The sequence below is a fragment of the Nocardioides sp. DN36 genome (assembly GCF_055380375.1).
In genome coordinates this window covers 1,011,176-1,067,188 of the sequence record NZ_AP043823.1, presented here as the reverse complement: position 1 = coordinate 1,067,188, position 56,013 = coordinate 1,011,176, and the positions used below count along the sequence as shown (strand labels likewise).

The window sequence follows — 56,013 nt, the reverse complement described above, 5'->3', positions numbered from 1 at the left end:
TGGCGCAGCGACTCCCAGTCGGCCTCGCTCAGCTCGTTGACGTTCTTCGCGCCGAGCTTCTGCAGGGCCGGGGTCTCGACCCGGTTGGCGAGGATCGACCAGAACGCGACCAGGTTGGCGTCGATGCCGGAGTGCGGCTGGACATAGGCGTACGGCGCACCGAACAGCTCACGCGCGTGCTCGGCCGCGACCGACTCGACGGTGTCGACGTTCTGGCAGCCGGCGTAGAAGCGGTGGCCGACCGTGCCCTCGGCGTACTTGTCGCTGAGCCAGGTGCCCATGGTGAGCAGGACCGCGGGCGAGGCGTAGTTCTCGCTGGCGATCAGCTTCAGGGAGGCCCGCTGGTCGGCGAGCTCCTGACGTGTCGCGTCCGCGATGCGGGGTTCGACCGAGGCGATGACCTCGAGTGCCTGGCTGTACGCGCTGCTGATCAGGGCATCCGTCATGCTCACAGCGTAGTGACGTGGCGGGCGGTCGTCAGCGCCGCGTCCGCCGCGGGTGCGGTGTGACCTGGGCCGCACCGGCGGCGTCTCCCCGCCTCGCCGGCCGCTCCCTGTTTCGCCATGTGGACACCCATCTCACTGCATGAGATTTCGCCTTGTGGTCAGCACGTCCGACCCGTGAGACTTCCGGACATGATCAGCGCTGCGACGCACGCGTACCTCGTGGTTCGACGCCACGTGGACCTCGGGCGCACCCGCAGCATGATGTGTTGGCCCTTCTGACCGCCGTCGTCCTCCCCCGCGAGCCGACGGCCGCCGCCCGAGACACCAGTCCCCGGGCGCACGGTTGAGAAAGGTCAACCCGACGACGAGGTCGGGCCCTGACGATTCGTGCGTCTCACAACCGCCAAGGACCCCGCCTCATGCCCGACCAGGCCACCGCTCCCCGCACCCCCCGCCCCCGCGCCAAGCGCGGTGAGGGCCAGTGGGCGCTCGGCTACCGCGAGCCCCTGAACGCCAACGAGCAGTTCAAGAAGGACGACGACGCCCTCAACGTCCGCGCCCGGATCGAGGCGATCTACTCCAAGCGCGGGTTCGCCTCGATCGACCCCAACGACCTGCGCGGCCGGATGCGCTGGTGGGGGCTCTACACCCAGCGCGCCGAGGGCTTCGACGGCGGCAAGACCGCGACCGTCGACCCGGCCGACCTCGACGCCGAGTACTTCATGATGCGGGTCCGCTCGGACGGCGCCCTGCTCAGCGCCGACGCGGTCCGGGCCCTGGGCACCGTCTCGACCGAGTTCGCCCGGGACACCGCCGACATCACCGATCGCGAGAACATCCAGTACCACTGGATCCGCATCGAGGACGTCCCCACCATCTGGGAGCGCCTCGAGGCCGCCGGCCTCGACACCCAGGAGGCGTGCGGCGACTCGCCGCGCCCCTTCCTCGGTTCGCCGGTGGCCGGGATCGCCGCCGACGAGATCATCGACGGCACGTCGGCCCTCGAGGAGATCAAGCGCCGCTTCATCGGCAACAAGGAGTTCTCCAACCTCCCCCGCAAGTTCAAGACCGCGCTGACCGGGCACCCGTCGCACGACGTCTGCCCGGAGACCAACGACGTCGCCTTTGTCGGCAGCGTCCACCCCGAGCACGGCCCGGGCTTCGACCTCTGGGTCGGCGGTGGTCTCTCCACCAACCCGATGCTGGCCCAGAAGCTCGGTGTCTGGATCCCGCTCGACGAGGTCGCCGACGCCTGGGAGGGGGTCGCCTCGATCTTCCGCGACTACGGCTACCGACGGCTGCGCTCCCGCGCCCGGCTGAAGTTCCTCGTCGCGGACTGGGGCGTCGAGAAGTTCCGCGAGGTCCTCGAGACCGAGTACCTCGGCCGGGCCCTCGTCTCGAACCCCTCCCCCGCCTCGCCGGAGGTGCAGAGCGACCACATCGGCGTGCACGCCCAGAAGGACGGCAAGCTCTACGTCGGCGTCGCCCCGGTCGTGGGCCGGGTCTCCGGCACGGTCCTCACCGGGCTGGCCGACCTGGTCGAGAAGTACGACGCGGCCGGCGTCCGGCTCACGGCCTACCAGAAGCTCGTGGTCATCGGCGTCGAGCAGGCCCATCTCGACGCGTTCCTCGCGGACCTGGAGAAGATCGGCCTCACCGCGACCCCGTCGAACTGGCGCCGCAGCACGATGGCCTGCACCGGCATCGAGTTCTGCAAGCTCGCGATCGTCGACACCAAGAACCGCGCCCGCGACCTGGTCACCGAGCTCGAGCGTCGCATCCCCGACCTCGACACCCCGATCACCGTCAACGTCAACGGCTGCCCCAACGCCTGCGCCCGCACGCAGGTCGCCGACATCGGGCTCAAGGGCCAGCTGGTGATGGACGCCGACGGCAACCAGGTCGAGGGCTTCCAGGTGCACCTCGGTGGCGCGACCGGGCTCAACGCGACCTTCGGCCGCAAGCTGCGCGCGCACAAGGTCACCAGCGCCGGCCTCGACGACTACGTGACCAACGTGGTGCGGGCCTACCTGGACGAGCGCGAGCCCGGCGAGTCCTTCGCGGCGTGGGTCACCCGCGCCGACGAGGCAGCCCTCCGGGGCGAGCGCGAGCTGGAGGTCGTCTCATGAGCGAGCGCGCGGTGCCCTTCCACTGCCCCTACTGCGGCGACGAGGACCTGCGGCCCCACGAGGTCGTCTCGGAGACCGGCGAGGTCAGCTCCCCGCACGGCACGTGGGAGTGCCGCTCCTGCATGCGGGCGTTCTCGCTGAAGATGCTCGGGCTCCTTCGTCCCTCGGGTGGTGCGTCATGACCGCCGCGACCACCACCTCGGCCCGCAACTTCCGCGGCACCCACACCGAGGGGCGCTCGCCCGAGGAGCTGCGCGAGCTGGTCTCCCACGTGGGCGCCGAGCTCGAGCTGGCCCCGGCCGAGCACATCATCGAGTGGGCGGTCGCGACCTTCGGCGAGCGGTTCTGCATCACCTCCTCCATGGGGGACGCGGTGCTGGCCCACCTCGCCGCCCAGGTCGCCCCCGGCATCGACGTCGTCTTCCTCGACACCGGCTACCACTTCGCGGAGACCATCGGCACCCGCGACGCGGTCGAGGCCACCCTGGACGTCAACCTGCTGACCATCACGCCCGTGCAGAGCGTGGCCGAGCAGGACGCGGAGCACGGCAAGGACCTGTACAGGACCAACCCCGACCTGTGCTGCGCGCTGCGCAAGGTCAAGCCGCTGGCGCAGTCGCTCGAGCAGTACGACGCCTGGGCGACCGGGCTGCGCCGGGCCGAGACCCACAACCGGGTCATCGCCCCCGTCGTCGGCTGGGACGCCAAGAAGGGCAAGGTCAAGGTCTCGCCCCTGGCCCGCTGGTCCGACGAGGAGGTCGAGCGCTACATCGCCGAGAACGGCGTGCTCGTCAACCCGCTCGTCTACGACGGCTACCCCTCGATCGGCTGCTGGCCGTGCACGCGCCGTGTCGCCCCCGGTGAGGACCCGCGCAGCGGGCGCTGGGCCGGCACCAACAAGACCGAGTGCGGGATCCACTCATGACCCGTCACTCCCACCAGATCGACAGCGCTGTCGGTCGTCGTCACACCACCACCCCGGTAGCACCGGCAACACAGAGGAGGCCGCACTGATGGCTGCTCCTGCCCTGGTGGCCCTGGCTCACGGAAGCCGTGACCCACGGTCCGCTGCGACGATCACCGCCCTGGTCGACGAGGTCCGCGCGATGCGCCCGGACCTGCGTGTCGAGCAGGCGTTCCTCGAGCTCTCCAAGCCGTCGTTCACGACGGTCGTGGACCGGCTCGTGAAGGCCGGCCACGACGAGATCGTCGTCGTACCCCTCCTGCTCACCGAGGCCTACCACGCGAAGGTGGACGTGCCGTCCGCCGTCGCCGAGGCGCAGGCCCGCCACGAGGGCCTGCAGATCCGGGCCACCTCGATCCTCGGCCTCGAGCCGTGCTTCCTCGAGGTCCTCGACGTCCGGATGCGCGAGGCGCTCAAGGCCGCGCGGGTGCGCGAGCTCGACGCCCTGGTGCTGGCCGCCGCAGGCTCGAGCGACGCGCTGGCCAACCAGGCCGTCGCCCGGCTCGCCCGGGTGTGGGGCCAGCGGCACAAGCTCCCCGTCACCGCGGCGTTCGCCTCGGCCGCTCCCCCGGCCGCCGGTGAGGCCGTGCGCCAGTTCCGGGCCGAGGGCCGCCGCCACATCGCGGTCGCCTCGCTCTTCCTCGCCCCGGGCTTCCTGCCGGACCGGGCCGCGGAGCTGGCCACGGAGGCCGGCGCGATCGCCGTCTCCGAGCCGCTGGGCGCGCACCCCGAGCTGGCCCGCACCATCCTGGCGCGGTACGCCGTGGGTGCGGTCGAGCTCGTCCCCGTCTGACGTCGGGTCGTTCCTCCCGCCGGGTAGGTTCGAAGGACCACCGACGGGAGGAACGACGTGACACAGCTGAGCGCGGGCCAGGAGCTGGAGCTGGCCACCGATGAGGGGCAGCCGCTGACCCGGCTGCGCGTGGGCCTGGGCTGGGACAAGGAGCGCACCGCCGGGTTCATCGGCACGGGCGCTCCCGACGTCGACCTCGACGCGTCGGCCGTGCAGCTCGCGGACGGCCAGCTCTTCGACCTCGCCTTCTACAACAACCTCCGGACCCGCGACGGCTCGGTCGAGCACCTCGGCGACAACGTCACCGGGCGGGGCGAGGGCGACGACGAGGTCATCACCATCGACCTCGGCAGCGTCTACGCCAAGGTCGACACGATCGTCGTCCTGGTCAGCAGCTACCAGGGCCACACCCTCGAGTGGATCAACAACGCCTACTGCCGGATCACCGACGAGCACGACGTCGAGCTGGCGCGCTTCACCCTCACCGGCGGCGTGCCGCAGACCGGGCTGGCGATGGCCAGGCTGCACCGCGACGGCGACCGTTGGACGCTCCGCGCGATCGGTGAGGGCATCGACGTCAAGGTGCCCACGGAGTCGCTGAGGGCGTTGCGCCCCTATCTCTGACCCGCCGACCGCCCGGCCGGACCGTTCAGCCGACGAGCTTCCCCAGCAGGTGGTCGAGCTGGCGCGCCGGGTCGGCGGTGACGCCGCCGTGGACCGGGCCCGGCTGGATCACGGTGCTGCGCGGCGCCTTGATGAACCCGAAGCGCTGACCGATCGGCCGGTCCGCGGCTGCGCCGCCGCGCTCGTCGCCGGCGCACACGCCCTCCACGAAAGCCAGGGCCTCGCACAGCTGGTCGAGGTCCAGACCCGGGTCGAGCGCCGACAACCGCTCGCGGTCGACCGCCCACGCGACGTCGAGGTAGTCGCTCGCCTGGCAGTAGACCACCACACCGACGTTGAGGAACTCCTCCCGGTCCACGCGCGGGACGCAGCGCAGGACGACGTACTGGTAGGCCAGCCTGGTCGATGCACTCATGCACCCACCCCCTCCGGCAGCCACTGCCGGGTCGCCAGCCGCGCGGTCAGGAAGGCGACGTACGCCGCGCGCACGGCGTCCGCGGTCTCCGCACCGGGGACCGGCTCCAGCCACTCGTCGGGCACCTCGGCCAGCACCTCCGCCAGGACCGACTCGTCGAGCAGCGCGCGGATCCGCTCGTCGGCGGCAGGCAGCTCGGCGGCGTGGGACCCGAGCACGTGGTCGCTGGGGTCCCACGGCTGGGCGGCGAACCTCGCGGGATCGGTCACTCCTCCGGACCAGGCGTGGTGGAAGTACAACGACGCGCCGTGGTCGATGACCCACAGGTCACCGTGCCAGAGCAGCAGGTTGGGGTTGCGCCAGCTGCGGTCGACGTTGGCCGTGAACGCGTCGAGCCACAGCACGGTGGCACCCACCCCCTCGCCGGCCGGGAGGTCGCCGTCGTACCCGAAGGCGCCCGGCAGGAAGTCCACCCCGAGATTCAGCCCCGCACTGGCGTTGAGCAGGTCCTGGACCTCCTCGTCCGCCTCGTAGCGCGCGATCTCGGGGTCCAGCTCCAGGGCGACCAGCCGCGGGGTCTTCAGCCCGAGGCGGCGCGCCAGCTCGCCGACGACCACCTCGGCGACGAGCACGCGCAGCCCCTGGCCGGCGCCCCGGAACTTGCAGACGTAGGTGCCGAGGTCGTCGGCCTCGACGATGCCGGGCAGGCTGCCGCCCTCGCGCAACGGCGTGACGTACCTGGTGACGGAGACGGTGGGGATCATGCGCGGTCCCCGCGGAGGTGTGAGCGCAGCGAGCAGCTTCGTGGGGTGCTCATGAGATGGGTGCCTCGTCGACGAGGCGCTTGGTCTCGGCCTGCACGTCGAAGTCCGCGACCGGCCACTGCGGATCCATCCTGCGCAGCGTGTCGTACAGGAGCCGGCCGATCGCGAGGTTGCGGTACCACTTCTTGCCGCTCGGGATCACGAACCACGGGGCGTGCTCGGTGTTGGTCCGCTCCAGGGCGATCTCGTAGGCCTCGCGGTAGCGCGGCCACTGCGCACGCTCGTCGATGTCGCCGGGGTTGAACTTCCAGTGCTTGCTGGACTTCCCCAGCCGCGCGAGCAGCCGCTCCTTCTGCTCGTCGGCGGAGATGTGGAGCATGCACTTCACGATGGTCGTGCCGCTGTCGACGAGCTCACGCTCGAGGTCGTTGATCGCGCCGTAGCGGCGCTCGATCTCGTCGGGCCCGGCCAGCTCGCGTACCCGCCCGATCAGCACGTCCTCGTAGTGCGAGCGGTCGAAGACGCCGATGTAACCGGGCTCGGGCAGGGCCCGGCGGACCCGCCACAGGAAGTCGTGCTCCCGCTCCTCGTCGGTCGGCGCCTTGAAGGAGGTGATCCGCACGCCCTGGGGGTCGACGAGGCCGACCGTGTGCCGCAGCACCCCGCCCTTGCCGGAGGTGTCCATGCCCTGCAGCACCAGCAGCAGGCGGCGCCCGGAGCCCGAGCGACCCTCCGCGAACAGCCGTTCCTGGAGGTCCGACAGCTCGTCCCCCAGCGCGAAGAGCGCCGCCTTGCCCTTCTTCTTGCCCCCCTTGAAGCCCGGCGAGGTGTTGGTCTCGATGGTGGTGAGGTCCACCGGACCCGCGGGCAGTCGGAAGGGGTACTCGTCGGTCATGCGGGCCATCATGGCGGGTCTCGACGGGCTCGACCGCCGAAGGGTGCGGCTCGACCACCGGAGGTGTCCGGCTCGACCACCGGAGGGGTCCGGCTCGAGCCCGGGACTCACGCCAGGACGCGGCGTACGTCGAGGCTGCAGCCCACCACCGTGTCGACGCTGCCGTCGCGGTGCTGCTCGTCGAACCTCATCTGCTCCGCGAACCCCGCCTTCGCCAGCACCCGCAGCGAGGCGACGTTGCGGTGGTCGGGCGCCGCGAAGAAGGCGGGTGCGTCGGAGAAGCGACGGCGGGCGCGCAGCATCCAGGCCCACAGGATCCGGACGCCGAGGCCGCGACCCAGCCAGGCGGGATCGCCGATGGCGTAGTCGATCCCCACCGCCTGCGGGTCCGGGCCGAGCGCGGCATAGTCCGGGTAGTCACCGATGCGGTAGTCCTGGACGAAGCCGACAGACCTGCCGTTGACCTCCGCGACCCACATCCTGGTCGGGGTCATCCCGTCGATCCGCGGCGCGTACTCCGCCTCGACGGCCTCCCGGGTCGGCTCGCCGGCGAACGCCCACCAGCGGCGCACGTGCTCGCTCTGCCGCCAGCGGACCAGGGCGGGCAGATCGCCGTGCGTCATGGCGCGAGTGGTCACCACGCGGTCGTGGTCGACGACGAAGTGCTTGACCTCACCGGACAGGTCGACCGGCACCGGCTCCGCGTGCACGCTCGCGCACGTGCGTCTCGCCGCCTCGGCCCAGGACTCCCCCGCGCGCACGACGCCGGCGAGGTCGTGCCCCCGGTCGTGGACGACGACACGCATCCCGATGTGCTCGGTCACAGGGTGAGCGTAGGCCCGATCCGCGGGTGAGGAGCAGCGTCCGGCTCGGGCGCGATCGACTCGAGCCCGGTCGTCTCGGGCCCCGGCCGGCCTCAGGCGGGGGCGCCGCCGGCTCGCTGGACCAGCGGCGGCTGGGAGGACCACGGGAAGTCGATCCAGGCCGACGTCCGTCGCCAGGCGTAGTCGGGCTTCACCACCGACCGCGGCTTCTCGTAGACCACGGCGGTGCGGGCCTCGGCCACGTGGTCGGCGCAGAAGTCCTGGACGATCTCCAGGGTGCGCCCTGTGTCGGCGACGTCGTCGGCGATGAGCACCTTCAGTCCCGACAGGTCCACCACGTCGGGGGTGGGCGGCAGCATGATCGGCATGTCGAGCCGCTGGTCCTCGCCGGTGTAGAACTCGACGTTGACCACGGCGAGGTTCTTCACCGCCAGCGCATAGCCGAGGCCCATGCCGAGGGCCAGTCCGCCGCGGGCGATCGAGAGGATCAGGTCGGGGTCGAAGCCGTCGTCGACGACCTGCTGGCCGAGGTCGCGCACGGAGGCGCCGAACGCCTCCCAGGTCAGGGTCTCCCGGTCGGTCATGACGGGAGTCTGCCGCACTGTCAGAGCCCCGGGCCGGGGAGGTCCTCATCGTGGTCGCGACCGCTCGCCGCGAGCTCCTCGCGGACCACCGCGAAGGCCAGGCCCGAGCCGTAGCCCTTGCGCGCGAGCATCCCCACGAGGCGGCGGGTGGCGGTGGTGTCGTCGACCCGGGCCAGGGAGCGCAGCTTCTTGCGGACCAGTGCCCGAGCCGCCTCCTCCTCGGCCGCCGGCTCGATCTCGTCGAGCGCCTCGCGGGCGACCTCGTCGTCGACACCCTTGCGTCGCAGCTCCTGGGCGAGGGCCCGGCGGGCCAGCCCCTTGCCGGGCTGTCGGCTGGCGATCCACGACCGGGCGAACGCCTCGTCGTCGACCAGGCCGACCTCTTCGAAGCGGTCGAGCAGCCGGGTCGCGATCTCGGCGGGGACGTTCTTGGCCGCGAGCTTGTCGCCGAGCTCCTTGCGGCTGCGGGCCTGGCCGGTCAGCTGGTCCAGCAGGATCTTGCGGGCGACCGACTCGGGATCGGCCTCCGGCCCGCCCGCCTTCGGGTCGGGTGGGGGTGGATCCGTCCGTCCGGCCCGCCGCCGGCCCGGCCGCTCGCCGCGCCGCGACGACGTCCGCTCGGCCCCGACATCCGCCGGGGCGGGCGTGGCCGCGCGCTGCGTCCACGCGTCCACCCCGGCGGTGACGTCTCCGGCCCACGAGGGCGCGGGCCGATCGTCGTCGAAGCCCGACGAACGGGTCCTGCGGGACTCAGAAGTCATCGACACCCAGCGGGTCGGCGGGGGCCTCGGCGTCGACCGTCGGGCCCACGCCGAGCTTCTCGAGGATCTTCTTCTCGAGCTCGTTGGCCAGGTCGGGGTTGTCGCGCAGGAAGTTGCGGGCGTTCTCCTTGCCCTGGCCGAGCTGGTCGCCCTCGTAGGTGTACCAGGCACCGGCCTTGCGGACCAGGCCCGCCTCCACGCCGACGTCGATCAGGCCACCCTCGCGGCTGATGCCCTTGCCGTACATGATGTCGAACTCGGCCTGCTTGAACGGCGGGGCGACCTTGTTCTTGACGACCTTGACGCGGGTGCGGTTGCCGACCATGTCGGTGCCGTCCTTGAGCGTCTCGATGCGACGCACGTCGAGGCGGACCGAGGAGTAGAACTTCAGCGCCCGACCACCGGTCGTGGTCTCCGGGGAGCCGAACATCACGCCGATCTTCTCGCGCAGCTGGTTGATGAAGATCGCGGTGGTCTTGGAGTTGTTCAGGGCACCGGTCATCTTGCGCAGCGCCTGGCTCATCAGCCGGGCCTGCAGGCCGACGTGGCTGTCACCCATCTCGCCCTCGATCTCGGCGCGGGGCACCAGGGCGGCCACCGAGTCGATGACGATCAGGTCGAGCGCACCGGAGCGGATCAGCATGTCGGCGATCTCCAGCGCCTGCTCACCGGAGTCGGGCTGGGAGACCAGCAGCGCGTCGGTGTCGACGCCGAGGTTCTTCGCGTACTCCGGGTCGAGGGCGTGCTCGGCGTCGATGAACGCCACGATGCCGCCGGCACGCTGGGCGTTGGCCACCGCGTGCAGGGCGACCGTCGTCTTTCCGGAGGACTCCGGGCCGTAGATCTCCACCACGCGGCCGCGGGGCAGACCGCCGAGCCCGAGCGCCACGTCGAGCGCGATCGAGCCGGTCGGGATGATCTCGAGCGGGGCGCGCGTCTCGTCGCCGAGCCGCATGACCGAACCCTTGCCGAACTGGCGCTCGATGTTGGCGAGCGCGGTGTCGAGAGCCTTGTCGCGGTCTCCACCAGCCATGTCGTTCTTCTCCTTCGGGGGCTTCCCCGCCCCACGTCGTGGTCGCTTCGTCTGGGATGTCGTCGTCGTGTTCATCGTCGTGCGAGACGCTAGACGGGACCGCCGACAGTGCCGGTCCGGGGCCGGACTGCTGGGGACGACGTCGACCTGCGCGTCACCTGTGGACACACCCTAGCCCGAACACGTGTTCGACTCACGTAGGCGTGATGGGCGTGTCGGGTGCCGAGGCTCGGCCGCGTGCGTCGCCGTTGTCAGCCGCCGCACAACTGGGACTGCCGGGCGTGCAGCGTCGCGTGGTAGGCGTCCGGCTCCCGGACGCCCTGCTTCCAGCTGGCCAGCCACATCTGCGTCGCCGCCGTCGGTGAGAGACGTCCCGACCGGAGCATCTCCATGTCGTGCACGTGGTGCTCCCAGGTGTCGATCGACGTCCGCGCGGCGTCCAGCGCCTGCTGGTCGTGGGCCACGACGCGGGCACAGGAACGCAGGGCGGCGGAGGCGTCCTCCTGTCCGTCCGCCGGGGCGCAGGCCCCGGCCCGGTCGGCGAGGCCCCGGTCGGCGGCCCGGAACCGGGCCAGGCGCTGGTGCGCCCCGACGCGCGTCCGGTTCCAGAACTGCGTCGCCTGCTGCAGGCTGATGGCGCCGGAGACGAGCTGGTTCATGGCGCCCACGTGCACCTCCCACTGGTCCAGGGCGGGCGCGGCGGCGCGGAGCGCGCCGTGCAGGGCCGCGGCAGCATCGGCGCACTGCTCCTCGCGCCGCTGCTCAGCTGTCGTCGTGGCGGTCGTCGTCGGGGCGTCCGTCGGGGTGGTCGACGGAGTCGTTGACGGCGCCGGGTCCCTGCGCGACGCGGCGGCGTTCGCAGGAGCGCGGGACTCCCCGTCGGACCCCGCGGCGGCGAGCGACCAGACCAGGGCCACGACCAGCATCCCGGCGAGCGCGCCGGCGAAGAACGCCGGGCTCAGCCACCACCGCGCAGCCCCGTGCGCGTCGTCGGCTGACTCGACCCAGACCTCCCCGGGCCCCTCGGCCCAGTCCCCGTCGGGTGCTTCGACCCAGTCCTCGTCGGGTGCCTCGACCCAGTCATCGTCGAGGAGCTGGTCCCAGTCGTCGCCCCACTCGAGGTCCTCGTCCGGGGCAGCGTCGCCGGCCGACGCGGGAACGGCGTCGTCCCGGAGGTAGTCCCCGTCCGGGACCTCCTCCTCGTCCGTCCACGCGTCGTAGGCGTGGTCGCCCAGCCACGCCGACGGCTCGTCGGTGCCGTCGCCGTGGTCCGAGAACCCCCGTTCCTCCACGGCTCCACTCTTCGTCGATCCCGGCACGAGCGAACCCCCCAAATGGGCTATTCCCCCGGGCAGGGCACCGCCGGCGGCGGCGTACGACGGCTCAGGCGGGGTCGGCGACCGGCTCGCGCGACGACTCGCCCGGCACCCGTGGGAGCACCACCCGGAACCGGCAGCCGGCAGCGGTCGGTCCGTCGGCGACGTTCTCGACCTCCACCTGCCCCCGGTGGGCCTCGACGATGCCCTTGACGATGGCCAGGCCGAGCCCGGCGCCCCGGGCGTGCGAGGAGTCGTCGGGGTCGGGGGTGCGCGCCGCTCCCCCCTGCCAGGCGACGTCGAAGACGCGCGCCATCTCGTCGGCGGTCAGGCCACCGCACCCGTCCACGACGCTCAGCTCGACCCCCTCGGCCACCGCGCGCCCGTGGATCTCGACCACTCCGTCGGCCGGGGTGTGCCGGATCGCGTTCATGACCAGGTTCGAGACGACGCGGGACAGCCCGGCGGGGTCGGCGGTCACCTCGACGCCCTCCTCGACCGTCCCTCCGAGGCGCACCCGCCTGGCGCGTGCCACCGGGTCCGCGCCGGCGATGGCCTCGCTGACCAGGTCGCCGAGCACCACCGCCTCGGGGCTGAGCCGCAGCACCCCGGCGTGGATGCGGGAGAGCTCGAAGAGGTCGTCGACCATCCGCACCATGCGGTCCACCTCGGCGCGGATCTGACGGTGGTAGCGGGCGGGGTCGGCGGCCAGCCCGTCCTCGAGCGCCTCGGTCATCGCACGCATCCCGGCGAGCGGCGTACGCAGGTCGTGCGAGACCCACGAGACCAGCTCGCGCCGCGACTCCTCGAGCCGGGCCGCCCGGACGCGCGCCTCCTCGAGACGCTCGCTGGTGCGGGCCAGCTCCTCGGAGAGCGCCTGGAACTCGCTGGGCCCGCGGCTGCCGGCGACGAAGCGTCCGTGCTCCGCCATCCGCCGGGCCTCCTCGCGCAGCGCGGCCGACCAGTGCACGATGGCTGCGCCGAGCGCGAGCGCGACCGCCACCGCGACGACGCCGGCGACCAGGGCGACCAGGCTCACCACGCCCCAGTCGTGGTCGGAGATGAACATCAGCTCGGACGTGGCCAGGACGCCCGCCAGCACCGACAGCACCGCGACCAGCGCCACCAGCCCGAGCTGCCAGCGGATCGAGCGGTGCCGCAGCAGCCAGGCGACGCCGAGCCCGACGGCGCCCACGGCGGCGGCGCTGGCGGCGGACACCAGGACGATCTGCAGCTGGTCGGAGCTCATCCGGCAGCCTCCCAGCGATAGCCCACGCCCCACACGGTGAGCAGGCGCTCGGGCCTCGTGGGGTCGCGCTCGACCTTCTCGCGCAGCCGCCGCACGTGCACGGTCACCGTCGACCTGTCCCCGATCGACCAGCCCCACACCTGTTGGAGCAGGTCGTCGCGGGAGAACGCGACCCCCGGGTGGGCGACCAGGAAGCGCAGCAGGTCGAACTCGCGGGCGGTCAGCGCCAGCGGGCTGCCCGCCCGGGTCACGGTGTGGCGGGCACCGTCGACGACCAGGTCGCCGTCGGTGAGCAGCTCGGGCGCGGCCGGAGCCGTCTCCGTACGCCGCAGCACCGAGTCGACCCGCAGCGCCAGCTCGCGGGGACTGAACGGCTTGGTGACGTAGTCGTCCGCGCCCAGCTCGAGACCGACCACGCGGTCGGTCTCGCTGCCGAGCGCGGTCAGCATGATCACCGGCACGTCGCCGGTCTCCCGCAGCCGTCGGCACACCTCGAGCCCGTCGATGCCGGGCAGCATCAGGTCGAGGACCACGAGGTCGGCGGGCGCGTCCCGCATCGAGACGAGGGCCGCCTCACCGTCCCCGACGTCGAGCACGTCGTGGCCGTGGGCGCGCAGGTAGGACACGACCACCTCGCGCACGGTGTGGTCGTCGTCAACGACGAGGACCCTCGACACGCGGCCTCCTTCCCCGGCTCGGAGCGGCACCCGCACGTCGAGCGCGCACCACGGTGGCGACGACCGCGGCCACCAGCACCAGTGTGGCAAGGACCAGCCAGCCGGCGACGTAGGGACGGTCAAGCAGCGTCGGGTTGTCCGCCCGCGCACCGAAGCGGCCGAGCACCGGGACCGCCAGCAGCGTCACGCTGCCGAGCACGACGAGCGCGACCGTCGCCGGGCCGCGCGCCGCCCACGGGAGGGCGCGGACGGCGATCGCGGCCAGGACGAGGACCAGGGGTGCGAGCACCACGTCGTGCAGCACGACACCGGCGGCCAGCCAGGTCGCGGCGTCCCCGAGCCGGCCTGCGTCCTGGCGGCTCAGCAGCAACCACACGCCGTACGCACCGATCAGCACGCCGACCGTGCCCGTGAGCAGTCGCGCGGTCACGCCTGCACCTCCAGCCGGCGTACCCACTTCGTCTGCAGCACCCCGGGCCGGTCGGGCGCGATCAGTCGGCACGGGTAGCCGTGGTCGATCGCCAGGGTCTCGCCGTGCAACCGCAGCGCCAGTAGGGTCCGGTCGTCGTCGGCGAAGCCCGACTGCAGCAGCGTCTGGCGGTAGGGGCCGTGCTCCTGCAGGGAGACGACCAGCACGTCGCTCCCCCGCGGCGCCCCGACGAGGTCGAGCAGGTCGCGGACCCGCACGCCGGTCCAGGTCGCGCCGGCGCTCCACCCCTCGACGCACGCGATCGGCAGGCTGTGGGTGGCCTGCTCCATGGCCTCGAGCCGGGCGCGGTCCAGGGTGACCTCGCGGTCGGCGTACGCCACGGTGAGGCGGTACGATGGGTCGGTGGCGGTCGCGGTGACGCCGGCGGCGCGGGCGGACTTGTTGACCGGCACCCCGCCCGGCCCGTCGCCCGAGCGCACGCCGAGCACGGAGACCCGGCGCAGGAGCGGCACCGTGCTGCCGGCGGTGGCCAGCACGGCGACGCCGCCCGCCAGCCACGTGGTGCGCAGCAGGCCGCGCCGGGTGAGCGCGCCGGGCTCGACAGCCCCGGCCCGGTCGAGGGCGGTGGACTCCACGTCGGCTCCCAGCGCCTGTCGGATCACCGGGAGCTTGACCGCGACGTGCACCACGAGGGCGCCGATCGCCACCCAGCCGACGGCGTAGTGGGTGGCGCGGAAGGAGAAGGCCCACGGGTACCACTGGGCGGCGTTGGCCAGGCCCGAGGCCAGCTGGAAGATCGCCGCCGCGACGAGCACCGCGATCGACGCCCGCTCGGCGCCCTCGATCGCCAGCTTCCGCAGGCCTCGCGGAGGCCGGAGGAACAGCCGCGGGTAGACGGTCCACAGCTTCACCAGCAGCAGCGGCACGGCGGCGGTGCCGGCGACGACGTGCAGGCCCTGGGTGAGCCGGTAGCCCCAGGCCGGGCTGGTCGGGAAGGGCACCGGCTGGTCGGGGACCTGCGCGTAGTGGCTGATCACCCCGGTCACGAAGGCGACGCCGAAGCAGATCCCGAGCCACAGGCCGACCCGGGCGGTGACGGCCGCGCTGCGCAGCCGCGAGGTGAAGTCGGAGTCGGCGGGGATCCTCATGTCGGGTCCTCCAGCACCGCGAACCAGCGGCCGGCGCAGGCATGGGTGCCCTGCACGGCCAGCCCCGCGGCGGCGGCGACCTCGGCGATCGCGTCGACGCCCACCACCGCCCAGCGGAACGGGCGGGACCGGGACGCCCCGGAGTGCAGGACGGCCCACATCGAGTGCACGCCCGCGCCCGGCGGGGAGAGCTCGACCACCACCCGGCCGCGCGGGTCGAGCAGCTGCCGCACGCGCCGCAGCAGCGCGACCGGGTCGCCGCCGATGCCGACGTTGCCGTCGGCCAGCAGCGCGCTGCACCAGCGTCCCTCCCCCGGCAGGGCGTCGAAGACGTCGCGCACGATCGCGCTGACGCCGCGCTCCCGGGTCTGCCGCACGGCCTCGTGCACCACGTCGATGCCCAGCACCACGTGGCCCAGCTCCGCGAGGCCGGCGGTGAGCCGACCGGGTCCGCACCCGATGTCGAGCGTGGGACCCACGCAGTGGGCGAGCATCGTCGCGTCGGTGGCGTCCGCCGCTCCGGTCCAGCTGGCCACCGGGAGCGGCTGGGGCTCCTGCCCGACGCCGACCACCTCGCAGGGGTCTCCCTGCAGCGCGCGGGCGAAGACAGCGGAGAAGGACTCGTCGAGGCCCTCGTCGCGCACGTCGTCGACCGGCGAGAAGTCGGTGCTCACGGGCGCACGCTCCGTACGGCGCTCCAGGCGCGTGCGAAGTGGCCGTCCGGAGCCTGCGCGAGCACCGCGTCCGCGTCGGCCGCGGTGTCCACGTCGCGCAGCACCGTGGTCGTGCCCACGCGCAGGCCGGCGCCGGTGAGGGCCTCACGGGTGTCGTCGTGGGTGCGCGGCGTGGACATCTCCACGTCGGCGACGGCCGCGGCGTGGCGAGGGTCGTCGAGGGCGAGCACCCACCACCCGCCGTCCTCCGCCGGGCCCAGCACGGCGTCGTACTCGATGGTGCCGCGGGCGGCGTCGACGAGCAGCTGCGGGGTGACCTGCGGGGTGTCCATGCCGATCTGGACCACGGGGCCGGTGCCCGTCGCGAGGTCGAGGTGGGCGTTCACCAGCCGCGCCGCGAACCCCCGGCCGCGCTGGGGCCGCACCGTCCACCCGTCGAGTGCGCGGGTGACCTCGTCGCCGCGGACCCCGTCGCGCAGGTCGCCGGCGAGGGCGAGGTGGCAGGACCTCGCGCCGACCGCCTCGGTGCAGGCGCGCAGCGTGTCCAGCAGCGCGGCGGCGGCGATCGCCGCCGCCTCGTCGAGCCCGACGTGGGCACCCAGCCGGGTCTTGACCCGACCGGCCACCGGGGACTTGGCCAGCACGAGGATCCGCGGGCCGGTCACGAGAGCACCTTCCAGAAGTCCCTGGCGGTGCGGACGGTGCCGCGCACGGACCCCGAGACCTTGGAGCGCGTCCCCTCGGCCCGCGGGTGGTAGGACACCTCGCGCTCGGAGAAGCGCCAGCCGGCTCGGGTCGCCTTGTCCAGCAGCTCGACCGGGTAGCCGAATCGCCGGTCCTGCACGTCCAGCGCCAGGAGGTCGACCCGGCGGCAGACCCGCATCGGGGCGATGTCGCGGGCCGGCATCCCGATCCGTCGGCGCAGCCACGCCACGATCAGGGCGTTGCCGGCGCGGGCGTGCCAGGGCCAGACCCCGGACCGGACCGGACGCCGTCGACCGACCGCGATGTCGGCCCGGCCGGCGCGCACGTCGTCCAGCATCGGGAGCAGCTCGTCGGGGTCGAAGGATCCGTCACCGTCCATGAAAGCCACGTGGTCGTGACGGGCGGCGAGCAGACCGGCGTGCACGGCGGCGCCGTACCCCGGGACGTCCTCGACGACCACCGTGGCGCCCAGCTCCCGGGCCACCCGGGCGGTGCCGTCGCGTGAGCCGTTGTCGACCACGATCACCACGAACGCGTCCGGCACGCGCGGGAGGAGCGTTGCCAGGGCGGGTGCCTCGTCTCGGCAAGGGAGGACGAGGTCGCAGACGGGCTCCATGGCCTCGACGGTAGAGGCACCAGGGGTGGGCGCAGGGGCACCAATGCTTACGGAGTCGTGACGGGCCTCGCCGGAACCGGATGGGTCGGGGCACCCCGCCTAGGGTGACGGGCATGGCGACCACCGAGCTGCGCGCCCCCGCGGTCACCCACCGCGCCGTCGCTCCGTGGCTCGGCCTCGGGGCCGCGCTCCTGCTCGTCGCCGTCGCGCTGGCCGTGCCTCCACTGCTCGACTGGGACGTCCGGGCCCGGCTGCACGGCGACCGGGTCCTGCCACCGCTGCACGGGTTCTGGGACCCCGGCGTCGGTCCCGGGACGCTCCCCGCGGTCGTGCTGGCGCTGCTCGCCTGGGGGTACGCCGGGTCGCTGTCACGGCGGCTGCCCTGGCGCGGGCTGCTCGCGACGTCGTACGCCGCCGGGCTGGCGTGGCTGCTCTCGCTCGCGTACGTGGACGGCTCCTCGGGGATCTCGCGCGTGCTCGGCAACGACGACGAGTACCTGCAGACCGCGCGCACGACCACCGACGTGCACGCGATGCTGCAGGAGTTCGTGGACCGGATCCCGTACGCCGCGCCGGACAACTGGCCGACGCACGTCGCCGGCCACCCGCCGGGGGCGCTGCTGGTCTTCGTGGGCCTGGACCGGGTCGGGCTCGGGGGCGACTACGCCGCCGGTCTGGTGGTGACCCTCGTGGCCGCCAGCACGGCGGTCGCGGTGCTGGTCTGCCTGCGTGCCCTCGGTGCCGAGACCGCGGCGCGCACGGCCGCGCCGTACGTCGTGCTCGCGCCCGCGGCGGTGTTCATGGCCGTCTCGGCGGACGCGCTGTTCGCGGCCGTCGCGGCCTGGGGGCTCGCCACCCTCGCGCTCGCAGCGTCCGCCCGCGGACCGGGACCGATGGTGGGCTGGTCGCTGCTGGCCGGGCTGCTGCTGGGGTCTTCGGTGCTGATGTCCTACGGCCTCGCGCTGCTCGCCCTGCCCGCCCTCGCCGTGCTGTGGCTGGCCCGGTCCTGGCGCCCGCTGCCGATCGCCGCCGCGAGCGCCCTCGGCGTCGCACTCGCCTTCGCCCTGGGCGGCTTCGCGCTCTGGGACGCCTACCCCGTCCTGAACGACCGCTACTGGGACGGCATCGCCGCGGACCGCCCCGCGTCGTACTGGCTGTGGGGCGACCTCGCGGCACTGGTCATCTGCGCCGGGCCGCTGCTGGGCGCCGGGCTCGGCGCGCTCGTGACCCGGTTCCGCGAGACCCCGCGACAGGTCCTGGTGCTGGTCGCCGCCTTCGCGGTCGTGGTCCTGGTCGCCGACGTGTCGCGGATGAGCAAGGCCGAGGTCGAGCGGATCTGGCTGCCGTTCGTGCCGTGGCTGCTGCTCTCGGTGGTGGCCCTGCCCGAGCGCTGGCGCCGCCCCGGCCTCGCGCTCCAGCTCGTCACCGCGCTGGTCGTGCAGCACCTGCTCTACACGAGCTGGTGAGCTCGTGTCGCACCGCTGGGACGTCATACGGGCCGGTCGTCCCGGCAACCGGACCGTACGACGTTGCGCGGGACGTCATACGGGGTGGTCGTCCCGGCAACCGGACCGAACGACGTTGCGCGGTCGCGCGGGACGTCGTACGAGGTGGTCGACCCGGCGACCGGACCGTATGACGCTGCGCGGGACGTCGTACTGAGCGGCGGCGGGAGCGACCGGAACGTATGACGTCGCGGCGCGCCCGCTACGAGTGACTCAGCACCGCGTCGACGTCGATGCGCGGTCGACCCGCGGTCGCCAGGTTGCGGACGGCGAGGGTGTGGGTCCCGGCGGCGACGACCCCTCGCCAGACGATGACGCGGTTCCGGTTCGTGGCGGCCCGGGAGTCGACGGTCGCGACCGTGGCACCGTCCACCCGGACCTGGAAGCTCCCCCGTCCAGGCCCCTGCGCCATCACGAGCGCGAGCTCCTCACCTCCGGCACCGGCCGACATCGTGTACGTCGCGGTGGCGCCGGACTGCGTGGTGGACATCTGCGACCCACCGGAGGCGCAGACGCAGGTGGACGTCGTCCAGGTGCCCGTCCTGCTCATGGGGACGGAGTCCGGCTCGAGGGCTCCGGACACGCCGTTCTGCTGGTAGACGTGCGGCCGTGCGACGCCCGAGCTGACGTACTTGGCGTTGTCAGCACCGTCGTACGCCGTGACCGCCCACTCGGCGGTCTCCAGGGACCCACCGCCGCACTCGCCGGTGTAGTCGGTCATCGTGTCGCGCCAGGGGTCGTCCTCGTAGCTGGCGTAGAAGATGCTGCTGCCCGGGTCTCCGTCGTCGGTGACCTGCCAGCGGTTGAAGCGCGGCACCCCGGACGGGTCCGACGCGGAGTACTTCACGAGGTAGGGCACGCGCGTGAACTCGCCCGCGTCCTCGCAGACGTAGGCGCCGAGCCGCGTGACCTGAGCGCCGACCTGGAACTGCGGAGTCACCTGCAGCGTCGGTGGCGTGTTGTCCGGCCCTGCTCCGGAGGCGTGTGGCCCACCCCAGACCAGTGCCGACCCCACGAACAGCGCCGCGGAGGCCACGAGCATGGTCGCTGACACCCGAACGGACATGGTTGGCTCCCGTCGCCATGGTTCACGTCCTGCCTGTCCTGCGACCGTAGGTCGCGGTGTCCGGGGACCCGGCGATCGGGCGGCGACCTACCCAGACCTCGGTAGGGATGGCCGGTTCACGCCCGCAGCGGCGCCGTGGCGAACTCACGCAGGCCCTGCTCGGGCCGCACCGCCGCGGAGAAGCCGAGCTCGGCCCGGGCGCGCTCCGGCGAGGCCACGATGTGCCGGACGTCCCCGAGGCGGTAGCCGCCGGTGACCTCGGGCGCGATGTCGCGGCCGGTGCCCGCCGCGACCAGGTCGGCGACCCGGCGGATCGCGACGGGCTCGCCCGAGCAGACGTTGTACGCCGCGAACCGCCCGCGCCCCTCGCCGGTGACCACGCGGAGCGCCGCCACGTTGGCCACCGCGACGTCGGAGACGTGCACGAAGTCGCGCATCTGCTCGCCGTCCTCGAACACGCGCGGCGCCTCGCCGCGCTCCAGGCTGGAGCGGAACATCGCGGCGACGCCGGAGTACGGCGTGTCCCGCGGCATCCCCGGCCCGTAGACGTTGTGGTACCTCAGCGCCACCGCCGAGGCGTCGGCCTGCCGCACCCAGGCCGAGGCGTAGTGCTCCTGCGCCACCTTGCTTGCGGCGTAGGAGCTGCGCGGGTCGAGCCGTGCGTCCTCGTCGACCAGCTCCCACCCGAGCGAGGCGTCGCAGCGCGGGCAGTGGTTCTCGAAGTCGCCGTCCTCCAGGGCCGCCACCGCGCGCGGGGGCGGCGACTGGACGCCGTGCTCGGGGCAGGCGTAGCGCCCCTCGCCGTAGACCACCATCGAGGAAGCCAGCACCAGCCGGTCCACCCCTGCCTCGTGCATCGCGGCGAGCAGCACCGCCGTGCCGTAGTCGTTGTGGCCGGCGTAGTCGGGCAGGTCGGCCACCGTCACCCCGGCACCGACGACCGCGGCCTGGTGGCACACGACGTCCACGCCACGGAGCAGGTCGCCCCAGGCGCCGGCGTCGCGGACGTCCAGCCGGTGCGTGCCGGGCGGCGGCTCGGCGGCGCCGTGCGCCTTGTCCAGCATCAGGTCGACCCGCACGACCTCGTCGCCGGCGGCCTCGAGCTGCGCGCCGACCGCCGTACCGATGAAGCCGGCGGAGCCGGTCAGCAGCACCTTCACGCGTGGGCTCCCGGCACGTCGTAGGTCAGCTCCATGTCGTCGGCCCAGGTCGAGCAGGTGCAGCCGTCGGGTCCGGGCAGGTTCTCGATGGTGCGGGTCAGGAGCCCCTTGAGCCGCTCGAGGTTCTCGCGGAACAGCGCGAAGACCTCCTCCTGCCCGACACCCGAACCGACCTCGACACCGGCGTCCATGTCGGTGACCAGCGCGATCGGGACGTAGCACTGCCGCATCTCCCGGGCCAGGACGGCCTCGGGGTGGCCGGTCATGTTGATCAGCGTCCAGCCCCGGGCCGCGTAGTGGCGCGACTCTGCGCGCGTGGAGAAGCGCGGGCCCTCGATCACCACCATGGTGCCGCCCACCCCGACGCCCGCATCGGCGGCAGCGACCGCGGTGGAGAGCCGCGGACAGTACGGGTCGGCGAAGGGCAGGTGGATCGCCCCGGTCTCGACGAAGGTCTGGATGCGTCCGCTGGTGCGGTCGACCAGCTGGTCGGGCACGACCACGTCGCCGGGCGCCACCTCGTCGCGCAGGCCGCCGACCGCACACGGCGCGAGGACCTGACGGACGCCGAGCGAGCGCAGCGCCCACAGGTTCGCGCGGTAGTTGATCCGGTGCGGCGGGAACTCGTGCCCGGTCCCGTGCCGGGGCAGGAACGCCACCCGGCGGCCCCCGACGGTCCCGACCGCGATCGGCGCCGACGGGACGCCGTACGGCGTCTCGACGACCCGCTCCTCGGGGTCGTCGAGGAAGGAGTAGAAGCCGGTGCCGCCGATGACGGCGATGCCCACGGAGTCGCTGCTGGTCATGCCCGTCACTCTGCCAGCCGGCGTGAACCGACCGCGGACACCACCACTGCCGAGACCAGGGCCGCGGACAGCCAGGCGAGGGTGGCGTAGCCCCACGTGCCGACGACGACCCCGGCCAGGCCGCCGGCCGCCGCGGCCGTCACGCCCATGACGAGGTCGGCGGCACCCTGGACGTCCGGGCGCACCTCGAGCGGGGCGTGGTCGGCGATGAGGGTGGAGGCCGACACCGTCGCGAACGACCAGCCCAGCCCGAGCAGGAACAGGCCGGCGAAGATCTGCCAGGAGCTGCCCTCGGGCGACTGGGCGCAGAGCACCAGCGAGACGGCCAGCAGCCCTGCGCCGACCGCCAGCGTGACGGCCCGTCCCTGACGGTCCGCCGCCATGCCGACCAACGGCGAGAACGCGAACATGCCGAGCACGTGCACGCTGATGACGATGCCGATGACGCGCAGCTCGGCGCCGCCGTGCTCCATGTGCAGCGGCGTCATCACCATCACCGAGACCATCACCGCGTGCGCGGCGGCCAGGCCGGCGATGGCGTAGACGAGGACCGGGCGCTCCCGCAGCGCCGCCACGACCCGGCTCCAAGACGTCCCGGACGGGCTCGCCGCGCTCACTCCGGCGGCCTCGCGCGCCAGCAGCAGCGGGTCGGGTCGCAGGAACAGGGCGATGACGACCGCGGCGCCGACCATCCCGACGCTGCCCAGCGCGAACGGCCCGGTCAGCTCCGGGATGCCGAGCTGCCGGGCGAGCGCTCCGGCCGGCCCGGTCAGGTTCGGTCCGGCGACCGCGCCGATCGTCGAGGCCCAGACCACCGTGGACAGCGCCCGCGCCCGGTGCTGGGCGAGGGCGAGGTCGGTGGCGGCGTAGCGGGACCCGCTGTTGGCCGCGGTCGTGGCCCCGAGCAGGATCGCGCCGACCAGCAGCAGCGCCATCGAGCCGACCACGCCGGAGAGCACGGCCAGCACCGCACCGCAGGCGCCGAGCACGTAGCCGAGCACGAGCCCGACCCGACGACCACGACGCGACATCAGCCGCGCCAGCAGCCAGGACGCGACCGCGGCGCCGAGCACCTGGCAGGTCTGCGCGAGGCCGGCCTGCTGCTCGGAGCCGGAGAGGTCGCGGGCCAGCAGCGACGCCGTGGCGATGCCGATGGTGATGCCCATGGCGCCCACCGCCTGGGCCACCACCAGCGTGACGAGCGTGCGCCGCTGGGCGGCGGCGAGGTGGTCGGTCGCCGACGGTGCGCTGTCGGGAGCGCTCATCGCTCCGAGGGCGGCAGGTTCAGGGCCCGCCAGACCGCCGCCCAGACCTCCTTGGGCGGGACCCCCGCGTCCAGCGCCTCCGAGGCGGTGCGGCCGCCGAGGTCGCTCATCACGAACTGGTCGGCCCACGAGCGCGCGTACGCGACCCCCAGCGCCGACTCCATCCGGGCCCAGAACTCCGTGTGCCTCATGCGTCCTTCCTGGTGGCCAGCACGCCGAGCCACCTCTCACCTCGCAGGCCGTCGTGACGACGGAGCTCGTCCACGTCCCAGCTGGCCGCCTCCAGCGCGTCCCGGAGCGGCCCCTCGCGCCAGAACACGAAGAGTCGCGGATCGGCCACGTTGCCGTGGGTGGACCAGACCTCGCCGTCGCCCTCCTTGAGCGAGACGTGGAGGGTACCCCCGGGCCGGGTCACCGCGGCCAGCCGCCCCAGCACCACCGGCAGGTCGGCGCGGGCCACGTGCAGGAGGCAGGCGCTGGCCCACACACCGTCGTACGCCGCTCCCCCGCGCTCGTGGTCGGCCAGGTCGTCGGTCAGCGGGTCCAGCAGCTCCGCCCCGTGCCCCGCCGCCCGCATCAGCTCCACGAACCCCGGCGACACGTCGGTGCGCCGCACGCTCGTGCCGAGCGACTCGAGCGCCAGGGCGTCCCGGCCCGGCCCGCTGCCCACTTCGAGGACCCGTGCCCCCTCCGGCAGCCGCGCGACGAACCGGTGCAGCACCTCCTCCACCGGCGCGGGCCGAGCGGTGGTGCCGTCGCGGTAGGCAGAAGCGGAGGCGTCGTACGCCGCCACCGTCGCGGCCCGCGCCGCGACGGCGATGTCGTGGGCGTGGTGCACCACGTCGTGCAGGTGGTAGCGACCCAGGCTGGCCACGGTGAACTCGCTGCCGTCGCTGCGGAACCCCCGCCGCTGCCACGTGTCACCCGTGACCGCTGCGTAGCGCCGGGCCACCGCCTCGGCGGCGGCGACCAGCTCTCCTGCCACCGCGGCCGGGTCCTGCTGCCCGTAGTGGCTCTCGACCGCGGTCTCGTCCTGGTCCCAGTTGGCGAAGCGCGGCTCCACCTCCTCGACCATCGACCGCACCCGCTCGTCGAAGTCGCGGTGCACGTCGCGCACGTGGCAGGCGTACTCCAGCGGGGACCACACGTCGGGTCGCGGCCGGGTCCGGGCGTGCGGCCCGGCCAGGTGCGCCGGCCAGGCCGCGGCGTTGGCGCGCAGGGACCCGGCCAGCGCATCGACCGGCACGTCGGCGGCGACGAAGCGGCAGTCCGGGCAGGGCTCGCGGAGCACCCACGTCCAGTCCTTGGTGTCGGGCTCGACCCGTGGCAGCGACATGGCGGTCATCCTCCCAACTGTCCGACGGCGACGCCGCGAGCATTCCTGCCAGCCTTGGGTACCTTTCGGCCATGCCGATCCGCCCCGCGACCGAGCAGGACCTCCCCGGGATCAAGGCGATCTACGACGTCGAGGTCCTGCACGGGATCTCGACGTTCGCGACCGAGCCGCCGGACCTGGACTACTGGCGGGTCCGCGTCGACAGCACCCACCCCGGCGACCACGTGCTGGTGGCCGAGGACGACGGGCGGGTGCTCGGGTACGCGTACTCGTCGTCGTACCGCCCGCGCGCCGCCTACGCCCGCACCCGGGAGACCTCGGTCTACCTCGCAGGCGAGGCCCGTGGTCGCGGCCTCGGGCGCAGCCTGTACGACGCGCTGCTGGCCGCGCTGCGCGCCGACGACGTGCGCCTGGCGGTGGCCGTGGTCGCGTTGCCGAACGACGCGAGCCGCGCCCTGCACCGGGCGTGCGGGTTCTCCTCCGTCGGGGTGCTGCACGACGTCGGCCACAAGCTCGGCCGCTGGATCGACACCGAGCTCTTCGAGCTGCGGCTCGGCTGATCGACGTCAGGTGAGCAGCAGCGCGTCGAGACGCCGGCGCACGATCATCAGTCCGACCAGTCCCATCGCCACGAGGTAGACCACGGAGACCAGCGAGCCCCACGAGACCGCACCGGTCGTGAGCTCGCGGCACAGCACCACGCCGCGGTAGAGCGGGGTGCACTCCACGATCCACCGGACCACCGGCGGGAATGCGGTGACCGGGAAGAACGTGGCGGAGAACAGGAACATCGGCAGCGTCGCCAGGGTGACGAACTCGAAGTCCTGCCAGCTGCGCATGAACGTCGTCAGCGCCATGCAGATGCCGCCGAACGCGAGTCCGATCAGGAGCGTCGCCGGCACCACCAGCACCGCCCACCAGGAGCTCACCAGCCCCATGGCGACCATCACCAGCAGGAACGCGGCGGAGTAGATCCCGCCCCGCAGCAACGACCAGCTGAGCTCACCTCGGGCGATGTCCATCGTGGACAGCGGCGTGGCCAGCATCTGGTCGAAGAGCTTGTTGTACTTGAGCTTGAAGAAGAAGTTGAACGTCGAGTCGAGCAGGGAGCCGTTCATCGCCGACGCCGCGAGCATCCCGGGCGCCACGAACTCGGCGTACGGGATCTGCTGGCCGTTGAACTCGAAGCCGGTGACCAGCTGGCCGACGCCGACGCCGATCGAGAAGAGGTAGAAGACCGGCTCGAGGAAGCCGCTGACGAAGATGTACCAGGCCCGCCGGTAGGCCAGGTAGTTGCGGTAGACCAGCAGCCAGGTGGCGTCGGTGGCCGAGATCGGGGAGGCGGCCGCGCGGCCCACGCTCGTGGTCAGCATCGCCATGGCTAGGACACCATCCTCTTCGAGAGCCGGTGGACGGCCCAGAACCAGCCGGCCAGGGTCAGCGCCACCAGGTAGGCGACGTGGACGGCGGCCATCGGCCAGTCGACCTCACCGAGGGTGAGCATCCGGGTCAGGTCGACGCCGTGCCACAGCGGCGTCACCCGGGCCAGCGCCTCCATCCACGCGTCGAGGTTGCTGATCGGGAAGAACGCCCCGGAGAAGAGGAAGAGCGGGATCATCCCGAGGCGGAACACCAGGGCGAACGCACTCTCGTCCTTGAGCCCGGCCGTGAACGCGTAGATGGGGGTCGCGAAGGCCGCCCCGATCAGCAGCTGCACGAAGAACGCCCCGATCACGCCCGGGACCGACTCGAAGACACCGAACGGCGCCATCACCGCCAGGAAGACCGCGCAGGTCAGGGCGACCCGGAACAGGACGAAGCCGAGGTGGGCCAGGATCACGTCGCGCACGCCCAGCGGGCTGGCGATCATGCCGAAGTAGGACTTGTTCCACTTGATCATGCCCATCACCGGGTAGGTGACCTCGCCGAAGACCGTCGTCATCGCCTGCGCGGCGACCATGCCCGGCGCGACGAAGGCGAGGTAGGACGTCGCACCCTCGAGCTGGTCGGGGTCGCCCTGGATGAAGCCGCCGAGCAGCACGCCCATCGCCAGCACGTAGAGCAGCGGCGTCACGAAGGACGAGATGGCGCTGCCCTTCCAGGTCCGCTTGTAGGCGATCGCCCAGTAGTCGAGGAGGCGACCGGCGCCGGCGAGCGCGTTGGCCGGAGCGGAGGACGCCGCCGGGTGGTCGAGGCCGGCCATCAGTCGACCAGCGTCCGACCGGTGAGGCGCAGGAAGACGTCCTCGAGGGTGGACCGGCGGACCAGCACCGCCGCGGGCTCGAGGCCGCGCTCGTGCACCTTGGCGATGACCTCCTCGCCGTCCTCGCTGTAGACCAGCAGCCGGTCCGGCAGCACCTCGACGCGGTCGCCGAGGTCGGCGACCTTCTCTGCCAGCGCCTCGTGACTCTCCCCCACCTCGGCGACCCCGAACCGGAGCTCGGCGACCTCGCGGGTGGAGTGGGCACGGATCAGCTCGAGGGGCGAGCCCTCGGCGACGATCACGCCCTTGTCCATCACGACCAGCCGGTCGCACAGCTGCTCGGCCTCGTCCATGTAGTGGGTGGTGAGCACCAGCGTGACGCCCTGCTGCTTGAGCCGGAACAACCGCTCCCACACGACGTGGCGCGCCTGCGGGTCCAGGCCCGTGGTGGGCTCGTCGAGCAGCAGCACCTCGGGCCGGTTGATCAGCGAGCGGGCGATCGTCAACCGCCGCTTCATGCCGCCGGAGAGGTCCTCGACGCTGGCGCCGGACTTGTCGGTCAGCTGCACGAACTCCAGCAGCTCGTCGACCCGCGAGCGCACCTCCTTGCGTGGCAGCCCGAAGTAGCGGCCGTAGACGTAGAGGTTGTCGCGCACGGTCAGCTCGGTGTCGAGGGTGTCCTCCTGGGGGCAGACCCCGATCCGGGCGCGGATCGCCGGGCCGTCGACGGCCGGGTCCAGGCCGAGGATCCGCAGCTCGCCGGCGCTCGCCGGCGAGACCGCCGCGACCATCCGCATCGTCGAGGACTTGCCGGCGCCGTTGGGACCGAGGAAGCCGAACGCCTCGCCGCGGCGTACGTCGACGTCGATGCCCCGGACCGCCTCGAAGTCGCCGAACGACTTGCGCAGCCCCCGAGCCAGGATCATGGAATCCGTCACAGCGAGGACCCTACAAAGACCCGCCGACAGCCTCATCCGACTTTCGTCCTCCCCCGCCCGTGCTGCGCGTGGTGCACGAGCATCGCTGCGCGAACGGTTCCGCGCCCGCGGCTGGTCCGACGTCGTTCTTCGGGCGCCATCCCGTCCGCTGCGGATGATGCCGCCGGGTTGGACCGGTCTGGTAGCCGACCCGTCGCCTCGCTAGTCTCGATCGGACGGGGGCGTCTGCCAGGAATCACCGGACCGAAGAAGCTCGACCCGTGCGTGCACGTCTCACCCCAGCCCGAGTGCGGCTGCCTCTCGCCGCGGCCGCTCTCCTGTCGCTGCCCGCCGTCGTCGCGGTGTCGCCCGTCGTCGCCGAGTCGCCCGCCGTTGCCGCGCCGTCCGCCGTTGCCACGGTCGGCCAGCAGTCCACGTGGAGCTACGACCCGATCACCCATCGGCTGGTCGGCACCGGCGGCGAGCCCCCGTTCACCATCCAGGGTGGCTCCCCCGTGACCGCGGCCGGCGCACCCGCGGTGAAGTTCACCAAGGCACCGTCCCTCGCCACCTGGACCGGCGACTCGTTCCCGGCCCCCGGCACCCAGGACTTCACCTGGACCGCCGTGATGAGCATGGACAAGCTGAACGCGAGGTCGACACCCAACGTGGCTCAGTTCGGCCTGTACAACGCTCCCCAGATCAAGCTGCAGCTCAGCCAGAAGGGCGTGCCGCAGTGCATCTTCAACGGCACCGCCGGCCGCCTGAAGCTGACCTCCGACCACGCGACGTTGAACGACGGCGGCGCGCAGCACACGTTCAGCTGCTGGCGCAGCGGCGCGACCCTGGGCGTGACCGTGGACTCGGTGACCACCTCGACGACGTTCGACGTCGGCGCGATCACGCCGACCGGGAAGCCGACCGTCGGCAACCGGACGTCCACCGGGAGCGCGAAGGACCAGCTGTTCGGGAAGTTCTGGAGCCTGCGGGTGACGATCGGGGCGTAGGCGGGTGTCCGGCTCGGGTGCGGTAGGCCGCCTGCGATCCACGGTCCGCTCCCGACTCTCGGCTGCTCTCGGCTGCGGTCCTGGCTGGCGACGGGCGAGGTGGGCTTCGCTCGGCGCCGGCTCCCGGGCTTCGGGACCTGCGGATTGGTCCCCAACCGCATCAGAACGGCGCGGACCGGTGCAGTCAGTGACCAATCGGCACCCTCCCGATGACCGGCCCTGCAGCTAGGGCTCGGCGCCGGCCCCGGACCGGTCCCACGTCACGACGTGTGCGGATTGGTCCCCAACCGCATCAGAACGGCGCGATCCGGTGCAGTCTGTGACCATTTGGCACCCTGCCGAGGCACCGGCCCTCCACCCGGGGCTCGGCGCCGGCCCCGGACCGGTCCCCCGCCACGACGTGTGCGGATTGGTCCCCAACCGCATCAGAACGACGCGATCCGGTGCAGTCTGTGACCATTCGACACCCCGCCGAGGCACCGGCCCTGCACCCGGGGCTCGGCGCCGGCCCCGGACCGGTCCCCCGCCACGACGTGTGCGGATTGGTCCCCAACCGCATCAGTTCGGCGCGATCCGGTGCAGTCTGTGACCATTCGACACCCCGCCGAGGCACCGGCCCTGCACCCGGGGCTCGGCGCCGGCCCCAGACCACTCCCGCGCCACGACCTGTGCGGATTGGTCCCCAACCGCATCAGAACGACGCGGATCGGTGCAGTCCGTGACCAATCGGCACCCTCCCGATGACCGGCCGATCACCTGGGGGCCGACGTCGGTCCCCGCCCCGACTCCCGGCCAACAACACGTGCGGATTGGTCCCCAACCGCATCAGTTCGGCGCGATCCGGTGCAGTCTGTGACCATTCGGCACCCCGCCGAGGCACCGGCCCTCCACCCGGGGCTCGGCGCCGGCGCCAGACCACTCCCCCGTCACGACCTGTGCGGATTGGTCCCCAACCGCATCAGTTCGGCGCGGACCGGTGCAGTCTGTGACCATTCGGCACCCCGCCGAGGCACCGGCCCTCCACCCGGGGCTCGGCGCCGGCCCCGGACCGATCCCCCGTCACGACCTGTGCGGATTGGTCCCCAACCGCATCAGTTCGGCGCGATCCGGTGCAGTCTGTGACCATTCGGCACCCCGCCGTGGCACCGAGCCGAAACATGGGGTCTGACCGAGCATCGAGCCCGGTCAGGAATCAGCAACACCCATCAGCAGAGAACGGGCGAAGGACACGGGTGTCGGGCCGGTGAGTCGGTCGGCGGCGCCCCGCGCGCGAGGAGCGTGAAAGCGAGCGGAGGCGCCGCCGGCGGAGCTCAGCCCGAAGCGGCAGTGTGCGGCGCCGCAGCGAAGCAAGCGACGGCGCGCGGAGCGGCGCCGGCCGGCTCACCACACACGCACCGAGCAACAGCCACAGGAGCAGCCCGGCCACCGCCGGGAGAGCCCCGACCGGGACGGACTGTCGGTGGCATCGGCAAGGATGGTCGCGTGAGCGACGTACTCGACCGGTTCAGCGAGCCGACCCGCACCTGGTTCGGTGCCGCGTTCGCCGCGCCCACCCCCGCCCAGGCCGGGGCCTGGGAGGCGATCGGCGCCGGCCGGCACGCCCTCGTGGTCGCCCCGACCGGCTCGGGCAAGACGCTGTCGGCGTTCCTGTGGTCCCTCGACCGGCTGCTCACCACGCCGCCCCCGGAGGACAAGGCACACCGCTGCCGGGTCCTCTACGTCTCCCCCCTCAAGGCGCTCGCGGTCGACGTGGAGCGCAACCTGCGTGCGCCGCTGACCGGCATCCGCCACACCGCCGACCGGCTCGGCACCCCGGTGCCCGACGTCACCGTCGGCCTGCGCTCCGGCGACACGTCCGCGGCCGACCGGCGACGGCTGACCAGCGCTCCGCCGGACATCCTCATCACCACTCCCGAGTCGCTGTTCCTGATGCTGACCTCCCAGGCGCGCGAGTCGCTGCGTGGGGTGGAGACGGTGATCGTCGACGAGGTGCACGCCGTGGCCGGCTCCAAGCGTGGCGCCCACCTGGCGGTCTCGCTCGAGCGCCTCGACGCCCTGCTCCCCCGCCCCGCGCAGCGCATCGGGCTGAGTGCGACCGTGCGCCCGCTGGAGGAGGTGGCGCGCTTCCTCGGCGGCTCGGCCCCGGTGGAGATCGTCGCGCCGGCCTCGCAGAAGGAGTGGGACCTCAAGGTCGTGGTGCCGGTCGAGGACATGACCGCCCCGGGCGACTACGACGAGGACTCCGAGGACCCCCAGCGCGCCCAGTCGATCTGGCCGCATGTGGAGGAGCGGGTCGTCGACCTGGTAGAGGCCCACCGCTCCACGATCGTCTTCGCCAACTCGCGCCGGCTGGCCGAGCGCCTGACCGCGAGGCTCAACGAGATCGCCAGCGAGCGCGCGGGCGCCCAGCTCGAGACCGTCGGAGGCCCACCCGCCCAGGTGATGGCCCAGTCGGGGGTCTCGACGAGCTCGACGGACGACTCGGCCGCCGTCGTGATCGCCAAGGCCCACCACGGCTCGGTCTCGAAGGAGCAGCGTGCGGTCATCGAGGACGACCTCAAGCGCGGCCGGCTGCCCTGCGTCGTGGCGACCAGCAGCCTCGAGCTCGGCATCGACATGGGCGCGGTCGACCTCGTGGTGCAGATCGAGTCACCCCCGAGCGTCGCCAGTGCGTTGCAGCGGGTGGGCCGTGCCGGCCACCAGGTCGGCGAGGTCTCCCGGGGCGTGCTGTTCCCCAAGCACCGCGGCGACCTGGCCCAGACCGCGGTCGCGGTGGAGCGGATGCGCACCGGCGCCATCGAGTCGCTCCGGGTGCCCGCCAATCCGCTCGACGTCCTCGCCCAGCAGGTCGTCGCGGCCACGGCGCTCGAGGCCTGGCAGGTCGACGACCTCTTCGAGCTGGTCAAGAGGAGCGCCCCGTTCACGGCACTGCCGCGATCGGCGTATGACGCCACCCTCGACCTGCTCAGCGGGCGCTACCCCTCCGACGAGTTCGCCGAGCTGCGGCCGAGGATCGTCTGGGACCGGGTCACCGGCTCCCTCACCGGCCGCCCGGGAGCGCAGCGGCTGGCGGTGACCAGCGGCGGCACCATCCCCGACCGCGGCCTCTTCGGCGTCTTCCTGGTCGGGGGCGAGGGGCCGGGCCGGCGGGTCGGCGAGCTCGACGAGGAGATGGTCTACGAGTCCCGGGTCGGCGACATCTTCGCGCTCGGCGCCACCAGCTGGCGGATCGAGGACATCACCCACGACCGGGTGCTGGTGACCCCCGCGCCCGGGATCCCCGGCCGGCTGCCGTTCTGGAAGGGCGACGCCCTGGGCCGCCCGGCCGAGCTGGGCGAGGCGATCGGGTCCTTCACCCGCGAGCTCGGCTCGCTCCCCCGTGACCGGGCTGCGGAGCGGGCCCGCGAGGGCGGGCTCGACGAGTGGGCCGCCGGCAACCTCGTCACCTACCTCCACGAGCAGCTCGAGGCCACCAACGCCCTGCCCAGCGACCGCACCCTGCTGGTGGAGCGGTTCCGCGACGAGCTCGGCGACTGGCGCCTGGTGCTCCACTCCCCCTTCGGCACCCCCGTCCACGCCCCGTGGGCGCTGGCGATCAACGCCCGGTTGCGCGAGCGGTACGGCGTGGACGGCCAGGCGGTCGCCTCCGACGACGGCATCGTGATCCGCATCCCCGACACCGACGCGGAGCCGCCGGGCGGCGACGTGGTGGTCTTCGAGGCCGGCGAGATCGAGGACCTCGTCACCCAGGAGGTCGGTGGCTCGGCCCTGTTCGCGGCCCGGTTCCGCGAGTGCGCCGCCCGCGCGCTGCTCCTCCCCCGCCGCGACCCCGGACGTCGCTCCCCGCTGTGGCAGCAGCGCCAGCGCTCCGCGGCCCTGCTGGAGGTCGCCGCGAAGTACCCCTCCTTCCCGATCGTCCTCGAGGCGGTCCGCGAGTGCCTGCAGGACGTCTACGACCTGCCCGCCCTCGTCGCGCTGATGCAGCGCGTCGACCGACGCGAGCTCCAGGTCGTCGACGTGGCCACCCAGGCACCCTCGCCGTTCGCCCGGAGCCTGCTGTTCGGGTACGTCGCCCAGTTCATGTACGAGGGCGACTCCCCGATCGCGGAGCGGCGCGCCGCGGCCCTGTCGCTCGACCAGGGGCTGCTCGCCGAGCTCCTCGGACGCGCCGAGCTGCGCGAGCTGCTCGACCCCGAGGTCCTCGCGGAGGTCGAGGCCGAGCTGCAGCGCCTGGTCCCCGACCGGAAGGCACGCGACGCCGAGGGGGTCGCCGACCTGCTGCGGGTGCTCGGGCCGCTGACCACCGGCGAGGTGGCCGAGAGGTCCGTGGACGGGGCCGACGCCCAGGGCTGGCTGACGAGCCTGGCCGACGCCCGGCGGGCCACGGTGGTCCGGATGGGCGGCGAGGAGCGCTGGAGCGCCGTCGAGGACATCGGCCGGCTGCGGGACGGCCTCGGCGTCCCGGTCCCGCCCGGCACCCCCGACGCGTTCGCCGAGCCGGTCGAGGACCCGCTGGCCGACCTGGTCGCCCGCTTCGCCCGCACCCACGGACCGTTCACCACCGAGCAGGTGGCCGCTCGCCTCGGGCTGGGTGGCGCCGTCGTCCGCCACACCCTCCAGCGGCTCGCCGCCCAGGGTCGGGTCCTCGACGGCGAGTTCCGCCCGGCCGGGTCGGGGTCGGAGTGGTGCGACGCCGAGGTGCTGCGCCGGTTGCGCCGCCGCTCCCTGGCCCGGCTCCGCAAGGAGGTCGAGCCGGTCGAGCCCGCGGCCCTGAGCCGGTTCCTCAGCGCCTGGCAGCACATCGCGCCCGCCTCGGGCGGTCGCGGCGGGTTGCGCGGTGTCGACGGCGTGCTCTCGGCCATCGACCAGCTGGCCGGTTGCCCGGTGCCCGCCTCGGCGCTCGAGCCGCTGGTCCTGTCCGCGCGCGTGCGCGACTACGAGCCGTCGTACCTCGACGAGCTGACCGCCTCCGGCGAGGTCGTCTGGGCGGGCCACGCGGCGCTGCCGGGCGCGGACGGATGGGTCTCCCTGCACCTCGCGGACCAGGCGCCGCTGACGTTGCCCGACCCGCAGCCCTTCGCCCTTCGGGACGGCTCGTCCCTCGCCTCCTCAGGGACCGAAGGGGGGCTGCACGAGGCGGTCCTGGCCGCGCTCGCGCCCGGCGGTGCGTGGTTCTTCCGCCAGCTTGCCGAGAGCGTCGGCTCCACGAACGACGCTGCGCTGTCGACCGCCCTGTGGGACCTGGTGTGGGCGGGCCGGATCAGCAACGACACGCTGACCCCGCTCCGGGCACTCACCCGGTCCGGCACGCCCAGCCACCGGAGCCGCCGGCCACCGCCGCGCGTGCGGATGTCCTCCACGACCGGCGGCCGGGGCCGGATGCCGGCGCGCAGCGGGCCGCCGGAGACAGCCGGCCGGTGGGCCCTGCTGCCCGAGATCGACACCGACCCCACCCGCCGGGCCCATGCCACCGCCGAGCGCCTGCTGGACCGGCACGGCGTGGTGATCCGGGGGGCCGTGGTCAGCGAGCGCGTGCCCGGCGGCTTCGCCGCGGTCTACAAGGTGCTCTCGGCCTTCGAGGAGACCGGCCGCTGCCGCCGCGGCTACTTCGTCAGCGGCCTCGGCGCGGCCCAGTTCGGGACGGCGGGCGCCGTCGACCGGCTGCGCACCTTCTCCGAGGTGCCCGACGATGCCAAGCCGACCGCGGTGGCGCTCGCCGCGACCGACCCGGCCAACCCGTTCGGAGCGGCCCTTCCGTGGCCCGGTCCGACCGGGTCCGGCAGCGAGAGGTCCGGCAACGAGAAGTCCGGCCACCGTCCGGGCCGCAAGGCCGGGGCACTGGTGGTGCTGGTCGACGGCGAGCTGGTGCTGTACGTCGAGCGCGGCGGTCGCACCCTGCTGACCTGGTCCGACGACCTCGACCTGCTGGCACCCGCGACGGCCGCCCTGGCCGAGGCCGCCCGCCGCGGGTCGCTGGGCCGGATGACGGTCGAGAAGGCCGACGGCGAGCAGCTGCTCGGCTCGGGCTCCACGCCGCTGCGGGAAGCACTCCAGTCGGCCGGCTTCGTGTCCACCCCCAAGGGCCTGCGGCTGCGGGTGAGCAGCAGTGCCTGAGGGCGACACCGTCTTCCGGGCGGCCCGGCTGCTGGACCGGCGGCTGTCGGGCCAGGTCCTGGTGCGCACCGACTTCCGGGTGCCCCAGCTGGCGACCGCCGACCTGGCCGGGGCCACCGTCCGCGAGACCGTCTCGCGCGGCAAGCACCTGCTGACCCGCGTCGACGGCGCCGACCAGGCCTGGACGCTGCACACCCACCTGAAGATGGAGGGCGCCTGGCGCGTCTACGAGCCCGGTGGCCGGTGGCGTCGGCCGGCCCACCAGGCGCGCGTGGTCCTCGCGACCGAGCGGGCGGAGGCGGTCGGGTTCTCCCTCGGCATCGTCGAGCTGCTGCCGCGCGACCGGGAGGACGACGCGGTCGGCCACCTCGGGCCCGACCTGCTCGGACCCGACTGGGACGAGGACGAGGCGTTGCGTCGGCTGCTCGAGGACCCGACCCGCCCGCTCAACGAGGCCCTGCTGGACCAGTCGCGGCTGGCCGGGATCGGCAACATGTACATGGCCGAGCTGTGCTTCACCAGCGGCGTGCACCCACGCACGCCCGTCGGGGACGTGCCCTCCCTGCCCCGCCTGGTGCGCCGCGCGAAGCAGATGCTCGAGCTCAACAAGGAGCGCCCGGTGCAGTCGACCACCGGTGACCTGCGGGAGCGGGAGCGGATGTGGGTCTACCGGCGCGACAAGAGCCCCTGCCGACGATGCGGCACTCCGGTCCGGGTCGAGATGACGGGTCCGCCGGGGCGTGAGCGCGCGACGTACTGGTGCCCGTCGTGCCAGCCCGGCACCGAGCCGAGCGGCTGAGACGGCCGGTCAGGCGGCGGAGGCCACGACCTCGCCGGCCCGCGAGCGGGCGCTGACCGAGATCGGGGTGGCCGCGGCGGCCGCCTCCTCGAGGGCGACGGCGTCGGAGACCTCGCGCAGCACGTCGGAGAGCGGCGCCTCCAGGGCCAGGCACAGCGAGGCGAGCAGCTCGGAGGAGGCTTCCTTCTGGCCGCGCTCGATCTCGGAGATGTAGCCCAGGCTGACCCGGGCCTCGGCGGAGACCTCGCGCAGGGTCATGCCGCGCTGGATGCGACGGTCGCGGAGCACGTCGCCGAGAAGCCGACGGAACAGCACCATGCGCCTCTCCTTTCCTCCGAGCGGGCCGAACTGCTGGTGCAACGCTACCCGAGAGGCGTTTCTTCCTTCACCAGGATCGCGGCAAGTGCCTCGAGCGCCTGGGTGCAGGTCTGCTCCTGGACCTGCTCGCGGCCGCCGTCGAGGTGCAGCTCGACGACCTCGAGCAGGCCGGGCCCGGAGATGCCGACGAAGACGGTGCCGGGGGCCTTGCCCTCCTGCTCGGTCGGCCCGGCGACCCCGGTGGTGCTCACCCCGAACGACGATCCGGTCAGCGCCCGGACGCCGGTGGCCATCGCCTGCGCGCACTCCCGCGACACCACGCCGTGCTGCTCGATCAGCTCGCCGGGGACGTCGAGCACCGAGGCCTTGACCTCGGTGGCGTAGGTGACCACGCCGCCCAGGTAGGTCTCCGAGGCCCCGGGGACGTCGGTGAAGTGGACCGCGAGCCGGCCACCGGTCAGCGACTCGGCGGTGGCGATGGTGTGACCGGCGGCGCGCAGCAGCAGGTGGACCCGGGTGTCGAGATCGGTCATGCCCGGGATGCTAGACGCCCGCCCGCGGCGCTCAGCCCTCGCCGTCGCCCTCGATCACGACGACCCGGTAGCCCTCGTCGAGCCGCACGTCGACGGTGTCGCCGTTCGGCTTGGTCACCTCGACCTCGTACGTCGCGCCGTTCTCCGAATCGGTCTCGACGCTGTTGGCGGTGCCGCCGCCAGTGGCCTCAAGCGCGGCCTTGGTGGCTGCGTCCGCCTGCTCCCGGGTGTATCGGTGGCTGGCGGCCCCGTCGTCACCGTTGCCGGCGACGGCAACGCCGCCGGCGGTCGCCACGGCGGCGGTGGCCAGCCCGGCCCCGATCGCCCACACACGCTTCCTCATCAGAGATCCCCTTTCATCCTGCCGTTGTCGACCCTCTCACCCTGCCCTGCGCCTGCTGAAGCCGTCCTGAAGCCACGTCCCCAGCCCGGGCGATTCAGCGCGGCTTCAGCGGGCGCTCAGCCGAGCGGTGCGACATTGGGACCATGCGACTCCTGGTGGTCGAGGACGACAAGCAACTGGCGACCGCGCTGCGGCGCGGCCTCGAGGGCGAGGGGTACGCCGTCGACGTGGCCCTGGACGGGACCGACGGCGAGTGGCTGGCCCAGGAGAACGAGTACGACGCGATGGTGCTCGACGTGATGGTGCCGGGCCTGCGCGGGGACGAGCTGTGCGCCCGGCGCCGCGAGGCCGGGGACTGGACCCCGATCCTGATGCTCACGGCACGGGCCGGGCCCGAGCAGGAGTCCCGGGCTCTCGACGCCGGCGCCGACGACTTCCTGGCCAAGCCGTTCTCGTTCATGGTCCTGGTGGCGCGGCTGCGGGCACTCACCCGGCGCGGCCGGCACGAGCGCCCGACCGTTCTGACCGCCGGCGACCTCCGGCTGGACCCTGCCGGCCACCGCGTGTGGCGCGGCGAGACCCCCGTGGCGCTGACGCCGCGCCAGTTCTCGATGCTGGAGTTCCTGCTGCGACGCGCGGGTGAGGTCGTCTCGAAGGCGACGATCCTCGGCCATGTCTGGGACTTCTCCTTCGACGGGGACCCCAACATCGTCGAGGTCTACGTCCGTCAGCTCCGCCAGCGCATCGACGAGCCGTTCGGCCGCGCGAGCCTCCAGACGGTCCGCCTGGTCGGCTACCGGCTCGACCCGGACGGTGGCTGAGGTGCGCCGCCTCACCCTGCGCACCCGCACCACCCTGCTGGCCACCGCGCTCACCGGGCTGACCCTGGTCGCCGCCTCGTTCGCCCTGGTGCTCACCCTCCAGGCTCACCTGCGCAGCGGCGCCGACGAGCTCGCCCGGTCCCGGATCCACGACCTGCTCCAGCTGGCGGCGGCCGGGGACCTGCCCGCGACCCTGACCAACCTCGACGACGAGGGTGTCGGACAGGTGGTCTCCGCCGACGGCCGGGTGCTGGCGGCCTCCCCGAACATCCGGGGCGCGCCGCCCATCGCCGACTTCGACCCGGGACCGGGGCTGGCGGTGCGGACCGTGGACGCGCCGGACGACGCCGAGACCGAGACCTACCGGCTGTGGGCGGGCACCGGACCCGGGACCGACGGCGAGGTCACCGTCTACCTGGGCACCAGCCTGGAGTCGGTCCGCGAGGCCTCGACCGCGCTGCGCCGGTCGCTGCTGGTCGGCGTACCCGTGCTCCTGCTCCTGATCGCCCTCGGCACGTGGCTGGTCATCGGACGAGCACTGGCCCGGGTGGACCGGATCCGCCGCGAGGTGGACGCCATCGACGAGGACCGGCTGGACCGGCGGGTGCCCGACACCGGTGTCGACGACGAGGTGGGGCGGCTGGCGGCCACGATGAACCGGATGCTGGCGCGGCTCGAGGCCTCCGCGCGACGCCAGCGCGACCTCGTCGCCGACGTGTCCCACGACCTGCAGAGCCCGCTGGCGGCCCAGCGCGCCCAGGTCGAGGTCGCCCTCGAACGACCGGGCTCCACGGACGTCACCATGCTCGGCACCGGCGTGCTGGCCTCCACGACAGAGATGGAACGGCTCGTCGGCGACCTCCTCGTGCTGGCCGCGGTGGACGCGGGCGCCCCGGCCGCCCGGGCCGCGCCCCTGGACCTGGAGGACGTCGTGCTCGAGGAGGCCGCCCGTACCCGCAGCGGCCGCGACCTGGCCGTCGACACCAGCCGGGTGTCCGCCGCACCCGTCCTGGCCAACCGGGGCGAGGCACAGCGGATCGTGCGCAACCTCCTCGACAACGCCGCGGCGCACGCGCGGTCGAGGATCGAGCTGCGCGTGGCCGCCGAGGACGGCCACGGACGGCTTGACGTGCTCGACGACGGGCCCGGCGTCCCCGCCGACGACCGGGAGCGGATCTTCGAGAGGTTCCACAGCGGGGACCGGGCGCGGTCGCGGCAGGCGGGCGGCAGTGGGCTGGGGCTCGCGATCGCGCGCAGCCTCGCCGAACGGGCCGGCGGTCGACTGGTCCTGGCCGAGCAGGACGGCGAGCCCGGCGCGCACTTCGTCCTGCTGCTCCCTGGGACCGCTCGCTAGGGTCCCCTCATGGCCCTGCCCATCGAGGACTACGCGCTCATCGGCGACCTGCGGACGGCCGCCCTGGTGGGGCGCAACGGCTCCATCGACTGGCTGTGCCTGCCCCGCTTCGACTCCCCCGCCTGCCTGGCGGCCCTGCTCGGCACCGAGGAGCACGGCCACTGGCAGCTGTGCCCCGAGGGTGACTACGAGTCCGAGCGCCGCTACCTCGGCAACTCCGGCGTGCTGCAGACGACGTTCACCACCGACACGGGGGTGGTCGAGCTGGTCGACCTGATGCCCCGCGGCGACAGCCGCGCCGACGTCGTACGCCGCGTCCGGGGTGTGCGCGGCACCGTCACGATGAGCCACGAGTGGCTGGTCCGCCTGGACTACGGCGAGGTCCGGCCGTGGGTGCGCCGCGAGACCGTCTGCGGCGAGAAGGTCATCACCGCGATCGGGGGGCCCGACAAGCTGATCCTGCGCGGGCCGCGGCTGCCGGTCGCGACCGACCACCGCCACAACGACGTGTTCGACGTGACCGAGGGTGACGAGCTGCTCTTCTCGACCACCTGGGTGCCCTCCCACATCGACCTCGAGGACCTCGGCGACCTCACCGACCGGATCAGCGCGACCATCGACGCCGACGAGGCGTGGGCCGAGCGGTGCCCGGCCGACGTGCCGCACCCCGACGTCGTACGCCGGTCGCTGCAGACGCTGCGCCTGCTCACCCACGAGGCCACCGGCGGCATCGTCGCCGCGCCCACGACGTCGCTGCCCGAGGACTTCGGCGGCGAGCGCAACTGGGACTACCGCTACTGCTGGCTGCGCGACGCCGCCCTCACGCTGTCGTCCCTGATCCGGGCCGGCTACACCGAGGAGGCGCGGCTGTGGCGCGCCTGGCTGCTGCGCACGGTCGCGGGCGACCCCGAGGACCTGCAGATCATGTACGCCGTCGACGGCGCCCGGCGGCTGCCCGAGCACAGCCTCGACCACCTGCCCGGGTACGCCGGCTCGCGGCCGGTGCGGATCGGCAACGGCGCCGTCGGGCAGCGCCAGTCCGACGTGCTCGGCGAGGTGATGATCGCCCTCGAGCACACGCGCCACGCGTTCGGGGCCTTCGACGAGAACTCCTGGTCCCTGCAGCGCACGCTCGTCGACGAGCTCGCCCGTTCCTGGGACCGGCCCGACCACGGCCTCTGGGAGATCCGCGGCGAGCCCCGCCGGTTCACGCACTCCCGGGTGATGGTCTGGGCGGCCTTCGACCGTGCGGTCCGGGCGGTGGAGGAGTACGACCTGCCCGGCGACGTCGAGACCTGGCGCAAGCTCCGCGACGCCGTGCGTGAGGAGGTGCTGGAGAAGGGCTTCGACGCCGAGCGCAACACCTTCACCCAGCACTACGACACCACGGAGGTCGACGCCTCGCTGCTGGTGCTCCCCCAGGCCGGGTTCATCGACGGGGACGACCCGCGCATGCTGGGCACGATCGCGGCCGTCGAGGCGGACCTGATCAGGGACGGCCTGGTGCTGAGGTATCGCACCGAGACCGGTGTCGACGGGCTCGGCGGCGACGAGCACCCCTTCCTGGCCTGCTCGTTCTGGCTGGTCTCGGCGTACGCCGCCGCGGGTCGCCGCGAGGACGCCGAGCGGTTGCTCGAGCGGTTGGTCGGCCTGGTGAACGACGTCGGCCTGCTCTCGGAGGAGTACGACGCCCGCAACGGCCGAATGGTCGGCAACTTCCCCCAGGCGTTCAGCCACCTCGCCCTGGTCCAGGCAGCGTTCGACCTCGCCGGTCGCTGAGACGCCGCAGGGGGCCGGCCCGGAGGCCGACCCCCTGCGGGTCGTGGTGCTGGTGCTGCGTCAGTGCTGGTGACCCGGCTTGCTGCGCACGTGGATGTCGACCGTCGTCGACGACGGCGCGGTCGCCTCGTCACCGAGGTAGTCGACCTCGACCGACTTCGTGCCCGGCGTCGCGAGCCGGTCCAGCCGGACCTGGCCTCGGCCGCGGTCCAGGGTGATCTCGTAGGTGCGTCCGTCGGCGACGACCTGCACGGTGCCGGTGGGCATGCCCGCCTCCGAGGAGACCCGGACGTGCAGCTTCACGCGGGTCTTGCCTGCGGTCACCGTCCGGGGCGTCGCCTTCACGGCGATCGTGGAGTCCGCGCCCTCGGCAGGCTCGGCCGAGAAGCCGGGCACGTCGATGCCGACGACCTCGGGGTCGTGGTCCGACGCGCGGAACTGGTTCGCCTGGTAGAAGTCGGTGGCGTTGTAGTTGGAGCGGCTGTACTCGAAGGCCACCGACTCGTCGGCGTTGATGTTCCAGATGTCCACGCCGGTCACGTCGGCGAGCGCGTCGGCGTTGGCGAACACGTGGTCCAGCGAGCCGTCCATGCCACCGAAGTTGTAGGTCCACTCGTCCGGGGTGTCGGACTGCAGGTTGGTGTAGCCCTTCTCCTCGAGCTTCTGGACCGGGTCCTCCATCGAGTAGGCGTTGAAGTCCCCCGTGAGGAAGAGCTTGCTGATGCCGCGCTCGGCCTTGAAGTCGTCCGCGAACGTCGACAGCGCCTCCGCCTGCGCGATCCGGTCGGGGTTGGCGTTGCCCTGGCCGGTGCCGTCGTCGGTCCCGGAGCCCTTGGACTTGAAGTGGTTCACGATGACGCCGAACGTCGTGGCGTCGTCCGCGCCCTTCGGCTTGAACGTCTGGGCCAGCGGCTGGCGAGCGTTGTGGAACGCGGTCGAGCCGGTCAGCACCTTCGAGCGGCCGACGAGGTCCACCGTGGCGGGGTCGTAGATGAACGCCGTCCGGATCACGTCCTGCTCCGCGAGCGGGGGCAGGTCGGCGGCGTCCGGCGAGGGAGCGTAGGCCCAACGGGTGCTGCCCGCGGCGGTGTTGAGCGCGTCGACGAGGGAGGCCAGCGCGTCGTCCCGGTCGGCCTCGCCGAGGGCGACGGAGTTCTCGATCTCCTCCAGGGACACGATGTCGGCGTCCATGGTGTTGATCGCGGTGACGATCTTGTCGCGCTGGCGCTGCAGGTCGTCGGCCTCGGCCGCGCCGCGGGGGCCGGTGTCGCCGCAGTCCTGGTCGGTGACGTGGTTGCCGTCGCGGTCGTCGTAGAACGTGCACGAGCCGCCGGCGGCGACGTAGTCCACCCCCGTGGTGTTGAAGTAGTTCAGCACGTTGAAGGTCGCCAGCCGCAGGTCACCGCCCACGTCCTGCGGTGCGGCGTTCTCGCTGCGGGTGTCGCTGAAGGTCACGACGTCGCGACCCTCGTCGGTCACCTGGTGCGTGGGCTGGAGCTTCCAGGTGTTGTTGCGGAAGTCGAGGACGACCGGCTCGTGGAAGGTCGCCGCCGAGGAGACCCGCACCGGGTTGTCGGTGCCGAGCCACGGCAGCGGGATGTCCTGGCTGGGCCCGCCGCCGTAGGGCAGGAAGTTGGTGCTCGCGCCGTCGTCGAGGGTGATGGCGCGGGCGGCGTTCGCCGCGGTGGCCGCCGCGATGGCGGCGGTGTCCTGGGCGTCGGTCGTCTCGGTGGGGGCGACCAGCGGGGTGTCCCCGGTCGCGAGACCGATCTCGGCGTACTGGTTGGTGGAGTAGTTGTTGGTGACCGTGAAGTGCTGGCCGCTCACGTCGAGCAGCTCGCTCTCGTGGGTCTCGCGGTCCGCGGCGGACGACGGCAGGTCGGTGACCAGCGGCGTGACCGGCGCCGGGGCGGCACCGAGATCCTTCACGGCCGTGCCCGGCACGGTCAGCTCGGTGAGCGTGCCGCCCTTGGCGGGGTCGCCGAACTCGCTGACCTTGCCCGTCACCTCGACGTAGTCGCCCGGTGCGACCGTGACGGCGCCGCTGGGCTGGTAGACGTAGACGGCGTCGGAGGCGCCGGGGGTCGCGTCGGTGGCCGAGCCGGTGCCGGCGGTCTGCAGCACGTAGCCGAAGAAGCCGCCCGCGGGGTACGCCGCGGTCACCACGCCGCGCGTCACGACGTCCTGGCCGGCCACGGGCGAGGCGGCGCCGGTGCCCTGGATCTCGGCGATCGTCTTCTCGACCGGCTGGGACGGCGGCGGGTCGACCGGCCCGCCGCCGGAGGCCTGCGGCGTGGGCGCCGCGGTGGTGAGGTCGGCGGAGTTCACGTCGGTGTCGGCCCCCGAGGCGGCGCGCTGCGTGGACGTGGCGTTGGCGACCGCGGCGGCCTTGGCGGTCTCGAAGGTGTTGCTGTCGACACCGACGAGGTCGACCACGCCGGCGGTGCCCTGCGCGGGGCCGGCCGGGGGGTTCAGCGCGGTGGTGCCGTCGGCGAGCCAGACGGTGAACGCGCTGCCCGCCATGGAGATGCTGCCGGTCGCGTCGGGCTGCGGCAGGGCGGTCGTGCCGCCGCTGCCCTTCGCCTCCTGGACGAGGAAGTGCCCGCCGGCCGGCACGCTGCCCGTCAGCGCGGTGACGCCGCTGGCGGCGGAGGTGCTGCCGCTGGAGCGGTACTGCACCGACATGCCGTCGACGCTGATCGGCGCCGAGGTGGGGTTGTAGAGCTCGATGAAGTCGTTGGTGAACGTCGCACCGCTGTTGCCGCCACCGCCGTACGCCTCGCTGATGACGAGGCCGCTGCCGGCGGTGTTGGCGAGAGCCGGGGCCGTGACGGCCAAACCGGCGAGAGTGAGGCCGAGGCCGAGCGTGGCCGCGACCCCCTTCCGAGACGAGGGCATGGGTGAGCCTTCCGAGATGGTCCGGAGTCGGACGCGAGTGACGCGCGACACCTTAGCTCGCGGACCACCCGGATCCGCCACCACTCCGGGTGAACACGCTGTGACGACTCGGCGTCGCCGGACCGCCGGACCGGAGCGGACCCTGGACCGGTCGGGACGGCTCAGCCGGAGGCGGGCGCGCGGCGCTGACGCACCACGTCGCGGAAGAACTCGTAGCCCGACCAGAGGGTCATCGCCACCGCACCGGCGAGCAGCACCTGGGCGACGTAGAACAGCACGTTCCCGACGGTGTCGAGCGCGCCGTCGACCTGTCGCAGCGGCAGGCACAGCAGGCCGAGGGCGATCGCCTGGAGGGTCGTCTTGACCTTGCCGCTCCACGCGGCCGCGATGACGACGTCCTTGAGCAGCGAGAGCCGCAGCAGAGTGACGCTCCACTCGCGCACCAGCACGACGATCGTCACCCACCACCAGATGTCACCGACGATGGAGAGTCCGACGAAGGCCATCCCGGTGATCGCCTTGTCCGCGATCGGGTCGGCGATCTTGCCGAAGTTGGTGACCAGGTTGCGCGCCCGCGCGATGTCGCCGTCGATCTTGTCGGTGATCATCGCGATCCCGAAGAGCGCCCAGGCGACGGTCCGCCACAGGATCGAGTCGCCGCCGTCGACGAGCAGCGCCCAGCCGAAGAACGGGACCATCACGATCCGCAGCGAGGTCAGCACGTTGGGGAGGTTCCAGTTGCTCACCCGGGGCTCGGCGTGCTCGGTGGTCATCACTCGGATCCCATCGGTCGGGCCACCAGGTCGACGCCCTGGGAGGCGACCACGACGGCGGGCAGCAGGTCACCCACGCGGGTGCCTGCGGGAACGGTCTCGAGCGCCGTGGTCCCGTCGACCTCCGGGCCCTGGTGGGCGGCGCGGCCCTCGGCGGCGTACCCACCGTCGGTGTCGAGGGACTCGACCAGCACGCCCACCTGCTCGCCGATCCGCTCCTCGGCGCGCTGCGCATTGAGCTCCTCGACCAGCGCGGTGACGTGCTCGGCCCGGGCCCGGACCTCGTCCTCGTCGAGCTTGCCGTCGTACGACGCGGCCTCGGTGCCGTCCTCGTCGGAGTAGCCGAAGACGCCGGTGACGTCCATGCGCGCCGCGACCAGGAAGTCGCAGAGCGTCTCGAGGTCCTCCTCGGTCTCGCCGGGGAAGCCGACGATGACGTTGGAGCGCACCCCGGCCTCGGGGGCGAGCGCCCGGATCGACTCGAGCAGGCCGAGGAAGCTCTCGGGGTCGCCGAAGCGGCGCATCCGGCGCAGCACCGTGGCGCTGGCGTGCTGGAAGGAGAGGTCGAAGTAGGGCACCACACCGGGCGTCGTGGCGATCGCCTCGATCAGGCCGGGCCGGGTCTCGGCGGGCTGCAGGTAGGAGACCCGCACCCGGTCGACGCCGTCGACGGCCGCCAGCTCGGGCAGCAGCGTCTCGAGCAGGCGCAGGTCACCGAGGTCCTTGCCGTACGACGTGGAGTTCTCGCTCACCAGGAACAGCTCGCGGGCGCCGTGCTCGGCGAGCCAGCGCGCCTCGGCCAGGACGTCGGAGGGGCGGCGGCTGACGAAGGAGCCGCGGAAGCTGGGGATCGCGCAGAAGGAGCAGCGCCGGTCGCAGCCGCTGGCCAGCTTGAGCGGGGCCATCGGGCCGCCGTCGAGCCGCTTGCGGACGGCGCGCGGGCCGGTGGCGGGTGCGCCCTCGCCCAGCTGGTCGAGCCCGTGACCCGGCACGACGACCTCGGCTGCGGAGCGGTCGACCGGGGAGATCGGCAGCAGCTTGCGCCGGTCCTGCGGGGTGTGGGCCTGGTGGGTCTCGCCCGCCACGATCGAGCGCAGCCGGGCGGCGATGTCGGGGTAGTCGTCGAAGCCCAGCACGGCGTCGGCCTCGGGGAGCGACTCGGCGAGGTCCTTGCCGTAGCGCTCGGCCAGGCAACCGACGGCGACGACCGCCTGTGTCCGGCCCTGTCCTGCCTTCGACTGGGCCTTCAGGTCGGCGGCCTGCAGGAGGGTGTCGACGGAGTCCTTCTTGGCGGCCTCGACGAAGCCGCAGGTGTTGACCACGACGGTCTCGGCGTCCGCCGGGTCGGTCACCAGGCGGAACCCGTCGGCCTCCAGGCGACCGGCCAGCTCCTCCGAGTCGACCTCGTTGCGGGTGCAGCCGAGGGTCACCAGGGCGACCGAGATCGGCGTGCGGGTGGCGTCTGCGGGGCCGGTGCTTGTCGTCGTCATGATCGTGTCGAGTATGCCCGCTCCCGCGCATTCGGTCCGCATCGCGCGGCGGACGGGTGACCGGAGTCACCCGCCGCCGTCGCGATCAGCGGACCGGGAAGGTGTTCTGCGCGGGCTCGCCGTCGGAGCCGAGGGCGCCGCGGTCGGCGCCGTCCACCTTCACCTCGAGCGAGCCGTCGGAGGACTGGACCCGCACCGGGGGCGCCACGGACTTGAGCGTGCGGCTCTCGCCGTACGCCAGGTCGCCGGACCAGGCGAGGTTGCCGGCGCCGTCGCGCACCACGACGTGCGCGCCGCCCTTGGCCGTCAGCACCACGGCCACCGGGTCGCCCAGCTGCAGGTTGCTGTTGTTCGGTCCTGCCGAGCCGTTGAGGCGCGGGGCCGGCGGGCTGAGCTCGACCGGGCTGTCCATCACCAGGCGGGCGATCGACCAGGCGAGCACCAGGGTCATCACCGCGGCGATCAGCACCGACCAGTTCGGCCCGCCCCGGGTGCCGCGGATGGCGCCACCGGCACCGGTGGCGAGCTCCGCCTCGAAGACCCGTCGCGGGTTGATCGGCGCGTCCGCGTACCGCTCGTCGTACGACGTCAGCAGCGGCGCGACGTCGACGCCGAGGACGCGGGCCAGGGTGCGCAGGTGACCCCGGGCGTAGAAGTCGCCGCCGCAGGGCGCGAAGTCGTCGACCTCGATCGACTCGATCACGTGCGGGCGGATGCGGGTGCGCTCGGCGAGCTGGTCCACCGTGAGGCCCAGGCGGGTCCGGGCGGCGGCCAGCTCGGGGCCGACGACCGGGTCCTCGGCGGGCTCGACCGTGAAGTCATCGATGACCAGCGGCTCCACCGCGGCGCCTTCGCGGGCGATCGGACGGACCCGGTCACCCCAGACGAGGGTGTCCTCGACCAGGTTGACGCTGCCGGGGCGGCGCAGCTCGCGCGCCTCGGGGAGTCCCCGCACGGATTCCTCGTCGTCGTCGGCCGGTGCGAGGGCCGCGGCACCGACGGTCAGGTCGCTGCGGAACTCCGCGCGCACCGCGACGACGGGATCGCGCAGCGGGCTCGGGGTCGCGCTCGCCACCTGGACGGGCTCGGTCGTCCGGGCGGCGGGGCGTTCGTCGGCCGCAACCTCCTCGGTCCCCACCTCGTCGGCCGGGTCCTCGGAGAGGTCGGGGTTGCTGTCGCGGCCACGCGACAGCCGCGCGGCGACCAGGCCGATCCCCCGGGCCAGGCCCGGGCGCGGGTCCGGCCAGCGGCGGGCCGTCGCAGGGCCGTCGACGTCCTCCTCGTCGGGGTCCTCGACCTCCATCGGGACCACGGCGGCAGGCAGGACGTGCGCGTCCTCGGTCTCCTCGAGGTCCGGGCCCTCGACCAGGGCCTCCTCGGAGTCCTCGACCACCGGCTCGGGCAGCACCTCCACCACGAGGTCGGGGTCACCGGCCAGCCGGGCCAGCGCGCCGGTCAGGTCGTCGCCCGCGCCGGTGACGCGCGTCGAGAGCGCCAGCGGCACCGCGAACGGCGAGCCGTACAGGCGCTGGGCGATCCGGGACTGGCGCCGACCTCCACGGTCGAGCTCCTCCAGCACCCGCTCGGGGTTGCGGGCGACCAGCGCGAGCCGGCCGTCGCGGAGCGGGCCGCGGCGGGGACGGTGCTCGACGTGGGACAGCGCGCCCCACGGCATCCCGCGCCAGGTCCGGCCGAGCCGGATCCGCACGCCCTGGGTGTCGGCGACGAGCAGCGGCGTACGCGCGTCGACGAAGGCCAGGAGGTAGGCGACCCCCAGGCCGCCCATGACCGCGAACAGCAGCCAGTCCAGCCAGGCTCCGGTGGTCGTCGCCCGCGCGAGGTAGGCGATGCCCACCGCGGACGCGACCACGCCGACCAGCGCGGCCAGCCCACCGTTGCGGCGGATCTCCACCGGCTCGGGGGCCAGGCCGAGCGGCTCGGGCCCCCTCTCGTCGAAGGTGTCCTCGTACGACTGGTGCTCGTCGAGGTGGTGCAGGGCACGTGCCTCCATCACATCTCTCCTTGGAGTGTGGCGATGACGCCGTCGATCTCGTCTGGCTTCACGAGCACGTCGCGCGCCTTCGAGCCCTCACTGGGCCCGACGACGCCGCGGCTCTCGAGGATGTCCATCAGTCGTCCGGCCTTGGCGAACCCGACCCGGAGCTTGCGCTGGAGCATCGAGGTGGACCCGAACTGGGTGGACACCACGAGCTCGATCGCCTGGATGACCAGGTCCATGTCGTCGCCGATGTCGTCGTCCAGCTCGCGCTTGCTCGCGGCCGGCGCCGTGACGTCCTCGCGGTACGTCGGCTCGAGCTGGGTCTTGCAGTGCTTGACCACCTGGGCGATCTCGGCCTCGGTGACCCAGGAGCCCTGGACGCGCACCGGCTTGGAGGCACCCATCGGCAGGAACAGGCCGTCGCCCTGGCCGACCAGCTTCTCGGCGCCCGGCTGGTCGAGGATGACCCGGCTGTCGGCGAGCGACGAGGTCGCGAACGCCAGCCGCGACGGCACGTTGGCCTTGATCAGGCCGGTGACCACGTCGACCGAGGGGCGCTGGGTCGCCAGCACCAGGTGGATGCCCGCCGCACGGGCGAGCTGGGTGATGCGCACGACCGCGTCCTCGACGTCGCGCGGCGCGACCATCATCAGGTCGGCGAGCTCGTCGACGATCACCAGCAGGTAAGGGTACGGCGACAGCTCGCGCTCGCTCCCCGGCGGCACCTCGACCTTGCCCGCCCGGACGGCCTTGTTGAAGTCGTCGATGTGGCGGAACCCGAAGTTGGCCAGGTCGTCGTAGCGCATGTCCATCTCGCGCACGACCCAGGCCAGCGCCTCGGCGGCCTTCTTGGGGTTGGTGATGATCGGCGTGATCAGGTGCGGGACGCCCTCGTAGGCGTTCAGCTCGACCCGCTTCGGGTCGACCATGATCATCCGGACCTCGTCGGGGGTGGACCGCATCAGGATCGAGGTGATCATCGAGTTGATGAACGACGACTTTCCGGAGCCGGTGGCACCCGCGACCAGGAGGTGCGGCATCTTCGCGAGGTTGGCCACGACGAAGCCGCCCTCGACGTCCTTGCCGAGCCCGGCGACCATCGGGTGGTGGTCCGAGCGAGCGGTGTTCGACCGCAGCACGTCGCCGAGGGACACGATCTCCTTGTCGACGTTCGGGATCTCGATGCCGATCGCGGACTTGCCGGGGATCGGGCTGAGGATCCGCACGTCGGCCGAGGCGACGGCGTACGCGATGTTCTTCGACAGCGCGGTGACCTTCTCGACCTTCACGGCGGGGCCGAGCTCGACCTCGTAGCGGGTGACGGTCGGGCCACGGGTGTAGCCCGTCACCTGCGCGTCGATCCCGAACTCCTCCATCACCTGGGTGAGCCGGTCGACGACCGCGTCGCTGGCCTTGGAGCGCGCCTTGTGGACCGAGCCGGGCTTGAGGACCTCGTTGCCGGGCAGCGAGTAGGCGATGTCGCCCGAGAGCGCGAGCTGCTCGACGCGCGGGGGCAGCGGGGTGTGCGGCGGCGGCTCGAGCTCGGTCTTGGCGGCCGGCTCCTCCACCGGGGGCTCGAAGATCTTGATGCCGACGGGGTCGGTCTCGGCCATGGCGACGTCGACGGCGTCCGGCACCTTCTTGGCGCGACGCTTCTTGACCTCCCGGTCCTCCAGGACCGGGGTGTCGTAGGCGGGGTCGCCCATCTCGGGGTCGATGTCGTCGTCGGATCGGCTGCGCCGGCCGCGGCTCGGCCGGTCCTCGACCGGCTCGTCCTCGTGGTGACGGCCGAGCAGGTTGTCGCGCGACTCGGCGAGCCGCGCCGGCACCTGGTAGAGCGGCGTGGCGGTGATGACCAGCACGCCGAAGAACGCGAGCAGCGCCAGCAGCGGGACCACGACGTACGCCGTGCGCAGCAGGTCGAGCAGCAGGCTGGCGACGACGTAGCCGACCGCACCACCGGCGTCGCGCAGGTCCGTGGCGTCGCCGAGCACCGGCTGCGGGTTGTCGTTGGCGATCTGGACGATGCCGAGGACGCCGAAGGAGAGGGCGGCCCAGCCGACGACCTGGCGGCCCGCGGGCCCGTTGTGCTCCGGGTCGCGCATGTTGCGCCACCCGATCCAGACCAGCGCGAGGGGCACGAGGAAGCCGACCTTGCCGACCGACCCCTCGACCACGGTGCGGGCGCCGTCCATGACCGAGCCCGGGAGCTGCCACCACACGGCGGCGGCCGAGACGACCGCGAGGCCGAAGAGGAAGAGGCCGATGCCGTCGCGGCGGTGCTCGGGCTCGAGGTCACGAGCCGTGTGCCCGATGCTGCGCGCGGTGGCGCCGACCGCGTGCGCGATGGCGAGCCAGACGGCGGCCACTCCCCGCGCCAGGGCCGTGAAGGCCCGGGCGACCGGTCCCGGGCCGCTGCGCACGGCCCGCGGGGCGGGTCGACGCGCGGGCGCCTTGGCCTTGCTCCTGGCCTTGCTCTGGGAGGAGGACGTCCTGCTTCGGGACGCACTGCTCGAGCCGGACCTGCTCTTCGAGCTGTTGCCGGTACTCCGGGATCGGGCGCCAGAGCTGCCGCGACCGGTACTTCGAGTACCGGTCGTGGAGGTGCTCTTGCTCCGCGACCCCGGCGGGGAAGACGTACGGGTCGCCATGCTCATCAACCTACGCGATGGTCACACCAGTCACAGGGACCACAGCGATGCGTGTCGCTCACGCGGGGCCGGTACGGCCGGGATCCGGCGCTCCCCCGGCCGTCGCTGCCATGCTGCCCCCGTGCGCACCGAGCTGATCTGGGTCCTCCCCGCCGTGCTGGCTCCGCTGGACTGGTGGGCGGTGGCGCGCGACGACCGGCGTACCGAGACCTGGGCGAAGCCGGCCACCCTCGCCGCACTGGTCGTCACCGCGCTGGTGCTGGGCGCGGCCCACAGCACGCCGGGCCGCTGGCTGCTCGTGGCCCTGGTCTTCGGGCTGCTCGGCGACGTCGCCCTGCTCGGCGACTCGACCTCACGCTTCCGCGCCGGCGTCGCGGCCTTCCTGGTCGGCCACCTCGCCTACCTGGCCTGCTTCGCCACCCTGGGCCTCCCCCGCCCCGCCTGGTCGTGGGCCGCGGTGGTGGTCCTGCTCGCCAGCGTCGTCGCCACCCGCCAGGTCCTCCCGGCCACCCACCGTCTCGAGGGCGCCGCCCTCTCCGCCCCCGTCGCCGTCTACACCGCCGCCATCGGCGCCATGCTGCTGTGCGCCTGGTTCACCGGCGACCCCCTCATCGCCGCCGGCGCCACCGTCTTCGTCACCAGCGACGCCACCCTCAGCATCGACCGCTTCGTGAAACCGGTCCCGAACGGCCACCTCATCGTGATGGTCACCTACCACGTGGGCCAGGCCCTCATCGTCGCCGGCGTCCTCGCCGCCACCACCTGACCGACCACGAGAAGACAACACCCAGAAGACGACAGCCGAGGCAGCGACCAGCAACGCCGGGCCCGGAGCCACGGCGCCGTCCGAAGGAGCGTAGAAGCGAAGCGCGGCGCCGGAAGCGGCGGCCGGGCACGGCAGAGCACCTCCGGCGACGCGGGAGCCAAGCGACGGGACGAGGCCGCGGCGCAGGGCCCGGAGCCGCAGGCGCGGGGACGAGGCCGGACGAGGACCGCGCGCCAGCGCGGAACCAGCCGCGCGCCAGCGCGGAACTATGCCTCCACAACCACCGGAATGATCATCGGCCGACGCCGATGCGTCTGGTTGACCCACCGACCGACGACCCGGCGCACGGTCTGCTGCAGCTGGTAGGAGTCGGTGTTCCCCTCCGCGACAGCGCGGTCGAGGGCGTCGATGATCGGCTGCTTGATCGCGTCGAACGTCGAGTCGTCCTCCGCGAAGCCACGGGCGTGGATCTCGGGGCCGCTGGACACCTTGCCGGTGACCGAGTCCACGACGACGATGACCGAGATGAACCCCTCCTCGCCGAGGATGCGGCGGTCCTTGAGGTCGGACTCGGTGATGTCGCCGACCGAGGAACCGTCGACGAACACGTAGCCGCAGTCGACCTTGCCGACCACGGAGGCGACCCCGTCGACGAGGTCGACGACGACGCCGTCCTCGGCCAGAACCACGTTCGGCACGCCGGTGGCCCGGGCCAGGTCGGCGTTGGCACGCATGTGCCGGATCTCGCCATGGACGGGGAGCACGTTCTTCGGCTTGACGATGTTGTAGCAGTAGAGCAGCTCTCCGGCGCTGGCGTGGCCGCTGACGTGGACCAGGGCGTTGCCCTTGTGCACGACCTTCGCGCCCCAGCGGGCCAGCCCGTTGATGACGCGGTAGACGGCGTTCTCGTTGCCGGGGATCAGGCTCGAGGCGAGCAGGACGGTGTCGCCCTCCTCGATGTGCACGAAGTTGTGGTTGCGCTGCGCGATCCGCGACAGCGCGCTCATCGGCTCGCCCTGCGAGCCGGTGGAGATGAGCACCTGGCGCTCGGGCGGCAGGTCGGCGAGGTCCTTGGTGTCGACCAGGACCGACGGCGGCACCTTGAGGTAGCCGAGGTCGCGCGCGATCGCCATGTTGCGCACCATCGAGCGGCCGACGTAGGCGACCTGCCGCTCGTGGGCGTACGCCGCGTCGAGCACCTGCTGGACCCGGTGCACGTGGGAGGCGAAGCAGGCGACGATGATGCGCTGCTGCGACTCGTGGAAGACCCGGTCGATGACCGGGGTGATGGACTTCTCGGCGGGGGTGAACCCGGGCGTCTCGGCGTTGGTGGAGTCGGTCAGGAACAGGTCGACCCCCTCCTCCCCCAGCCGGGCGAACGCACGCAGGTCGGTGATCCGCCCGTCGAGGGGCAGCTGGTCCATCTTGAAGTCGCCGGTGTGCAGCACCATGCCGGCGCCGGTGCGGATCGCCACGGCCAGCGCGTCGGGGATGGAGTGGTTGACGGCCACGAACTCGAGCTCGAAGGGGCCGAAGGAGATCCGGTCGCCCTCCTTGACGACGTGGTGGACGGTCTCCTTGAGCCGGTGCTCGCGCAGCTTGCTGCCGAGCAGGGCCAGGGTCAGCTCCGAGCCGACGAGCGGGATGTCGCCGCGCTCGCGGAGGAGGTACGGCGTGGCGCCGATGTGGTCCTCGTGCCCGTGGGTGAGGACGAGCGCCTCCACGGCGTCGAGCCGGTCCCGGATCGCACTCCAGTCGGGCAGGATCAGGTCGACGCCGGGGTGGTGGTCCTCCGGGAAGAGCACGCCGCAGTCGACGAGCAGGATCCGGCCGTCGTACTCGAAGGCGGTCATGTTGCGGCCGACCTCGCCGAGCCCGCCGAACGGGGTGATCCGCAAACCCCCCTTCGGCAGTGCGGCCGGTGCGGAGAGCTCGGGATGAGGGTGAGACATCTAGTTCCTTAGCAGGCCCGACGCGGCGAGTCCTGCTCGCAGCGCGGCCAGTTCGTCGTCGTCCAGCGGCACCAGCGGCCCGCGGACGTTGCGGTTGTCGAGGACGCCGAGCAGCTGGAGTGCTGCCTTGGCGGTGGTCGCTCCGTAGTTGGGGACGCCCATGACGGCGTCGATCGCGGGGAGCATCCGCGTGAAGAGGGTGAGGGCCTCGGCGTGGTCGCCGGCCAGGTAGGCGTCGACCATGGCCCGGATCTGGTCACCGGCCGCGTGGCCGACGACGGAGACGACGCCGGCGGCGCCGTGGGCGAGCCAGCCGAGGGTGTTGGCGTCGTCTCCGGAGTAGAGGGCGTAGCCCATCTGCATGATCCTGACGCCGCGGGCGTAGTCACCGACGGCGTCCTTGACGGCCACGACGGGCTCGAGCGCGATCGCCTGCTCGTAGACCTCGAGCGAGATCTGCGTCCCGGTGCGGCCGGGGACGTCGTACAGCATGACGGGCACGCTGCTGGCCTCCACCACGGTGCGGAAGTGGTGGAGCACGCCGGCCTGGCCGGGCTTGTTGTAGTAGGGGGTGACGAGCAGCAGCCCGTCGGCGCCGATCTTCTCGGCCTGCTGGGCCAGCTCGACGGAGTGCGCGGTCGCGTTGGTGCCGACGCCGGCGACCACCGACGCGCGGTCGCCCACGGCGTCCTTGACGGCGGCCAGGATCTGCCCGTCCTCGGCGACGCTGGTGGTCGGGGACTCCCCCGTGGTGCCGGAGACGACGACGCCGTCGTGGCCGTGCTCGACGAGGTGTGCCGCGATCCGGGCGGTGCCGTCGAGGTCGACCGACCCGTCGTCGTGGAAGGCGGTCGCCATCGCGGTCAGCACGCGGCCGAACGGAGCCTCGGGCAGGTTCGTCATGGGCAACAGGTTATCGCCCGACGGCCCGTGCACCGACCACCGCACGGGACCGGCGATCCGGACGGCCGGGTCTTTCTGCCCTGCCCTCCCCCGCGGCTGCGCTGCACCGTGGACCTGAAGGAGGAGACCATGACTGTTCTCGTCGTCTACGGCAGCCGTTACGGCGCCACCCGGGGCATCGCCGAACGCATCGCCGAGACGCTCCGCTCGTGCGGCCAGCAGGTCGATGTCGAGGAGGGCTCGGAGTTCGTCGACGCCAAGGCGTACGACGCGTTCGTCATCGGCAGCGCGGCGTACCAGGGCTCGTGGCTGGAGGGCCCGGTCGAGTTCGTGATGCACCACGTCGACCTGCTCGCCGAGCGTCCGGTGTGGCTGTTCAGCAGCGGGCCGCTGGGCACCGCCGACACCGACGTGGACGGACGCAGCCCGCTCGAGGTGACCCGGCCGCGGCAGTTCGCCGAGATGGAGGAGGCACTGGCGCCGCGCGGGGCGCAGGTGTTCTACGGGGCGCTGGAGCCGGAGAAGCTGCGCCGCTCCGACCGTCTGCTGCGCCGGTTGCCGAAGGGACGCCGGCTGCTGCCCGCGGGCGACTTCCGGGACTGGGCGGCCGTGGACGAGTGGGCGCGCCAGATCGCGGCCGAGCTGCCCCGCAGCGTGCAGACCGAGGGCTCGACCTGAGCAGCGGGCTGACCGCCGCTCCCGGGCCGAGAGACGCTGGCGGCCGGCGGCCGGAGCCAGGTGGCGCCCGCGAAGCCGGTGGCCGCCTCAGACGTGGGGCATGACCTCCTCGGCGACAAGCCGCACGTGGTCGAGGTCTGAGAGGTCCAGGACCTGCAGGTAGACGCGCTCGGTCCCGAGCGCGGTGAAGCGGGAGATCTTGTCGACGACCTCCTGCGGCGTGCCCGCCAGGCCGTTCTCGCGCAGCTCGTCCTTGCCCCGCCCGATGGCGGCGGCGCGCCGCTCCACCTCGGCCTCGTCGCGACCCACGCAGACGACCAGCGCGTTCGACCAGACGAGCTCGTCGGGGTCGCGGCCGATCTCCTCGCACGCCCGGCGGACCCGCTCGAACAGGGTCGCGGTGAGCTCCTCGTCGACGAAGGGCAGGTTGAACTCGTCGGCGTACCGGGCGGCCAGCGCGGGCGTGCGCCGCTTGCCCCGGCCGCCGACCAGGACGGGCGGTCGCGGCCGCTGCACCGGCTTGGGCAGGGCCGGGGAGTCGACCAGCCGGTAGTGCTCGCCGTCGTGGGAGAACCGCTCCCCCTCGGGGGTGCCCCACAGGCCGGTGATGATGGCGAGCTGCTCCTCGAAACGGTCGAACCGCTCCCCCGTGTCCGGGAAGGGGATGCCGTACGCCGTGTGCTCCTGCTCGAACCAGCCCGCGCCGATGCCCAGCTCGACGCGGCCGCCGCTCATCTGGTCCACGTTCGCGACCGCGATCGCGAGCGGTCCGGGGTGGCGGAACGTCGCGCTGGTCATCATGGTGCCGAGCCGGATGGTGGTGGTGTCGCGCGCCAGCCCGGCGAGGGTCACCCACGAATCGCTCGGGCCGGGCAGTCCCTCGGTGCCCATGCCGAGGTAGTGGTCGGACCGGAAGAACGCCCCGAACCCGCACTCCTCGGCGGTGCGGGCGACGGCCAGGAGGTCGTCGTACGTCGCGCCCTGCTGGGGCTCGGTGAAGATGCGCAGCTCCATGACGCCCACCCTGCCAGAGCGCGTCTCAGTACTCCCGGCGCCGGCTCCACCAGACGCGGTCGTAGTCGTCGCCGGGCTCGCGCCGGGTCTCGGTCCACTCGCTGGGGTCGAAGGCCGGGTAGAGCACGTCGCCCTCCGGGTCGCGGTGGACCTCGGTGATGGCCTGCTCGTCGGCGAGGGGCATCGCGGCGGCGTACACCTGCGCGCCGCCGGCGACCATGACGTCGCCCGGCAGGTCGTCGGCCAGGGCCAGGGCCTCGTCGAGGTCGTGCGCGACCAGCACCCCGTCCGCGCGCCAGGCGGGGTCACGGGTGAGGACGATGGTGGTGCGGCCGGGCAGGGGGCGGCCGATGGAGTCGTACGTCGTGCGCCCCATGACCAGCGTGTGGCCGAGGGTGAGCTCCTTGAAGAGCGCCTGCTCGCCCGGGATCCGCCAGGGGATGTCCGGGCCGTTGCCGATGACGCCGTTCTCGGCGACGGCCGCCACGAGCACGACGCGCTTGCCCTGGGGGGTGG

General features: G+C 73.0%; 52 protein-coding genes (2 of these 52 only partly in view). 15 read left to right on the top strand and 37 right to left on the bottom strand.

What is annotated here, in order from left to right:
* Window positions 1-446, bottom strand: the 5' end (the start) of a protein-coding gene (locus tag ACZ43H_RS06080) for a glycine hydroxymethyltransferase (protein ID WP_464588578.1). It extends 991 nt beyond the left edge of the window; 446 of the gene's 1,437 nt are visible here — the first part of the coding sequence; the start codon lies at window positions 444-446; its stop codon lies beyond the left edge, outside the window.
* A 419-nt stretch (window positions 447-865) separates the two neighbouring features.
* On the opposite strand from ACZ43H_RS06080, the gene ACZ43H_RS06075 reads away from it, so the two are divergent.
* From ACZ43H_RS06075 to ACZ43H_RS06055, 5 genes are all read left to right on the top strand, one after another.
* Window positions 866-2,575 carry a nitrite/sulfite reductase gene (locus tag ACZ43H_RS06075; protein WP_464588577.1) on the top strand — a complete coding sequence of 570 codons (1,710 nt, stop codon included), beginning with the start codon at window positions 866-868 and terminating at the stop codon, window positions 2,573-2,575.
* Window positions 2,572-2,757: a hypothetical protein gene (locus tag ACZ43H_RS06070; protein ID WP_464588575.1), complete on the top strand. Its 186-nt coding sequence runs from the start codon at window positions 2,572-2,574 to the stop codon at window positions 2,755-2,757. The genes ACZ43H_RS06075 and ACZ43H_RS06070 overlap by 4 nt, the downstream gene beginning before the upstream one ends.
* A complete protein-coding gene (locus tag ACZ43H_RS06065; protein ID WP_464588573.1) occupies window positions 2,754-3,500 on the top strand; it encodes a phosphoadenylyl-sulfate reductase in 747 nt (248 codons plus the stop codon). The genes ACZ43H_RS06070 and ACZ43H_RS06065 overlap by 4 nt, the downstream gene beginning before the upstream one ends.
* A gap of 88 nt (window positions 3,501-3,588) precedes the next feature.
* Window positions 3,589-4,332: a sirohydrochlorin chelatase gene (locus tag ACZ43H_RS06060; RefSeq protein WP_379183084.1), complete on the top strand. Its 744-nt coding sequence runs from the start codon at window positions 3,589-3,591 to the stop codon at window positions 4,330-4,332.
* Window positions 4,333-4,389: 57 nt separating this feature from the next.
* Entirely contained in the window at window positions 4,390-4,956 is a 567-nt protein-coding gene (locus tag ACZ43H_RS06055) for a TerD family protein (protein WP_464588571.1), read from the top strand.
* A gap of 25 nt (window positions 4,957-4,981) precedes the next feature.
* Here the strand turns inward: ACZ43H_RS06055 and ACZ43H_RS06050 are convergent, their stop codons facing one another.
* The 15 genes from ACZ43H_RS06050 to ACZ43H_RS05980 form a co-directional block, all read right to left on the bottom strand.
* Window positions 4,982-5,371 (bottom strand): DUF3037 domain-containing protein, encoded by a 390-nt coding sequence (locus ACZ43H_RS06050; protein WP_464588569.1) that lies wholly within the window; start codon window positions 5,369-5,371, stop codon window positions 4,982-4,984.
* Window positions 5,368-6,135: a HipA family kinase gene (locus ACZ43H_RS06045; protein ID WP_464588567.1), complete on the bottom strand. Its 768-nt coding sequence runs from the start codon at window positions 6,133-6,135 to the stop codon at window positions 5,368-5,370. The genes ACZ43H_RS06050 and ACZ43H_RS06045 overlap by 4 nt, the downstream gene beginning before the upstream one ends.
* A 49-nt stretch (window positions 6,136-6,184) precedes the next feature.
* A complete protein-coding gene (locus tag ACZ43H_RS06040; RefSeq protein WP_464588566.1) occupies window positions 6,185-7,030 on the bottom strand; it encodes a PPK2 family polyphosphate kinase in 846 nt (281 codons plus the stop codon).
* 107 nt (window positions 7,031-7,137) lie between these two features.
* Window positions 7,138-7,854 carry a GNAT family N-acetyltransferase gene (locus tag ACZ43H_RS06035; RefSeq protein ID WP_464588564.1) on the bottom strand — a complete coding sequence of 239 codons (717 nt, stop codon included), beginning with the start codon at window positions 7,852-7,854 and terminating at the stop codon, window positions 7,138-7,140.
* A gap of 92 nt (window positions 7,855-7,946) precedes the next feature.
* Window positions 7,947-8,438, bottom strand: coding sequence for a phosphoribosyltransferase (locus ACZ43H_RS06030; protein WP_464588563.1), 492 nt, complete (start codon window positions 8,436-8,438; stop codon window positions 7,947-7,949).
* Between the two features lie 20 nt (window positions 8,439-8,458).
* Entirely contained in the window at window positions 8,459-9,199 is a 741-nt protein-coding gene (locus ACZ43H_RS06025) for a regulatory protein RecX (protein ID WP_464588561.1), read from the bottom strand.
* Window positions 9,189-10,232: a recombinase RecA gene (recA, locus tag ACZ43H_RS06020; RefSeq protein ID WP_464588560.1), complete on the bottom strand. Its 1,044-nt coding sequence runs from the start codon at window positions 10,230-10,232 to the stop codon at window positions 9,189-9,191. The genes ACZ43H_RS06025 and recA overlap by 11 nt, the downstream gene beginning before the upstream one ends.
* Window positions 10,233-10,483: 251 nt before the next feature.
* The gene (locus ACZ43H_RS06015) at window positions 10,484-11,524 is read right to left on the bottom strand and encodes a hypothetical protein (RefSeq protein ID WP_464588558.1); all 1,041 of its coding nucleotides are present in this window, start codon (window positions 11,522-11,524) and stop codon (window positions 10,484-10,486) included.
* A gap of 91 nt (window positions 11,525-11,615) precedes the next feature.
* Entirely contained in the window at window positions 11,616-12,797 is a 1,182-nt protein-coding gene (locus ACZ43H_RS06010; protein WP_464588557.1) for a sensor histidine kinase, read from the bottom strand.
* Window positions 12,794-13,474 (bottom strand): response regulator, encoded by a 681-nt coding sequence (locus tag ACZ43H_RS06005; RefSeq protein ID WP_464588555.1) that lies wholly within the window; start codon window positions 13,472-13,474, stop codon window positions 12,794-12,796. Before ACZ43H_RS06005 ends, ACZ43H_RS06010 begins: the two co-directional genes overlap by 4 nt.
* A complete protein-coding gene (locus ACZ43H_RS06000; protein WP_464588553.1) occupies window positions 13,452-13,904 on the bottom strand; it encodes a hypothetical protein in 453 nt (150 codons plus the stop codon). Before ACZ43H_RS06000 ends, ACZ43H_RS06005 begins: the two co-directional genes overlap by 23 nt.
* Window positions 13,901-15,052: a molybdopterin-dependent oxidoreductase gene (locus ACZ43H_RS05995; protein ID WP_464588551.1), complete on the bottom strand. Its 1,152-nt coding sequence runs from the start codon at window positions 15,050-15,052 to the stop codon at window positions 13,901-13,903. Before ACZ43H_RS05995 ends, ACZ43H_RS06000 begins: the two co-directional genes overlap by 4 nt.
* Window positions 15,049-15,726, bottom strand: a complete 678-nt coding sequence (locus tag ACZ43H_RS05990; RefSeq protein WP_464588550.1) for a class I SAM-dependent methyltransferase — start codon at window positions 15,724-15,726, stop codon at window positions 15,049-15,051. The genes ACZ43H_RS05995 and ACZ43H_RS05990 overlap by 4 nt, the downstream gene beginning before the upstream one ends.
* A complete protein-coding gene (locus ACZ43H_RS05985) occupies window positions 15,723-16,391 on the bottom strand; it encodes a TIGR04282 family arsenosugar biosynthesis glycosyltransferase (RefSeq protein ID WP_464588548.1) in 669 nt (222 codons plus the stop codon). Before ACZ43H_RS05985 ends, ACZ43H_RS05990 begins: the two co-directional genes overlap by 4 nt.
* Window positions 16,388-17,047: a glycosyltransferase family 2 protein gene (locus ACZ43H_RS05980; RefSeq protein WP_464588547.1), complete on the bottom strand. Its 660-nt coding sequence runs from the start codon at window positions 17,045-17,047 to the stop codon at window positions 16,388-16,390. The genes ACZ43H_RS05985 and ACZ43H_RS05980 overlap by 4 nt, the downstream gene beginning before the upstream one ends.
* A gap of 113 nt (window positions 17,048-17,160) precedes the next feature.
* Here ACZ43H_RS05980 and ACZ43H_RS05975 point away from each other — a divergent pair, with 113 nt between their 5' ends.
* Entirely contained in the window at window positions 17,161-18,513 is a 1,353-nt protein-coding gene (locus ACZ43H_RS05975; protein ID WP_464588545.1) for a hypothetical protein, read from the top strand.
* Between the two features lie 241 nt (window positions 18,514-18,754).
* On the opposite strand, the gene ACZ43H_RS05970 is transcribed toward ACZ43H_RS05975, so the two are convergent.
* The 6 genes from ACZ43H_RS05970 to ACZ43H_RS05945 all read right to left on the bottom strand — a co-directional run bounded on the left by ACZ43H_RS05970 (window position 18,755) and on the right by ACZ43H_RS05945 (window position 24,185).
* The gene (locus tag ACZ43H_RS05970) at window positions 18,755-19,618 is read right to left on the bottom strand and encodes a hypothetical protein (RefSeq protein ID WP_464588544.1); all 864 of its coding nucleotides are present in this window, start codon (window positions 19,616-19,618) and stop codon (window positions 18,755-18,757) included.
* A gap of 116 nt (window positions 19,619-19,734) precedes the next feature.
* The gene (locus ACZ43H_RS05965; protein ID WP_464588542.1) at window positions 19,735-20,778 is read right to left on the bottom strand and encodes an NAD-dependent epimerase/dehydratase family protein; all 1,044 of its coding nucleotides are present in this window, start codon (window positions 20,776-20,778) and stop codon (window positions 19,735-19,737) included.
* Window positions 20,775-21,584, bottom strand: coding sequence for an S-methyl-5'-thioadenosine phosphorylase (locus tag ACZ43H_RS05960; protein ID WP_464588540.1), 810 nt, complete (start codon window positions 21,582-21,584; stop codon window positions 20,775-20,777). The genes ACZ43H_RS05965 and ACZ43H_RS05960 overlap by 4 nt, the downstream gene beginning before the upstream one ends.
* A 5-nt stretch (window positions 21,585-21,589) precedes the next feature.
* Window positions 21,590-22,849 carry an MFS transporter gene (locus tag ACZ43H_RS05955; RefSeq protein ID WP_464588538.1) on the bottom strand — a complete coding sequence of 420 codons (1,260 nt, stop codon included), beginning with the start codon at window positions 22,847-22,849 and terminating at the stop codon, window positions 21,590-21,592.
* Window positions 22,846-23,040, bottom strand: coding sequence for a DUF3046 domain-containing protein (locus tag ACZ43H_RS05950; protein WP_464588536.1), 195 nt, complete (start codon window positions 23,038-23,040; stop codon window positions 22,846-22,848). The genes ACZ43H_RS05955 and ACZ43H_RS05950 overlap by 4 nt, the downstream gene beginning before the upstream one ends.
* Window positions 23,037-24,185, bottom strand: coding sequence for a class I SAM-dependent methyltransferase (locus ACZ43H_RS05945; protein WP_464588534.1), 1,149 nt, complete (start codon window positions 24,183-24,185; stop codon window positions 23,037-23,039). Before ACZ43H_RS05945 ends, ACZ43H_RS05950 begins: the two co-directional genes overlap by 4 nt.
* Before the next feature lie 71 nt (window positions 24,186-24,256).
* On the opposite strand from ACZ43H_RS05945, the gene ACZ43H_RS05940 reads away from it, so the two are divergent.
* The gene (locus ACZ43H_RS05940; RefSeq protein ID WP_464588532.1) at window positions 24,257-24,745 is read left to right on the top strand and encodes an N-acetyltransferase family protein; all 489 of its coding nucleotides are present in this window, start codon (window positions 24,257-24,259) and stop codon (window positions 24,743-24,745) included.
* Window positions 24,746-24,751: 6 nt separating this feature from the next.
* Here the strand turns inward: ACZ43H_RS05940 and ACZ43H_RS05935 are convergent, their stop codons facing one another.
* Genes ACZ43H_RS05935 through ACZ43H_RS05925 form a run of 3 tightly spaced genes read right to left on the bottom strand, consistent with a single transcriptional unit; the run spans window position 24,752 to window position 27,326 of the window.
* Window positions 24,752-25,564, bottom strand: coding sequence for an ABC transporter permease (locus ACZ43H_RS05935; protein WP_464588531.1), 813 nt, complete (start codon window positions 25,562-25,564; stop codon window positions 24,752-24,754).
* 2 nt (window positions 25,565-25,566) lie between these two features.
* Window positions 25,567-26,388, bottom strand: coding sequence for an ABC transporter permease (locus tag ACZ43H_RS05930; RefSeq protein WP_464588529.1), 822 nt, complete (start codon window positions 26,386-26,388; stop codon window positions 25,567-25,569).
* Window positions 26,388-27,326: an ABC transporter ATP-binding protein gene (locus ACZ43H_RS05925; protein ID WP_464588527.1), complete on the bottom strand. Its 939-nt coding sequence runs from the start codon at window positions 27,324-27,326 to the stop codon at window positions 26,388-26,390. Before ACZ43H_RS05925 ends, ACZ43H_RS05930 begins: the two co-directional genes overlap by 1 nt.
* A gap of 260 nt (window positions 27,327-27,586) precedes the next feature.
* On the opposite strand from ACZ43H_RS05925, the gene ACZ43H_RS05920 reads away from it, so the two are divergent.
* From ACZ43H_RS05920 to ACZ43H_RS05910, 3 genes are all read left to right on the top strand, one after another.
* The gene (locus ACZ43H_RS05920) at window positions 27,587-28,312 is read left to right on the top strand and encodes a hypothetical protein (protein ID WP_464588525.1); all 726 of its coding nucleotides are present in this window, start codon (window positions 27,587-27,589) and stop codon (window positions 28,310-28,312) included.
* A gap of 1,482 nt (window positions 28,313-29,794) precedes the next feature.
* Entirely contained in the window at window positions 29,795-34,426 is a 4,632-nt protein-coding gene (locus tag ACZ43H_RS05915) for an ATP-dependent helicase (protein ID WP_464588523.1), read from the top strand.
* A complete protein-coding gene (locus ACZ43H_RS05910) occupies window positions 34,419-35,225 on the top strand; it encodes a DNA-formamidopyrimidine glycosylase family protein (RefSeq protein WP_464588521.1) in 807 nt (268 codons plus the stop codon). The genes ACZ43H_RS05915 and ACZ43H_RS05910 overlap by 8 nt, the downstream gene beginning before the upstream one ends.
* 9 nt (window positions 35,226-35,234) lie before the next feature.
* On the opposite strand, the gene ACZ43H_RS05905 is transcribed toward ACZ43H_RS05910, so the two are convergent.
* Genes ACZ43H_RS05905 through ACZ43H_RS05895 form a run of 3 tightly spaced genes read right to left on the bottom strand, consistent with a single transcriptional unit; the run spans window position 35,235 to window position 36,419 of the window.
* Complete coding sequence (locus ACZ43H_RS05905) at window positions 35,235-35,543, bottom strand: helix-turn-helix domain-containing protein (protein ID WP_379183146.1); 309 nt, start codon at window positions 35,541-35,543, stop codon at window positions 35,235-35,237.
* A 44-nt stretch (window positions 35,544-35,587) separates the two neighbouring features.
* Entirely contained in the window at window positions 35,588-36,076 is a 489-nt protein-coding gene (locus tag ACZ43H_RS05900) for a CinA family protein (RefSeq protein WP_464588520.1), read from the bottom strand.
* 31 nt (window positions 36,077-36,107) lie between these two features.
* Entirely contained in the window at window positions 36,108-36,419 is a 312-nt protein-coding gene (locus ACZ43H_RS05895) for a PepSY domain-containing protein (RefSeq protein ID WP_464588519.1), read from the bottom strand.
* A gap of 143 nt (window positions 36,420-36,562) precedes the next feature.
* Between ACZ43H_RS05895 and ACZ43H_RS05890 the strand changes: the two genes are divergently transcribed.
* From ACZ43H_RS05890 to ACZ43H_RS05880, 3 genes are read left to right on the top strand one after another with little or no spacing between them, the layout of a single operon-like run.
* Window positions 36,563-37,240, top strand: a complete 678-nt coding sequence (locus ACZ43H_RS05890; RefSeq protein WP_464588517.1) for a response regulator transcription factor — start codon at window positions 36,563-36,565, stop codon at window positions 37,238-37,240.
* Window position 37,241: 1 nt separating this feature from the next.
* Window positions 37,242-38,594: a sensor histidine kinase gene (locus ACZ43H_RS05885; RefSeq protein ID WP_464588515.1), complete on the top strand. Its 1,353-nt coding sequence runs from the start codon at window positions 37,242-37,244 to the stop codon at window positions 38,592-38,594.
* Between the two features lie 9 nt (window positions 38,595-38,603).
* Window positions 38,604-40,373, top strand: coding sequence for a glycoside hydrolase family 15 protein (locus ACZ43H_RS05880; RefSeq protein ID WP_464588514.1), 1,770 nt, complete (start codon window positions 38,604-38,606; stop codon window positions 40,371-40,373).
* 60 nt (window positions 40,374-40,433) lie between these two features.
* Here ACZ43H_RS05880 and ACZ43H_RS05875 read toward each other — a convergent pair whose 3' ends face one another.
* The 5 genes from ACZ43H_RS05875 to ACZ43H_RS05855 form a co-directional block, all read right to left on the bottom strand.
* Window positions 40,434-43,271, bottom strand: coding sequence for an ExeM/NucH family extracellular endonuclease (locus ACZ43H_RS05875; protein WP_464588512.1), 2,838 nt, complete (start codon window positions 43,269-43,271; stop codon window positions 40,434-40,436).
* Between the two features lie 161 nt (window positions 43,272-43,432).
* Window positions 43,433-44,044, bottom strand: a complete 612-nt coding sequence (pgsA, locus tag ACZ43H_RS05870; protein ID WP_464588511.1) for a CDP-diacylglycerol--glycerol-3-phosphate 3-phosphatidyltransferase — start codon at window positions 44,042-44,044, stop codon at window positions 43,433-43,435.
* Window positions 44,044-45,489: a 30S ribosomal protein S12 methylthiotransferase RimO gene (gene rimO / locus ACZ43H_RS05865; RefSeq protein WP_464590743.1), complete on the bottom strand. Its 1,446-nt coding sequence runs from the start codon at window positions 45,487-45,489 to the stop codon at window positions 44,044-44,046. The genes pgsA and rimO overlap by 1 nt, the downstream gene beginning before the upstream one ends.
* 130 nt (window positions 45,490-45,619) lie before the next feature.
* Window positions 45,620-47,545 (bottom strand): helix-turn-helix domain-containing protein, encoded by a 1,926-nt coding sequence (locus tag ACZ43H_RS05860; protein ID WP_464588510.1) that lies wholly within the window; start codon window positions 47,543-47,545, stop codon window positions 45,620-45,622.
* Complete coding sequence (locus ACZ43H_RS05855; protein ID WP_464588508.1) at window positions 47,545-50,184, bottom strand: FtsK/SpoIIIE family DNA translocase; 2,640 nt, start codon at window positions 50,182-50,184, stop codon at window positions 47,545-47,547. Before ACZ43H_RS05855 ends, ACZ43H_RS05860 begins: the two co-directional genes overlap by 1 nt.
* A 121-nt stretch (window positions 50,185-50,305) precedes the next feature.
* On the opposite strand from ACZ43H_RS05855, the gene ACZ43H_RS05850 reads away from it, so the two are divergent.
* Entirely contained in the window at window positions 50,306-50,950 is a 645-nt protein-coding gene (locus ACZ43H_RS05850; RefSeq protein WP_464588506.1) for a lysoplasmalogenase, read from the top strand.
* Between the two features lie 266 nt (window positions 50,951-51,216).
* On the opposite strand, the gene ACZ43H_RS05845 is transcribed toward ACZ43H_RS05850, so the two are convergent.
* Together ACZ43H_RS05845 and dapA are read right to left on the bottom strand one after the other, a co-directional pair.
* Window positions 51,217-52,902: a ribonuclease J gene (locus ACZ43H_RS05845; RefSeq protein ID WP_464588504.1), complete on the bottom strand. Its 1,686-nt coding sequence runs from the start codon at window positions 52,900-52,902 to the stop codon at window positions 51,217-51,219.
* Window positions 52,903-53,805 (bottom strand): 4-hydroxy-tetrahydrodipicolinate synthase, encoded by a 903-nt coding sequence (dapA, locus tag ACZ43H_RS05840; protein ID WP_464588502.1) that lies wholly within the window; start codon window positions 53,803-53,805, stop codon window positions 52,903-52,905.
* Window positions 53,806-53,934: 129 nt separating this feature from the next.
* Between dapA and ACZ43H_RS05835 the strand changes: the two genes are divergently transcribed.
* Entirely contained in the window at window positions 53,935-54,483 is a 549-nt protein-coding gene (locus ACZ43H_RS05835) for a flavodoxin domain-containing protein (protein ID WP_464588501.1), read from the top strand.
* An 87-nt stretch (window positions 54,484-54,570) separates the two neighbouring features.
* Here ACZ43H_RS05835 and ACZ43H_RS05830 read toward each other — a convergent pair whose 3' ends face one another.
* Together ACZ43H_RS05830 and ACZ43H_RS05825 are read right to left on the bottom strand one after the other, a co-directional pair.
* Complete coding sequence (locus ACZ43H_RS05830; RefSeq protein WP_464588499.1) at window positions 54,571-55,497, bottom strand: LLM class F420-dependent oxidoreductase; 927 nt, start codon at window positions 55,495-55,497, stop codon at window positions 54,571-54,573.
* A gap of 25 nt (window positions 55,498-55,522) precedes the next feature.
* On the bottom strand, window positions 55,523-56,013 hold the 3' portion of the coding sequence (locus ACZ43H_RS05825; protein WP_464588497.1) for a dihydrofolate reductase. The gene runs 4 nt beyond the window's last position; the window shows 491 of its 495 coding nt (coding positions 5-495); its start codon lies beyond the right edge, outside the window; it ends in the stop codon at window positions 55,523-55,525.

What these genes read in the sequence shown, in the direction of transcription:
- ACZ43H_RS05960 (WP_464588540.1), bottom strand. Translation starts at nt 21,584, where the DNA reads ATGACCAGCAGCGACTCCGTGGGCATCGCCGTCATCGGCGGCACCGGC.
- ACZ43H_RS06010 (WP_464588557.1), bottom strand. Translation starts at nt 12,797, where the DNA reads ATGAGCTCCGACCAGCTGCAGATCGTCCTGGTGTCCGCCGCCAGCGCC.
- ACZ43H_RS05995 (WP_464588551.1), bottom strand. Translation starts at nt 15,052, where the DNA reads ATGAGGATCCCCGCCGACTCCGACTTCACCTCGCGGCTGCGCAGCGCG.
- ACZ43H_RS05970 (WP_464588544.1), bottom strand. Translation starts at nt 19,618, where the DNA reads ATGTCCGTTCGGGTGTCAGCGACCATGCTCGTGGCCTCCGCGGCGCTG.
- ACZ43H_RS05950 (WP_464588536.1), bottom strand. Translation starts at nt 23,040, where the DNA reads ATGAGGCACACGGAGTTCTGGGCCCGGATGGAGTCGGCGCTGGGGGTC.
- ACZ43H_RS06025 (WP_464588561.1), bottom strand. Translation starts at nt 9,199, where the DNA reads ATGACTTCTGAGTCCCGCAGGACCCGTTCGTCGGGCTTCGACGACGAT.
- ACZ43H_RS06070 (WP_464588575.1), top strand. Translation starts at nt 2,572, where the DNA reads ATGAGCGAGCGCGCGGTGCCCTTCCACTGCCCCTACTGCGGCGACGAG.
- ACZ43H_RS06065 (WP_464588573.1), top strand. Translation starts at nt 2,754, where the DNA reads ATGACCGCCGCGACCACCACCTCGGCCCGCAACTTCCGCGGCACCCAC.
- ACZ43H_RS06075 (WP_464588577.1), top strand. Translation starts at nt 866, where the DNA reads ATGCCCGACCAGGCCACCGCTCCCCGCACCCCCCGCCCCCGCGCCAAG.
- ACZ43H_RS06030 (WP_464588563.1), bottom strand. Translation starts at nt 8,438, where the DNA reads ATGACCGACCGGGAGACCCTGACCTGGGAGGCGTTCGGCGCCTCCGTG.
- ACZ43H_RS06045 (WP_464588567.1), bottom strand. Translation starts at nt 6,135, where the DNA reads ATGATCCCCACCGTCTCCGTCACCAGGTACGTCACGCCGTTGCGCGAG.
- ACZ43H_RS05980 (WP_464588547.1), bottom strand. Translation starts at nt 17,047, where the DNA reads ATGGAGCCCGTCTGCGACCTCGTCCTCCCTTGCCGAGACGAGGCACCC.
- ACZ43H_RS05930 (WP_464588529.1), bottom strand. Translation starts at nt 26,388, where the DNA reads ATGGCCGGCCTCGACCACCCGGCGGCGTCCTCCGCTCCGGCCAACGCG.
- ACZ43H_RS05975 (WP_464588545.1), top strand. Translation starts at nt 17,161, where the DNA reads ATGGCGACCACCGAGCTGCGCGCCCCCGCGGTCACCCACCGCGCCGTC.
- ACZ43H_RS05830 (WP_464588499.1), bottom strand. Translation starts at nt 55,497, where the DNA reads ATGGAGCTGCGCATCTTCACCGAGCCCCAGCAGGGCGCGACGTACGAC.
- ACZ43H_RS05955 (WP_464588538.1), bottom strand. Translation starts at nt 22,849, where the DNA reads ATGAGCGCTCCCGACAGCGCACCGTCGGCGACCGACCACCTCGCCGCC.
- ACZ43H_RS05860 (WP_464588510.1), bottom strand. Translation starts at nt 47,545, where the DNA reads ATGGAGGCACGTGCCCTGCACCACCTCGACGAGCACCAGTCGTACGAG.
- ACZ43H_RS06040 (WP_464588566.1), bottom strand. Translation starts at nt 7,030, where the DNA reads ATGACCGACGAGTACCCCTTCCGACTGCCCGCGGGTCCGGTGGACCTC.
- pgsA (WP_464588511.1), bottom strand. Translation starts at nt 44,044, where the DNA reads ATGACCACCGAGCACGCCGAGCCCCGGGTGAGCAACTGGAACCTCCCC.
- ACZ43H_RS05895 (WP_464588519.1), bottom strand. Translation starts at nt 36,419, where the DNA reads ATGAGGAAGCGTGTGTGGGCGATCGGGGCCGGGCTGGCCACCGCCGCC.
- ACZ43H_RS05835 (WP_464588501.1), top strand. Translation starts at nt 53,935, where the DNA reads ATGACTGTTCTCGTCGTCTACGGCAGCCGTTACGGCGCCACCCGGGGC.
- ACZ43H_RS06060 (WP_379183084.1), top strand. Translation starts at nt 3,589, where the DNA reads ATGGCTGCTCCTGCCCTGGTGGCCCTGGCTCACGGAAGCCGTGACCCA.
- ACZ43H_RS05940 (WP_464588532.1), top strand. Translation starts at nt 24,257, where the DNA reads ATGCCGATCCGCCCCGCGACCGAGCAGGACCTCCCCGGGATCAAGGCG.
- ACZ43H_RS05875 (WP_464588512.1), bottom strand. Translation starts at nt 43,271, where the DNA reads ATGCCCTCGTCTCGGAAGGGGGTCGCGGCCACGCTCGGCCTCGGCCTC.
- ACZ43H_RS05845 (WP_464588504.1), bottom strand. Translation starts at nt 52,902, where the DNA reads ATGTCTCACCCTCATCCCGAGCTCTCCGCACCGGCCGCACTGCCGAAG.
- ACZ43H_RS06050 (WP_464588569.1), bottom strand. Translation starts at nt 5,371, where the DNA reads ATGAGTGCATCGACCAGGCTGGCCTACCAGTACGTCGTCCTGCGCTGC.
- recA (WP_464588560.1), bottom strand. Translation starts at nt 10,232, where the DNA reads ATGGCTGGTGGAGACCGCGACAAGGCTCTCGACACCGCGCTCGCCAAC.
- ACZ43H_RS05945 (WP_464588534.1), bottom strand. Translation starts at nt 24,185, where the DNA reads ATGTCGCTGCCACGGGTCGAGCCCGACACCAAGGACTGGACGTGGGTG.
- ACZ43H_RS05855 (WP_464588508.1), bottom strand. Translation starts at nt 50,184, where the DNA reads ATGGCGACCCGTACGTCTTCCCCGCCGGGGTCGCGGAGCAAGAGCACC.
- ACZ43H_RS05900 (WP_464588520.1), bottom strand. Translation starts at nt 36,076, where the DNA reads ATGACCGATCTCGACACCCGGGTCCACCTGCTGCTGCGCGCCGCCGGT.
- ACZ43H_RS05890 (WP_464588517.1), top strand. Translation starts at nt 36,563, where the DNA reads ATGCGACTCCTGGTGGTCGAGGACGACAAGCAACTGGCGACCGCGCTG.
- ACZ43H_RS05935 (WP_464588531.1), bottom strand. Translation starts at nt 25,564, where the DNA reads ATGGCGATGCTGACCACGAGCGTGGGCCGCGCGGCCGCCTCCCCGATC.
- ACZ43H_RS05905 (WP_379183146.1), bottom strand. Translation starts at nt 35,543, where the DNA reads ATGGTGCTGTTCCGTCGGCTTCTCGGCGACGTGCTCCGCGACCGTCGC.
- dapA (WP_464588502.1), bottom strand. Translation starts at nt 53,805, where the DNA reads ATGACGAACCTGCCCGAGGCTCCGTTCGGCCGCGTGCTGACCGCGATG.
- ACZ43H_RS05880 (WP_464588514.1), top strand. Translation starts at nt 38,604, where the DNA reads ATGGCCCTGCCCATCGAGGACTACGCGCTCATCGGCGACCTGCGGACG.